Here is a 43,589-nt window from a genome sequence, read left to right as displayed (position 1 = left end):
CTCGCTCTCGCCGGTGACGAGAGTGGCCGTCTTGTTCTTGCTCCCGGCCGGGAAGTCGAGATCGAGGACCTTGAAGGAGAGAGTGCTCATGCGTGGCTCCTGTCCGAGTGGGATGGGCACGGGGAGGTTCAGGGACGGTGAAGGAAGGCGGGCGGCTGGTCGATCTCTTCGGCCATGGCATGGTCAAGGGCCGCGGGGGTGACGGACTCCGCGTCGGAGACCAGCGGGGCGGGAGAACTGTTCAGCTCGGCGATGCCCGCGTTGGCGAGGTGGACGTGGCCGAACTCGCCGAGAGGGACACTGCGTCACCCGGTGACCAGGCCATCGGGACGACCTCGACCGGCAGGCCTGGGCGGCGGGCGGCCACTTCGGGCAGGGGCGCGGTGAAACCGTGCGACCAGCCGCAACAGGCGTCGAAGACGTGGGTGAGCTTCATCGAAGACCTCGCCAGGGTGGCGCGCCCGCCTGATGCGAGCCATTCACCTGACAAGACAGTAACTGCCTTCTCAGGCATTTCTTGGCTCTTGTGACCTGAGTCACACCCGGGTGGGCACGCCTTCACATCAGCGTTGCCGCCGAAGCACAGGTCAGGGCAGCTGAGGCAGCGTGTGCCGGGCCGCGTGGCCGAGGATGCGGAGGTCTTCCGCGAAGCGTGCGCGGTGCGCTTCGGGGAGGGCATGCTCGAAGTAGCGCCGGAGGTTCTCCAGATGGACCCGCGACGCTCGTACGGCCGTCTTCGTCACCCAGCGGGGTCAGGCGCACCAGCCGCCCGCGCCGGTCGTCGGGATCCTCCGCACGCTCGACCAGTCCCGCGGACTCCATCCGGTCCACCAGCCGGGTGGCGCCTCCCGTGGTCAGAACCTGTTCCTGGGCAACAGCCCGCATCGACAGGGTGGCGTCGCCGGAGCGGCTCATTGCTGGGCCTTGATGTCCCACAAGGTCCGCTCTACGGGACCGGAGGAGAGATTGACGAGACCGTACCGGCTCACCAGCTCCCGTTGCTCCTCACCGGACAAGGGCCTGCTGCCATTGTCGTCCTTGCGCGTGATGCTCGACTGCACGGCTGCACCATGCCCGCCGAAGGACCAGAAGACGGTGACGAAGTGCGGTTGCCTGATGGTCTCGTCGATCTCGTTGTTCTCGTGCACCCGGGCACGGTAAAGAAGGGAGTCGGTGCCTTTCTTCTGCTGTTCCTTCACCCAATGGGGCACGTCACCGCCCCAGGAGGTGGTCACGAACCGGAGTGGTGGATCCAGCACGATCTGGTCCTTGCGCGCAAGGCTCGCGGTGGCGTAGAAGGCCAACTGGTCGTACCGCGTGTCCATGGGGAGTTCCACCACCAGGCGCGTGGTGAAGGAGTCGCTCGGCTCGATCCAGTCTCCGGGCTGCATCCAGGGTTTTGCCTCCACCAACTCACCGGGTTGGTGAATCTCCCTGCGGGAGAGCGGGTTCGCCTCCCCCGAGGATGTGGCGAACTGCTCGGCGTCGCTTCGCCACTGCTGACGGAGTCGGTCCCTGGGGCTCAGCCGCACCTGCTCCCCCATGGCGTGGACTTCCGTGCCGAGCACGTAGAAACCCACGTCGGCGTGGTTCTGGAGGGTGATGTCCACCGGTACGGTGAACGCATTGCGGTCCTTGCGCACCACAGACTTCCCCACCGACAGGGTGATGAGAGGCCTGGCCTCACGCCGGTACGGCAGATAGAGGTTCTGGTAGCCGAAATTGGTGACGGCGAGGGCCGAGGAAACCACCAGGGCAGCGGCCACCCGCTTCGGGGCGGGGACGGTGACCGACGTCCGCCACACGGCGTACAGAGCCCAAGCCGCCCCCGCCGTGAGCAAGGCGAAGAGCACCTTGAAGAGCAGCAGATCGCCGTTCTTCACCGTCCTGAGCAACAGCAGGCTGTCGGCCAGCAACGCCGCGAACACGCCGATCAGTACGACCAGCCCGGAATGCTGGAAGCTGTGACTGACCCAGTAGTCCAGGACTGCGCCGACGGCCAGGAGCGTGGTGAAGGCGACCGTGATGAGGACGGCACCGGTGAGGCGACCGGGGAAGGTCAGGGCATGGACGAGGTTTCCGATGCCGAACCAGCCCATCAGCACCATCGTCGCGAGGAGGACCAGCAGGATCCCTGCCATGTCGAGCTGAGCCCGCCGGGTGTTCAGCGAGGGCCGGAGCGCCTTCGGGCGCAACCCGTTGTGCGGCTTGGCGGAGGTCCGCACCCGATCACCTCCTGAGGTCGCGGGTCGTGCCCCGCGTGTACGCGGTGCGGGCACCTCCACGCGCCGGACGGTAAGGCGTGACGTGCCCGGACGTGCGTCGGCGGCCCGACCGCCGGAGATCCGCGGTCGAGCGGAGGGCCCGGACATCATCATCCGCGGTGATCCACAGAGGCGCCATTGATGAGCGCCCGGAGGTGTCGTCAGTGACATCCGCCTGCCAGGCTGCGACAGCACACGGACGGGCGCCGAGGAGCTCGCTTCCGTGGCGGGCGCGCTGGGGCATAAGCCCCGACTTATGCGTACGACCAACAACGCCAGGGCCTCTGGTAAGTGCGGCCCCGAGGGAGGGCCGCAGCGAACGACGAGAGGACCGAGTCATGAACCTCCTGCACCGCGTCGTGTCACGCCCGCGCCGGGCGGTCAGCGCCGCCGCCGTCGCGCTCGCCACCGTTGCGGCCGTCGCCGCCGGCACGGGCAACGCACAGGCCGACTCCAGCTTCACCATCCATGTCACGCCGAACTCCAGCTTCGGGTTGCTGCTGGACGTCGCGGGCGGATCGACGTCGCCCGGCGGCGGCGTGATCCAGTGGTACGCCAACGGCGGCGCCAACCAGAACTGGACGTTCTACTCCTACGGCAACAGCACGTACGAGATCATCAACGGCAACAGCAACATGTGCCTGAGCACGGACGGCGTGGCCGGCGACTCCGTCTACCAGATGCCGTGCGTCGGCGCGCAGTACCAGATGTGGCGCACCCCCCTCACCCCGTCCCTGATCGGCGCCGCGACGATCTACAACCCGTGGAGCGGTCTGTACCTCGACGTCAACGGCGCCAGCCCGTGGGCCGGCGCGAGCATCGACACCTGGTACTGGAACGGCGGCTCCAACCAGTACTTCGCCGCGATCTGACAGCCCGGCGCGCCCCACAGCTCCGACGGGGGCAGTGGGGCCACGCCGCCCGGCAGCGACTGGTATCACTCAAGTGCTCATCTCTGAAGGGGCGTTGGGCGATACCGCTGTCGTGTTCCCGTTCCCGGACGTACTCTCACAGGGTGCTAGCAGGTATGGACACCACCCGTCTGCGAACCTTCCGCGAGGTCGCCCGGCAGGGTTCGTTCACCGCCGCGGCGGACGCACTGCATGTCAGCCAGCCCGCCGTCTCCCAGCATGTCGCCAAGCTGGAGGAGGAGCTGGGGTGCCGGCTGCTCGAGCGCTCCTCGCGGCGGGTGCGTCCCACGCCCGCGGGTGAGGTCTTCCTGCGGCACGTCGAGTCGCTGCTCGCCGGTCTCGACGACGCCCGCCGCGAACTGGCGGCGCTGGCCCGCTCGGACTGCGGTCAGCTGCGGCTGACCGTGTTCCCGAGCGCGGCGGCCACCTTCGTCCCCTCCGCGATCGGCGTGTTCCGCGCGGCGTACCCCAACGTGCGCATCACCCTGACCGAGGCGGATCCGCCGGTCGCCGTCGCCCGGTTGCTGGCCGGCGACACCGATGTCGCAGTGGTGTACGACTATCCGATCGTCGGCGCTCCGATCGATCCCCGCGTCGACCAGACACTCGTCGCGACGGACGCCATGGCCGTGGCGGTGCGCGCGGACTCCGCGTTCGCGGTGCAGGGCTCCGTGCCGTTGGCAGCGCTGTCCGGGCAGCAGTGGATCGCGCCGGGGCCCTCACTGTGCCGCGACGCCCTGAACGAGGCCTGCCGCCGCGCCGGCTTCGGCCCGGACGTGGTGTCCGAGACCAACGACTACCAGGCCATGCTCGGGCTCGTCGGGGCGGGCGTCGGCGTGGCGGTGGTGCCACAGCTGGTGAGCGCCATGGCCCAGTCGCGTTCCGTCGCGCTGGTCCCCCTGGCGGCGACCAGGTTGAGACGCGTCGTGTCGGTCGCCTGTCACTCCCGCTTCGCGCTGACTCCGGCCATGGAGTTCATGCGGTCGGTGCTGTGCGGCGCGCCGGCCGGGCAGCACGACGACACCCGCGGCGCCGGCGCCCCGGCCCTGTCGGCCTGACGCCACCCGCACCGTCCCGGTCAGGGACAGTCGTACGTGAAGTGAGGGGCGGTCCCCCGGTGTCCGCGCGCACCGCGGCCGCCGCAGTGACCACAGGTCGTCCGCGGCCGTCCGCAGGTCCACCGAGCGGGTGGGCGTGCCCCGTGCAGGGTGCCCGGCTGACGCCTTCCCTGACGCGGCGGAGCGGCGGCCCGGAGTCATGGACGGAGGTCTCGGCCGTCTCCTGGTGCACTCCGCGCTCCGCGCAGTCCGGTCGGCAGAGCTCGGCGACTCCGTCGACGCCATGGACGACCTCGACACCGATGTCATCAGCCGCCAGGCGGCCTGCTCGGCCCTTCACGGGTTCCCCTCATTGGTGGGATGGATCTGCTGACAACATCCCATGTCGAGGGCGCACAGTCGAGCCTTGCGGCGAGTTTTCCCGGGTTGACTCCCGACCTCTAGACAACCCGGTCGACCCGACCCTATAAACATCCCATCTCTCTGTCAGCGACACCCAACCGTCGCATCGGTGTAACAACCCCGCTCCGGGACAAGCGCGAGGAAGTACCCATGAGAATCAGAACCGCAGTCAGCTCCACCGCCTCCGTCGTCTGCGCGCTGACGCTGCTCAGCGCGTGCAGCGGCGGCTCCGGCACCTCCGCCTCGTCGAGCGACAAGCCGCTCGTGGGCGTCGACTACCCGCGGTCCGACACCGACTTCTGGAACTCCTACATCAAGTACACGCCCGACTTCGCCAAGCAGCTCGGCCTGTCCCTGAAGACCACGAACTCCCAGAACGACGTCGCCAAGCTCACCGCCAACGCGCAGACGTTCATCAGCCAGGGCGTCAAGGGCATAGCGATGGCGCCGCAGGACACCGCCGCCATCGCGCCGACCCTGGCGCAGCTGGAGGCGAAGAAGATCCCCGTCGTCACCGTCGACACCCGTCCCGACACCGGCAAGGTGTTCATGGTGGTGCGGGCCGACAACCGCGCCTACGGCGAGAAGGCCTGCCAGTTCCTCGGCACGAAGCTCGGCGGCAAGGGCAAGGTGGTCATGCTCGAGGGCGGCCTCGACTCGATCAACGGCCGTGACCGCACCGAGGCGTTCAACGACTGCATGAAGAAGAGCTACCCCGGCATCAAGGTGTTCGGCGAGGCCACGAACTGGGACGGCGCGGTCGCCGCGCAGAAGCTGCAGACGGACCTCACCGCCAACCCGGACATCAAGGGCGTCTACATGGAGTCCAGCTTCGGCCTGTCCGGCACGCTGCAGGTGCTCAAGCAGAAGGGCCTGCTGGTGGATCCGAAGGACCCGAAGCACGTCTTCGTCGTGTCCAACGACGGCATCCCCGAGGAGCTCAAGGACATCGCCGCAGGCAAGATCGACGCCACCGTCTCCCAGCCCGCCGACCTGTACGCCAAGTACGCCCTGTACTACCTCAAGGCCGCGATCGACGGGAAGACGTTCAAGCCGGGCAAGACCGACCACGACAGCACGATCATCCAGGTCCGCGACGGTCTGCTGGAGGACCAGCTCTCCGCTCCCCTGGTCACCGCCGACGGCGGCACCTACGGCGGCGTTCCCAGCGTCAAGAGCGACGACACGTCGCTGTGGGGCAACCACCTCGGCTGACCGGACCGGTCAGAGACCCCAACGGCTATCCAGGACAAGGCGGTTGAGATGAGCGACGGGGAGCGTACTGTCACCCCCGCGCCCGCCCCGGCGGACGACGGGCGGGCCTTTGCGGCCCCGCCCGTCGTCGAGGCGACGGGCATAGTCAAACGATTCGGTCCGACGGTGGCCCTGAACGGCGCCCGGATCACCATCCGGCCCGGCGAGACCCACGCACTCGTCGGCCGCAACGGGGCCGGCAAGTCCACCCTCGTGTCCGTCCTGACGGGCCTGCACGCCCCCGACGAGGGGACGGTCACCTTCGGCGGCGACCCCGCGCCGCGGCTCAGCGACCGCGACGCCTGGCGCCGGCGCGTCGCCTGCGTCTACCAGAAGTCGACGATCATCCCCACGCTGACCGTCGCCGAGAACCTGTTCCTGAACCGGCACCACCACGGCCCCCACCGGCTCATCAGCTGGACCGGCGTACGCCGTCGGGCCCAGGAGCTGCTGTCGGCCTGGTCGGTGGAGGTCGACCCGCAGACCCCGGCCGGCGACCTCAGCGTCGAGCAGCGGCAGTTCGTCGAGATCGCCCGTGCGCTGTCCTTCGGGGCCCGGTTCATCATCCTCGACGAGCCCACCGCACAGCTCGACGCGGCGGCGATCAACCGGCTCTTCGACCGCATCCGCGACCTGCAACGCCAGGGCGTGACCTTCCTGTTCATCAGTCACCACCTGCAGGAGGTCTACGAGATCTGCGACATGGTGACGGTGTTCCGCGACGCCCGCCACATCGTGACCGCGCCGGTCGCCGAACTTCCCCGCACCGAGTTGGTCGCCGCCATGACCGGTGAGGCCGCGGCGGACCGGCGCCAGGAGCGCACCGGCAGCCTGGACGAGAGCGGCGTGCCCGCGCTGACCGTGCACGGCCTGAGCAGCGACGGCACCTACAACGACGTCTCCTTCCAGGTGGGCGCCGGGGAGATCGTCGGCCTCGCGGGCGCCGCCGCCAGCGGACGTACGGAGGTCGCCGAGACCGTCGTAGGCCTGCGTGCCGCGGCGACCGGGGAGCTGGAGATCGCCGGGCGCCGGCCCCGGCCGGGCAGCGTGCCCGACGCGCTCGCGGCCGGCGCCGGGTTCGTTCCGCAGGACCGGCACCACCAGGGCTTCGTGCCGGACATGTCGATCGCCGACAACGCGACCCTGTCCGTGCCCAGGCGGCTCGGCAGGAACGGCTTCCTCAGCCGCGGACGGCGCGACCGGCTGGCCGAGGCCATGATCGAGAACCTGGCCATCAAGACCCCCGGACCGGAGCTGCCCGTCTCCGCCCTGTCCGGCGGCAACCAGCAGAAGGTCGTCATGGCGCGCGCCCTGGCCGACGACCCCCGGCTGCTGGTCCTGATCAACCCGACCGCCGGCGTGGACGTGCGCTCCAAGGAGTTCCTCCTCGGCAAGGTCGAGGAGACCGCCGAGTCCGGCACCGGAGTGCTCATCGCCTCCGACGAACTCGACGACCTGCGCATGTGCGACCGGATCCTGGTGATGTTCCAGGGCCGGGTCACGACCGAGATACCACGCGGCTGGCACGACCACGACCTCGTGGCCGCGATGGAAGGAGTGGACCTGCATGCCTGAGGCAATGCCTGAAACCGTCCTCGCGGACACATCCGCCCAGACCGAGGAGACCGGGCAGAAGCGCACCGCGCTGCTCGGCGGCCGGATCCCCCTGGCCCGGCTGCGCGACCTGGCGCTCGTCCCGGCGATCGTCGTCATCGCGATCGTCGGCCAGATCGTCAACCCGGTCTTCCTCCAGGCCGACAACCTCATCAACGTCCTGCAGACCATGTCCGAGATGGCCCTGCTGGTCCTCGCCCAGACGATGATCCTGATCGTCAAGAAGATGGACCTGTCCCTGGAGTCCACGATGGGTCTGGCGCCGGGCGTCGCGGCCTGGCTGGTCGTCCCGGCCGGCGCCGGGCACGGACTCGGTCTGCTTCCCGGTGCCTGGTCGGTCCCCATCACCCTCGCCGTGGGCGCGCTCGTCGGCGTGATCAACTCGCTGCTGATCATCCGCTTCGGTCTCAACGGCTTCATCGTCACGCTCGGCATGCTGATCGTGCTGCGCGGCATCCTCACCGGTATCTCCGGCGGTCAGACCTTCTTCCAGCTGCCGCAGTCGATGCTCTACACCGGCACCGCCGAATGGTTCGGCATGCCCGCCTCGATCTGGATCTGCCTGGCCCTGTTCGCCGTCGCGATCGTGGTGCTCGGCTGGACCAGCTTCGGCCGCTCCCTGTACGCCATCGGCGGCAACGTCGACGCGGCGAAGGCGGCCGGTATCCGCACCGACCGGGTGCTGTGGATCGTCATCGTCACCGGCAGCGTGCTCGCCGCCCTCGCCGGGCTGATGCTCTCCGGACGCCTGGCCTCGGTCGCCTCCGCGCAGGGCAACGGGTACATCTTCACCGTCTTCGCCGCCGCCGTCATCGGGGGCATCAGCCTCAACGGCGGCAGGGGCACCATGTTCGGCGCGTTCTGCGGGATCCTGCTGCTCTTCATGATCCAGAACGTGCTGACGCTGGCCGGTGTCCCCGCCCAGTGGATCGGCGCGCTCAACGGCCTGATCATCCTGGTCGCCCTCGCCATCTCCCGCATCACCGGCGGCAAGGTCCAGGAGTGACCCGGGCGGCCCGCCGGCCGCCCTGCCTCCGCCGCGTTCACGTCTCGTCGCAGGGGAATCCGTCTCCCTTGCTCGTCACAGGAGTTGCCGCCATGTCCTCCCCCGTTCCCGCCTCCGCCCGCATCACCGCCCTGGACGTCCTGGACGTGCGGTTCCCCACCTCCGAACACCTCGACGGCTCGGACGCCATGAACCCCGAGCCCGACTACTCGGCCGCGTACGTGATCCTGCGCACCGACGCGGGTGACGGGCTGGAGGGCCACGCCCTGGCCTTCACCACCGGACGCGGCAACGACGCCCAGGCCGCCGCCATCGCCACCCTCGCCCCGCACGTCGTCGGCCTGTCCGTGGAGGAGGTCTGCTCCGACCTCGGCGCCTTCGCCCGCTCCCTCGTCCACGACCCCCAACTGCGCTGGCTGGGGCCGGAGAAGGGCGCCATCCACATGGCCACCGGAGCGGTCGTCAACGCCGCGTGGGACCTTGCCGCCAAGCGGGCGGGCAAGCCCGTGTGGCGCTTCCTGGGCGAGATGTCACCGGAGGAGCTGGTCGCCCAGGTCGACTTCCGCTGGCTGTCCGACGCCCTCACGCCCGAGGATGCGCTGGAGATCCTGCGCCGGGCCGAGCCCGGCCGTGAGCGGCGCATCGGCCACCTCCTCGACCAGGGCTACCCGGCCTACACCACCACACCCGGCTGGCTGGGCTACTCCGACGAGAAGCTGGCCCGCCTGTCCCGTGAGGCCGTCGCGGACGGTTTCACCCAGATCAAGCTGAAGGTCGGCGCCGATCTCCAGGACGACATCCGGCGCCTGCGCACCGCTCGCGAGACCGTCGGCCCGGACATCCGCATCGCGGTGGACGCCAACCAGAGATGGGACGTCCAGCCCGCCATCGACTGGATGCGCGCCCTGGCCCCCTACGACCCGTACTGGATCGAGGAGCCCACCTCCCCCGACGACATCCTCGGCCACGCCGCCGTCCGCAGGGCACTCGCCCCCATCAAGGTCGCCACCGGCGAACACATCGCCAACCGGGTCGTGTTCAAGCAGCTGCTTCAGGCCGGCGCGGTCGACATCGTGCAGATCGACTCCGCCCGCGTCGGCGGCGTCAACGAGAACATCGCCATCCTGCTGCTGGCCGCGAAGTTCGGCGTGCCGGTCTGCCCGCACGCCGGCGGCGTCGGCCTGTGCGAGATGGTGCAGCACCTGTCGATGTTCGACTACGTCGCCGTCTCCGGCACCACCGAGGACCGGGTCATCGAGTATGTCGACCACCTGCACGAGCACTTCGTCGACCCGGTCCGCATCGTCGACGGCCACTACCTCGCCCCGACGCTGCCCGGACTGAGCGCCCAGATGCACCCCGCCTCCCTCAAGGAGTACAGCTACCCCGACGGCCCGGTCTGGTCGGCCCGTGTCTGAACCGCTGCCCCTGGTCGACGCCCACCACCACGTGTGGGACCTCGACCGCCGGCCCCAGCCCTGGCTCGACGAACCGGGGCACGAAGCGATCCGCCGCAGCCACGGCATCGAGGACCTGCGGCGGGCCGCCGACCGGCCCCTGGCGGGACGACGGCTGACGAGCACGGTGGTCGTGCAGTGCGTCACCTCCGTGGAGGAGACGGCGGACCTGCTCGACCTCGCCGACCAGGACCCCCTGGCCGGCGCGGTCGTCGGCTGGGCGGACCTGACCTCCCCCGCGGTCGGCGACGTACTCGACGAACTGCGCTGCGGGCCCGGCGGCGGGTATCTGCGGGCCCTGCGCCACCTGGTGCAGGGCGAGTCCGACCCGGAGTGGCTGCAGCAGCCGTCCGTCGAGCGGGGCCTGCGCGCCGTACGGGACCGGGGTCTCGGCTACGACGTGCTCATCCGCAGCCACCAGTTCGACCAGGCGATCCGCCTCGCCCAACGCTTTCCGGACCTCCCGCTCGTGCTGGACCACGCGGGCAAACCGCCCATCGCCCGGCAGGACCTCCACGGCTGGGAGCGGGGCGTACGGCGGCTGGCCGCACATCCCCAGGTGCGGTGCAAGGTCTCCGGACTGATCACCGAGGCCGACCACGCCAGGTGGACCCTCGACGACATCCGCCCGGTGTGGGACACCCTGCTGGCCGCTTTCGGCCCGGAGCGGCTGATGTTCGGCTCCGACTGGCCCGTCTGCGTCCTCGCCGGGGGCTGGTCCCGCTGGGCGGCCGCCGTCGAACACCTGCTGGACGACTGCTCACCGCCGGAGAGGCAGGCAGTGCTCTGCGACACCGCGACCGCCTTCTACCGGCTGGCCGACCACGAGAACGACACCTAAGGAGAGCACTGCGTGCTGCTGACCGAACTGCTGCACCCCGGCATCCTGGAAGCACTGGCCGGAGCCGGGCACGGCGCCCGCGTCCTGCTCGCCGACGGCCACTACCCCGCCAGCACCGCCGTCGGCGAACGAGCCAAAACCGTCCACCTCAACCTGGCACCCGGCACCCTCGACGTCAGCACCGTCCTGGACGTGCTGCTGCGCGCCCTGCCCGTGGAGGCGGCGCAGGTGATGGTGCCGCCCGAGGGCGAGCCGGAGCCGGCGGCCATCGCCGAGTACCGGTCCCGACTGGCGCCGGTGCCCGTCGACCCGCTCGACCGCTTCGCGTTCTACGACGCCGCCCGCTCCCCCGACCTGGCCCTCGCCGTCGTCACCGCCGACACCCGTACCTACGCCAACCTGCTGCTGACCATCGGCGTCCGCGCGGAAGGGACCCTGACCCCACGATGACTCTCGCCGTCCGCTACACATCCGCCCGCACCCTGGACACCGCGCCCTCCGCCGCCTCAGAGCCCGGCCCCGGCGAAGTGGAACTCGCCCCCGCCTACGTCGGCATCTGCGGCACCGACCTGCACATCTTCCACGGCGACATGGACGCCCGGGTCCACACGCCCGCCGTCCTGGGCCACGAGATGTCCGGCCGCGTCGTACGCGTCGGCCCGGACGTCGAGGGCTGGCAGCCCGGAGACGCGGTCACCGTGATGCCCTTGCGCTGGGACGGCACCTGTCACGCCTGCCGCGCCGGTCACCAGCACATCTGCCAGCACCTGGACTTCATCGGCATCGACTCCCCCGGCGCCATGCAGCAGCGCTGGACCGTGCCCGCCGCCACCCTCGTCCGACTGCCCGGCACCCTCCCGCTGGACCAGGCCGCGCTCGTCGAACCGACGGCCGTCGCCGTGCACGACGTGGGCCGGGCCGCGGTGAAGGAGGGCGAGAAGGTCGTCGTGGTCGGCGGCGGACCCGTCGGCATCCTCATCGCCCTGGTCGCCCGCGCCGCCGGCGCCGAGGTGCGCGTGGTCGAACTCAACGCCCACCGCAGGCTGCTCGCCGAGGAGCTGGGCCTGGCGACCTGGGACCCGGCCGCAGCCGACATCACCGAACTCGTCCACCAGTGGACGGGCGAGGCCGGAGCGGACGTCGCCTTCGAGGTCTCCGGCGCGGCGGGCGGCGTGGAGACGGCCGTCGACGTGCTCGGCGTGCGCGGCCGGTTGTGCCTGGTCGCCATCCACCCGAGGCCCCGCGAGGTCAACCTGCACCGCTTCTTCTGGCGTGAACTCACCCTCGTCGGGGCCCGGTTGTACGACCGCTCCGACTTCGAGCGGGCCGTCGCCCTGGTCGCCGACGGCACGATCCCCGCCCAGCGCCTGCTCACCAAGATCGTGCCGCTGACCGAGGCTCCGGCCGCCTTCGAGGCCCTGGAGAGCGGCGGCGACGTGATGAAGATCCTCGTGGACTGCACCGACGACACCCAGGGAGCCACCGCATGAGCGCCTTCGACCTCACCGGGAAGCTCGCCGTCGTCACCGGCGCCCGCCGCGGCATCGGCCAGGCGATGGCCCGCGCGCTCGCCCAGGCCGGTGCGGACATCATCGGGGTCAGCGCCCACCTGGAGGAGTCCGGGAGCCAGGTGGAGAAGGACGTCCTGGCCGCCGGGCGTTCGTTCGAGGGGATCCGCACCGACTTCGCCGACCCCGCCGCCGTACGCGCGCTGGGCGACGACCTCGCCGGGCGCGAACGCCCGGTGGACATCCTCATCAACAACGCGGGCACGATCCGCCGCACCCCGGCCGCTCAGCACAGCGACGCGGACTGGGAGTTGGTGCTGCAGGTCAACCTGACCGCGCAGTTCGCGCTCACCCGGGCCGTGGGCGCCACCATGGTGGCCCGCGGGCACGGCAAGGTCGTCTTCACCGCCTCCCTGCTCAGCTACCAGGGCGGCATCACGGTCCCCGGCTACACCGCCGCCAAGCACGGCATCGCCGGACTGACCAAGGCCCTGGCCAACGAGTGGGCGCCGCACGGCGTCAACGTCAACGCCGTCGCCCCCGGCTACATCGCCACCGACAACACCCAAGCCCTCCAGGACGACCCGGCCCGCAGCAAGGCCATCCTGGAGCGCATACCCGCTGGACGCTGGGGCACCGCCGACGACCTCGCCGGCGCCACCGTCTTCCTCGCCTCCCCCGCCTCCGACTACGTCCACGGCATCACCCTGCCCGTCGACGGCGGATGGCTCGGACGATGACCACCGGCCGGGCACGCCGACGTCGGCGTGGGTGCGGTCGAACTCGCGGCACCCGCACCCGGGTGCCGTGCGGCTGACCGACGACGGGACGGCTTCGCCGCGGGAGTCGTCCACGGCCTGCTCATCGGTGCGGGACTGGAGCGCGCCCAGGCCCGCGGCACCGCGCACGGCGCCCCCGCCATGACCAAGCGCGGTGACGCTCGATGGCCGCCCTCGCCGAGGCCGTGGCGCCCCTCGCGGGCGCCACGGCACACGTCCGACGCTGATCGCCCCTCAAGGAGCACCCCTTGCGCCGCCGTACGATCCCCACCACCGCCGTCCAGGTCACCGAGCTCGGTTTCGGCGCCTCTGTCATCGGCAACCTCTACCGCACCACCAGCGCCGAGGACGCGGCCGCGGCCCTCGACACCGCCTGGGACGCGGGCATCCGCTACTTCGACACCGCCCCGCACTACGGCCTGGGCCTGTCCGAGCGCCGTCTGGGCGCCGCCCTGCGCACCCGCGCCCGTGACCAGTACGTCATCTCCTCCAAGGTCGGCCGCCTCCTGGTCCCCAATGAGAACCCCCGCGGGGTCGACACCGAAGGCTTCGTCGTCCGCGACGACCTGCGCCGCCAGTGGGACTTCAGCCGTGACGGCGTCCTGCGGTCCATCGACGAGACGCTGGAGCGCACCGGCCTGGACCGCCTCGACGTCGTCTACCTCCACGACCCCGACGACCACTGGCGACAGGCGGCGGACGACGCCATGCCCGCCCTCGCCGAGCTGCGCGACCAGGGCGTCATCGGAGCGATCGGCGCCGGCATGAACCAGTCCGCCATGCTCGCCCGCTTCCTGCGCGAGACCGCCGCCGACGTCGTGATGCTGGCCGGCCGCTACACCCTGCTCGACCAGTCGGCCCTGGACGACGTCCTTCCCGCCGCTCAGGAACACGGCAAGGCCGTCGTCGCCGTCGGCGTCTTCAACTCCGGTCTGCTCTCGCGAGATCGTCCGGCCGAGGGCATGACGTACGACTACCAGGCCGCCCCGCCCGAACTCGTCGACCGCGCCCGTGCCATCGCCGACGTCTGCGAGGCCCACGGCACCACGCTGCCCGCCGCCGCCATCGCCTTCCCCCTCACCCATCCCGGCGTCATCAACGTCACCCTGGGCATGCGCGACCCCGGACAGGTCCGGCGCAACGCGCGACTGCACCGGCAGCAGGTTCCCCATGAGCTCTGGCACGACCTGCGCGAGCGGGGACTCCTCCGCCCCGACACACCCTTCGACGACGGCGCGGCCGCCCCGGTGCCCGGCACTCCGGCGGGCGCTCCGGGTCGCGGCAAAAGGAGTTGACCGTGTCCCTGACCGACAGGGCGATCAGTCAGATCCGCGAGCTCATCGCGTCCGGGGCTCTGCCGCCGGGCACGAAGCTGCCCCCCGAGCCCGAGCTGGCCGCCCAGCTCGGGCTTTCCCGCAACCTCGCGCGCGAGGCGGTGAAGGCGCTGGCCGTGGCGCACGTGCTGGAGATCCGGCGGGGCGACGGCACGTATGTCACCAGCCTGCAGCCGAGCCTGCTCCTGCAGGGCCTCGGTGGCGCGGTGGAGCTGCTCCAGGGCGACCCCGCTGCCGTACTGGACCTCATGGAGGTGCGGCGGCTGCTCGAGCCCGCCGCCACCGCCCTGGCCGTCGCCCGCCTGTCGGACGACGCACTGGGGGAGGTGAAGCGGCACCTGGACGCCATGCGCGCGGCGCGCGACGACGTGGAGCGGCTCAACGCGCACGATGTGGCGTTCCACCGCGCCATCGTGGACGTCACCGGCAACGAATCGCTGATCACCCTGCTGGAGGGCATCTCGGGCCGCACTCTGCGCGCGCGGATCTGGCGTGGTCTGGTGGACAGCCGTGCGGCGGCCCGCACGCTCGCGGAGCACGAGGCGATCTACGCGGCCCTGGCCTCGCGTGACGCCGTTCTGAGTCACGCCGCGGCACTGGTGCACGTCAACAACACCGAGCAGTGGCTGCGGGAGCACCTGGAGGCCGCGGAGGGCCTGGGCGGGACGGGATCCCCTGGATGAGGCCGCGACGTCCGCGCCGACGCAACGGTGGGGAAGGGACTGCCCGGACGGTTCTCCGTCCGGGCAGTCCCTCAGTGCGCCGCCTTCACGCCCGTGTCACTGGGCGGTGAAGGTCCACAGCAGGTTGGTGCTGCTGCCGTAGCTCCACTGCTTGGTGACGGACCCGGAGGACACGTTCCCGCCACCGTCCAGGACGAGGCCGGTGGCCCGGTTGGCGATGCTGCACATGCCCTCGCCGCGGTGGGTGACCGTCCACTGCTGGTTGTTGTTGCCGTTCCACGCCGCCTGCTGGGCCGGGGAGCCGTCGGACGTGGCGCCCCAGCCGTCGGCGACCATGCCGTTGGTGCGGTTGACCAGCTTGTAGTAGCCGCCGCCGACCTCCACGAGCTGCCACTGGAGGTTGGGGCTGCCGTCCCAGGTGTACTGCTTGAGGTTGGATCCCGACGCGACGTTTCCTCCGCTGTCCAGCGCCAGACCGTCGGTGACGTTGGTGATGCGGAAGTAGGTGGCCGGATTGAACTGCACCTTCAGGGAGGTGATCTGGTCGTTCTGGCCGGTGACCCTGAGGTCGGGGTTGTCGGCGGTGAAGGTCCAGGAGGTGCCGGTGAAGTTGTCACCGCTGTAGGCGATGATCTGGTTCCCGGCCGCCAGCTTCAGGGAGGAGATGCTCTGGGGGGCCACCCCGGCCAGCTGCAGTTGCTCGGCCGTGTAGGTGCCGGGGTCGAGCACCGCGTAGTTCCCGGAGTAGGTGACGTCCTGGTAGACCACGGCACCGACCGCCGGCCGCAGCGGGGGGATCGGGCCGGAGAAGCTGAGCTTGAGCACGTAGGCGCCCGCGGTGAACGGCGCCGAGGAGGGCAGCGTCACGGTCAGCCCAGAGGAGTCCTGCGTCGGCGCGGCGAGGTTGATGTAGGTGCCGGCGGTCGAGTCGAGCAGCTTCACCGAGGTGAGCGAGGAGACGCTGATGCGGTCCGAGCTCAAGGTCTTGATCTTCAGTGAACTGCCCGGCCAGCCCAGCACGGTGGCGTACAGCACCGTGTTGTCCTTGCTGCGGGTGAAGCGGATGTCCTGTGCGGTGCCGACGAGCGGGGCGGTGAACGCGCCCCCGCCCATCCGGGTCGGACCCTCGCCGTACTGCGTCCAGGCACGCGTCGCGTACAACGACTCCCCGAATCGCTTCAGGTAGTCGCCGATGCCGAGCAGCACGTCCTTCTGGCCCTGGGGGATCGTGCCGTCGGCCATCGGCGCGATGTTCAGCAGCATGTTGCCGTTCTTGCTGACCCGGTCGATCAGGGAGTGCAGCATCTGCTGGGTGCTGTAGTAGCCGATGCCCACCGTGTAGCACCAGCTGGAGCTGGAGATGCTGTCGTCGGTGAGCCAGTAGGGCGCTGTCCGGTCGGCCGGGCCGCCGCGCTCGTAGTCGAAGACCTCGCCGTGGCTGTTGTAGCCGTCCTTGTAGGTGGCGACGACCTCTTTGCCCCAGGCATTGGCCTGGTTGTAGTAGTACGACAGGAAGTTCAGGCGCTGCGTCTCGTCGACCTTGGTCAGGTCGAAGTCCTCCCAGAGGATGTCCGGTTGGGCGCGGTCGATGACCTCCTTGAGCTTGTCGTACCAGAGCTGGTTCTCGGCGGTGGAGCCCAGTTGCCCGTAGAGTTTCTGCAGGCTGGGGTCGGTCTGGGCGGGCACGTGGTCGTAGTAGCCGTTGAAGTTGTAGGCGTGGTGCATCGCCACCAGCAGCTTCAGGTTCTTGGCGCGGATCGCCGTGGTGAACAGCTTCAGCAGGTCGAGCTTGGGGCCCTTGGCGACCGAGTTCCACTCGTTGACCTGCGAGTCCCACATGGAGAACCCGTCGTGGTGCTCGGCGACCGGCCCCGCGAACTTCGCTCCGGCGTCGACGAAGAGCTGGGCCCATTCGTCAGGGTCGAAGTTCCCTCCGGCGGATTTGAGTCTGGGTGCGAACTGGGTGAAGTGGCCCGACTTGTCGTTCGCTCCGTTGATGAAGTTGTGGTACGGCCATACCGAGGGGTCGCCGTAGGTCGCGACGTGGTGCGTGTTGGCGTTGCTCCCGCTGATGTACATGTTGCGCGGGTACCACTCGCTGTCGTACGCGGGGACGCTGAAGACGCCCCAGTGGAAGTAGATGCCGAACTTGGCGTCCTGGAACCATTCCGGGGAGGCCGGGTGCTGGTTCACCGAACTCCATGCGGGTGTGTAGGTGCTGGGAGCGGCCTGCGCGGTGCCGGCGCCGAACACTCCCCCCGCGACGGCTGCGGCGGCCACGCAGGTGGCACCGGCCAGGAACTGACGTCTGTTGATCGAACTGGGCATGGGCCATCCCTGTGACGGACGAAGGCAGACGGGAGAGGTGGAACCGGCGCGACGGCCACCACCCGTTGCGCCGGCCGTTACGGAAGAAGGTCCGCCATGTGTCATCACCATGTCAACGGGCGTGCAGGGATGAAAACAGCTTCCCACCGCGAGTTTTTTACCCTTATGTCGCTTTTGCTGGCATTTATTTACCGGCAAACATACAATGTTTCGGAGAGAGAGCTGCTCCACCGACGGCCCGCCACGGCCCCCGGTATCATCGGCGGCACACACTTGACGCGCCGCCCCGGTCACTCGCGCACCGGACCGCACGGCACGCTCACGGGAGGAGCTCACGTTGTCCCTCACCGACAGGGCCATCGGGCAGATCCGTGAGCTCATCCGCTCCGGCGCACTGCCGCCGGGCGCGAAGCTGCCCCCGGAGCCCGAGCTCGCCGCACAGCTGGGCCTCTCCCGCAACCTCGCCCGCGAGGCGGTCAAAGCCCTGGCCGTGGCCCGGGTGCTGGAGGTTCGGCGAGGCGACGGCACGTACGTGACCAGCCTCCAGCCCAGCCTGCTGCTGGAGGGGCTCGGCGGCGCCGTGGAACTGCTCCAGAGCGACACCGGCGCCCTGCTGGATCTCATTGAGGTCCGGCGGCTGCTCGAACCGCTCGCCACCGGACTGGCCGCCGTCAGGATCACAGACGACCAACTGGCCGAGGTGAAAGGCCACTTGGACGCGATGCGGGAGGCGAGCGACGACGTGGAGCGGCTCAACGTCCATGACGCGGCCTTCCACCGCTCTGTCGTGGCGGCCACCGGCAACGAGAGCCTGCTCACCCTGCTCGAAGGCATCTCGGGCCGTACCCTGCGCGCCCGGATCTGGCGGGGCCAGCTGGACGACCAGTCCGCCGGACGGACCCTCGCCGAGCACGAGGCGATCTACAACGCGCTCCGCACCCGCGACGCCGCGGTGAGCCAGGCCGCGGCCCTGCTGCACGTCAGCAACACCGAGCACTGGCTCCGCGAGCACCTGAAATCGAACACCGCGCAGTCGTAGCGAACGATGGCGTGTTTCCGGCCAGGCCCGGCGCCGTGTCCGGGCGCGCCCGTCAGTTCTGCAGGCGCCAGTGCTGGTTGGCGCCGCCCGTGCAGGTCCACAGCTGGACCTTCGTCCCGTTGCCGGTTGCCTGGCCGTTGGCGTCTAGGCACAGTCCCGACTGTGCTGCTGTGATCGTGCCGTCGGCATTGACGTTCCACTGCTGGTCCGCCTGCCCGCTGCAGTCCCAGATCGCCGCCGGGGTGCCGCTGCCCGCGGACTGGCCCACGCCCAGGCACTTGTTGCCGTAGACCATCAGTTGCTTGGCGGCGGTATAGGCCCACCGCTGGTTGGAGCCGCCGTTGCAGTCCCACAGCTGTGCCTGGGTGCCGTTGGCGGTCGTGGAGTTGTTGATGTCGAGGCAGCGTCCCGACTGCTGACCGATGATCTCCTGATCGCCGGTGGGCGGAGGGGGCGGGGACTGGTTCGAGCCGAACTGGGTGAAGAACTGCCAGACCGCGGCAGAGGTCCAGGTGCGCCAACCGTCGCCGGTGGAGCCGTCTATCGGGCCGGGGTCGTGGCCGGCTCCGTCGAACGCGGCCCAGACGACGGGGTAGCCCGACCTGCATCCGGAGTAGGTGGTGATGATGTGTGTCAGGCTTCCGTAGGCCGGCTCAGGCGGGTTCTGCGGAGTGCAGCCGTTCGTCCGGACGAAGGTGTCGCGCAGGTCCCGTCCCGACTGGATGGGCAGCACGTTGTCCCGGAGGCCGTGCAGTCCCATGTAGGCGATGGGCTGGTTGCCGCCGTTGCAGCCACTGAGGTTCGCACCGGAGTAGACCGCGACGGCGCGGAAGACGGTCGCCCGGGAGCAGGCGAGGGCGTACGACATGGCACCGCCGTAGCTGAAGCCCGCGGAGAACAACTGGGTGGTGTCGACGCACAGGCCCGCTTCGATCTGGCCGACCATGGCGTCGACGAAGGCCACGTCCTGACCGCCTGAGTTGGCCCAGCCGTTCCCGATGCCCTGCGGGGCGACGAAGATCGTGCCGTTGTTCGCGCTGTCCGCCAGGCGGCGCAGGCCGTAGTAGGACCAGTTGTATCCGTCCGTTCCGCCCGAGTCGACGTCGGCCGCCGTTCCGCCGCGCCAGTGGAAGCCGAAGATCAGCCGGTAGGGGTGGTTGCTGTCGTAGCCGGCCGGGACCCTCAGGATGTAACTGCGTGTCTGGCCGCCGCTCTGAATGGTGTGGGTACCGCTCGTCAGCGCAGGGGCCTTGCCGCAGCCGGCGGTGGCCGCGGCGGCTGCGGCCGGCCTGAAAGCTCCGAGGCCGTTGCCGATCGAGGTGCCGGCGGCGGACAGGACGAGGAGTATCGCAGCCGCGATGGACAGTAAGAGCGGTGTGCGTTTCATGCGCGCTCCTTCTTCCGTGGTCGGGGGAGGGGCTTCGGTCGCGCGGACGGTTCACACGCCGGTGATCGTCCATTGGTTGTTGGTGCTGGAGTTCGGCGTCCACAGCACCGTGGTCGACCCCACCGTGGTGCTGCCGCTGCCGTCCAGGGCGGTGCCGGTGCCGCGGTTGATGATCTGGTAGCGGTTGTCGCCGAGGCTGTTCAGCGACCACTGCTGGTTGTTTCCGCCGTTCCACGCCTCCTGGCGGGCGGGAGCGCCGTTGGCGGCGTTGCCCCAGCTGTCGGCGGCCATGCCGTTGGTGCGGTTCATGATCCGGTAGTAGCCGTTCCCGAGGTCGATCAGCTGCCACTGCAGATTGGCGCTGCCGTCGTAGTTCCACTGCTTGAGGTTGGAGCCGGAAGCCACGCTGCCCCCGCTGTCGAGCACCAGTCCGCTGGTCACGTTGGCGATCTTCACCCAGGTCGTGGAGCCGCCCGGGGCGCCCAGGACGGGGATCTCACCGGAGAAGGTGAGTTTGACCGTGTAGGCGAGGGCGTTGAACGGCGGGTTCGTCGACGGCATGGTCAGGTGCAGGCCGGCGGCGTCCTGGGTGGGTGCGGGCAGGTTGACGTAGGTGCCGGCGGTGTTGTTCAGCAGTTGGGCGCCGGTCAGGGTGCTGAGGTTGATCTGGTTCGAGTTCAGCGTGGTGATGGTCGTGGTCGCGCCCTGCCAGCCCAGCGTGGTGGCGTAGAGGACCTTGTTGTCCTGGCTGCGGGTGAAGCGGACGTCCTGCGGTTTGCCGGCCACCGGTCCGCTGAAGGAGCCGCCGCCCATCTTGGTGGGGCCCTCTCCGTAACTGGACCAGGAGCGGGTGCCGTAGACCGCCTCTCCGAAGCGGCCGAGCCAGTCCCCCATGGCCAGCAGGATCGACTGCTGTGCGGAGGGGATGGTGCCGTCGGCCATGGGGGCGATGTTCAGCAGCATGGTGCCGCCCTTGCTGACCCGGTCGATCAGGGAGTGCAGCAGCGCCTGCGTCGTGTAGTAGCCGATGCCCACCGTGTAGCACCAGCTGGAGGAGGAGATGCTGTCGTCGGTCAGCCAGTAGGGCGTGAGCAGACCTGCCGGGCCGCCGCGCTCGAAGTCGAAGACCTCGCCCTTGTTGTCGAGGCCGTCCTTGTAGGTCGCGACCACGTCCTTGTTCCAGGCGACCGCCTGGTTGTAGTAGTGCGCGAGGAACTGCAGTCGGTAGGACTCCTGCACCAGGTTCAGGTCGAAGTCCTGCCAGAGCAGGTCGGGCTGGTAACCGTCGATGACCTCGACCAGCTTGTCGTACCAGAGCTTGTTCTCGGCCGCCGTGCCCTGTTGTCCGTAGAGGATGCGCAGGGACGGGTCGGACTGGGACGGCACGTGGTCGTAGTAGCCGTTGAAGTGGTAGGCGTGGTGGAGCGAGGCCATGAACTTCAGGCCCTGGGCGCGGATGGCCTGGGCGTGCAGGGCGACCAGGTCGAGCCGGGGGCCGTGCTGGACGGAGTTCCACGGGTTGGCGCGGCTGTTCCACATCGAGAAGCCGTCGTGGTGCTCGGCGACCGGGCCGGCGAACCTGGCGCCCGCGGACCTGAACAGCCGGGCCCAGGCGTCCGGGTCCCAATTGCCGCCCTGGGAGGCGAGTCTGGGGGCGAACTGCACGTAGTTGCCCGCCTTGTCGCGGGCGCCGTCGATGAAGTTGTGGTACGGCCACACCGAGGGGTCGCCGTAGGTGGCGATGTGGTGCTGGTTCTCGTTCGAGCCGCCGATGTACATGTTGCGCGGATACCACTCGTTGCCGTACGCGGGGACGCTGAAGGCGCCCCAGTGGTAGTAGATGCCGAACTTGGCGTCCTTGAACCAGGCGGGGGCCGGGGGGTGCTGGTCGACGGAGGACCAGGTGGCGGTGTAGCTCGCGGGCCCGTCGGTGGCGGCGGCCTGGGGGGCGAACCGCAGCAGGCCGGCGGCTGTGGCCGCGCCGGTCGCCGCGAGCAGGCGGCGTCGGCTGATCGGGCGGGGGGAGGCGGTCATGTGGGGGGTCCTTCAGGGTCAGGTGACGGGGTGGCGGTCCCGGCCGGTGCCGGTCACTCGCGTGTCCACTTCTGGTTGCCGGCGCCGGTGCAGGTCCACAGCTCCAGCAGGGTGCCGTTGGCCGTGCCCGCGCCGGTGGCGTCCAGGCACAGGCCGGACTGGGAACCGGTGAGCGTGCCGTCGGCGTTGAGCGTCCACTTCTGGTTGCTGCCGCCGGTGCATCCCGAGATGTCGACCTTGGTGCCGGGGCTGGTGCCGCTGCCCGCCGCGTCCAGGCAGGCGTTGCCGTAGACCCGCAGTTCACCGGCCGGTGTGCTGGTCCACTGCTGGTTGCTGCCGCCGTTGCAGTCCCACAGCTCCACCTGGGTTCCGGAGGTCTGCGACTGGTTGGGCACGTCCACGCACCGGCCGGAGGCACTCCCGACGATGGGGCCGGTCGTGCCGCCTCCTCCGCCGCCGCTTCCGGGGGTGAGGGAGAGGTTGTCGAACTGTGCCGTCTCGCCCTGGCTGGTCGCGTAGCCGATCTGCCCGCCGGCCCAGGTGCGGTCGGTGGCGGAGCCGACCGTGGAGCCGTCGATGACGGCGCTGATGGTGGTCCCGGAGAAGGTGAGCGCGAGCGTGTGCCACCGGTTGGTGCCCAGTGCCGTGGTCGTGCCGTGGGCGAGAGTGGCGACGGTGCCGTTGGTGCCCGAATTCAGGATCGACCAGGCACCGGTGTCGCTCACCCGCAGGTGGTAGGCGTTCAGACCGCCGGTGCTGCTGTAGTCCTGACCGTTCGCACGGCCGATCAGCTCGGCGTATCCCGGCTGCTCGAGCAGCACGTCGGAGGAGACGGTGTAGTTGCTCCAGCCCACGTCACCGAGCAGGGCGTGCGGATCGGACAGCGCGTCCCAGGTGATCGGTTTCTGGGGACTCATCTGGCGCACGCACTTGCCGCCGCGGCCGCCGCCGCAGGCCGTCACCTCGAAGGCACCCTGCCAGTCCATGAGGTACTTCGCCTCGGCGCCGGTGGAGTAGCCGTCGAAGGTGTCGCTGTACGGCAGGCTCATGGCGCCCTGGGCGGGACCGGTGGCGGTGCCCTTGCCCTGCCCGGTGGTGGTGGTCAGGGTGTAGACGCGATGGGGCTGCACGGTCAGGCTGAAGCCTCCGCCGGAGGGGGTGACGTCGGCGGTGTGCACGAAGTAGTCGGCCGGGTTGGAGGAGTTGACGTCGGTCGACCAGACGTGGACGGTTCCGCCGGACAGGCCACCGGTGACGTTGAAGTTGAGGGTCTGTGCACTGCCGGCGTCCATCGTCTCGATGACGCTGGAGTAGTCGGAGTTGTCGGGGGACTTCAGCGAGACGTAGCTGCCGTTGTTCCGGTTGCCGCCGATGTAGCCGCTGGAGGAGTCGAGGTACTTCCAGCCCGGGGCGGTGAACTGGCTGGTGTGCGCCATGACCCAGGTGTTCTTGCCGATCGCGTAGTGGCCGGACCAGGGCTGCGAGGCCAGGGCGAGGCCCATGGTGGGGTACGGCAGGTTCGGCGTGATCGCGGCGATCACCGGCCAGTTGAGATATGCGGTCATCCGGCCGTCGATGTATCCGCGGTTGATGCCGCGGGCCATGGCGGGTGCTCCCCCGTTGTAGTCGTCCGAGCCGTTCTCGCTGGCCCACAGGGGCTTGCCGGAGGACGTGGCGGCCGACGGCACCGAGCAGTTGGCCTGGGAGGAGCGGTAACCGCAGGGGTAGTGCGTGCCGATGACGCCCACCGCGGCGGCGAACGCCGAGTTGGAGTTGACGTCGTTGGCCACGGTCCAGTCCGAGTCGGCTGCGACGATCTTGACGCTGCCGTAGCCGTTGGAGTTGAGCGCGCTGCGCAGTTGCTCGTACCAGGAGACGTTGTAGCCTCGCTCGTTCCAGCCGCCGAGGTAGTCGATGGCGAGGCCGTGCTGTTTGGCGCACCCCAGCCAGGAGACCAGGTAGTTGACCATGTCGGTGGACCAGAAGTTCCCGCCGCCGATCCAGCCCGGCGCGCCCCAGGCCAGCCCGTAGAGCTTGATGTCCGGGTTGCGGGCCTTGGCCTGCTCCATGAGCCACCATTCGTAGCCCCGGTCGCAGTTCAGGTCGGAGCGGGTGTGCTGGTGGCTCGGTTCGGCGCCGGAGGTGGAGTTGGTGTCCCCGCCGATCTCGGCCTTGAGGATCTGCAGGGAGGCCCCGTAGCCGGGCTTGAAGAGGTAGTCGAGGATCTGGCCGCGCTGGGGCTCGGGGTAGTCGATCAGGAGTCTGCTGTTGCCGCCGCCCCCGCTGATCGCGCCGACTCCGTCGAAGGTCCGTCCGCCGGACGTCCCGTCGATGGTGATCGAGGTGGCGGCGTGCGCCGGGGCGGCGACGGTGCCGACAAGGCCGCCGACGGCCAGGAGGAGGCCCGTGAGCACGGCGGTCGAGGCGCGCAGGCGCCGCAGCAGCCGTCTGATTGCTGACACGGTGGGGTTCCTTTCGCAGGTCGGTGGGTCCGCGTCGGGTGCGGTATCAGCGGACGACGAAGTCCTGGTTGGTGCCCGGCGCGTTCTTGCACTGCCACTGGTCCAGTTGCTGTCCCGGGGTGCTGCCGGCGCCGTAGACGTCCAGGCACAGGCCGCTGTTGCGGTTCTGCAAGGCGTAGGAGCCGTCGGACTGGCGCACGGGCAGCCAGAGGGCGTTGGTGGCGGGGCCGGGAGCCTGCTGCACGATGTCCGGGGTGCCGGCCGTCGTGGAACTGCCCGCGACCGCCACGTCCTGGCCCGAGTGCTGGGCGCGCAGTTCGCCGTAGCCGCCGGAGGCCGGCACGAACAGGAACCGCTGGTTGTCCTGCCCGTTGCAGGTCCACTGGTCGACCACGGCGCCCGCGGTGGTGGAGTTGCCGTAGACGTCCAGGCACAGGTTGTCGTCGGCGACGACGAGTTGGTGGTAGCCGTCCGGGAAGCCCGTGCCGCCGGAGGAGGCCGGGGTCAGGTAGACGGCGAACGCGTCGTGCGTTGCCTGGAAGGTGAGCGGCACGGTGAGCGAGCCACCGGATGCGCTCACGTTCTGGTCGTACACGGTCTGCGGCGCACCGAGTGGCGCCTGGTCCGGGATGCGGTGCACGGTGACGTGGACGCTGCCCGCGTTCGTCAGCCAGGGCACGGAGGACAGCCCGTCGAAGGTCACGGACGCGGCGCCGGTGTACCCGTTGGAGTCACCGATGAGCGCCACGGCGCGTTGTGCGGCGGAGTCCTCGGATGCGGCGATGGCCGTGGAGCCGACCTGCCCGGAGGTGCCGACGAGGGTTCCCGTCATGTCGGCGTAGTCCCGAAGCGCCCACCAGTTGCCGGTCGGCTGCCAGGTGCCCCCGCTCTGGGTGAGCACTCCCGTCAGGTTCGGGGTGGTGCAGCACACCCAGTTGCCGCGCATGGCGTTGGTGTACCCGGACTGCGCGAACCGGGCCAGGTACCAGGCCGTCACTCCGGCGGTCTGCCGGTCGGCGGGCTGGTACTCGTTCGAGGACAGCGGCAGCGGGCCGATGCCCGCCGAGCCGAGGGAGGTGCGCAGGCTCTGGGCGACGGTGACGGGGTCGTCGACGTCGCCCTCGTTGTGGTTGCTGATCATGTCGGGGACGGTCCCGGCCGCCTTCACGTGTGCGAGCCAGGTCTGCCACTCCCCCGGGTTGCGCTGCGGGGTGAAGGCGAGGGACGGCCCCACGATCTGCGCCCCGGGGGCGAGGCGCCGGATCTCCCGGTAGGCGGTGTCCCACATCTGGAAGTACTGCGCGCTGTTGACGCCCCGGGTCCAGAACACGGAGATGTCCGGCTCGTTCCAGATGTCGTAGGAGAACGTGAGCCCTGTCGCCTGCAGGGCTCCCACGGTGGCGTCGATGAAGCTGATCCAGTTCGAGCAGTCGCCGTTGTCGCACGGATACCTGGTGTTCGAGGGCTGGCCGCCGTTGGCGCCGTAGATGTCGCTGACCAGCACCTGGTACTGCGCGTGGTAGGGCGGCCGGGTCAGCCGCCGGGCCTGCGCGGTGATCGAGTCGAGGTCGGCCCGGGTCGCCGACCCGTACTGGTAGCCGTCCCTGATCCAGCCGCCGGAGAACCATCCGCCGCCACGGAAGGCGTTGATTCCCAGCGGCTGGAGGAACTGGTCGGCCGGCTGGGTGCCGTCCTGGCTGATGCCGTAGAGGAACCCCTCCCCCACGCCGGTCGACGGTCCCCGGGGCGAGGCCAGGTCGACGCTCAGCGACGTGCCCGAGGCGGCCCGGCTCGGGGCCGTCGTCAGCAGCGCCAGCACGAGTGTCAGGACGATGCCGGTCACCAGGGCCGGAAGGCCTGGTCGCGCTGTCATCCTCATCCGATCCTCCTGAGTCGGGGCGGCGGCGGGATGCCCCCGCCCCGGAGCCGGGGGCGAGGGCTCACCGGTCAGCTCAGCGTCCATTTCTGGTTGGACTGGCCGTTGCAGGTCCACAGCTGTACGGGGGTTCCGTTGGCGGTGGCGGCGCCCGACACGTCCAGGCAGAGCCCGGACTGGGCGCTGGTGACGGTGCCGTTGGTGTTGAGCGTCCATTGCTGGTTGCTCTGGCCGTTGCAGGTCCAGGTGATGACCTTCGTGCCGGGGCTGGTGCCCTGCCCGGAGGCGTCCAGGCACAGGCGGCTGCCTCCGAGGGACACGCTCAGCTCACCGGAGGTGCTCTCGGACCAGGTCTGGTTGGCCCCGCCGGAGCAGTCCCGGATCTGCGTCTGGGTGCCCGGTGTCGTCGAACTGCCGGGTACCTCCAGGCACTTGCTCGCACCTACCGCGTGCAGCGCACCGGTGGTGCCGCCCCCGCCGCCCGACGACCCGTACCCGGCGGCTGTGATGGCGGCCTGGACGGCGTTCTCGGTGGCGTCGGAGGGGTAACCCGCCGTCATCGCACCCTCGAAGAACTCGCCCTGTCCCGAGACGCTGTTGTCGCCGCCGGTGCCGAGGAGGACGGAGCTGTCGACCTTCATCGGTGAGTAGCCGTTGGGAAGGGGGCCGGAGAAGGTGGTGGTCAGTCCACCGCTTGCGCCGTCGCCGTACTTGAGGGTGAAGTTGCTGGTGCCGTTGTTCTTCAGCCACGCGCTGACGAACGGGTGGTGCACGCCCTGGTTGTTAGGGTCCTTGTTGGAGCCGGTGTTGGTGTGGAACATGCCGTTCTCCAGGTCGGCCTCCACCCACGGGCCGCTGCCGGTGCAGCCGCCGAACCAGCAGGCGTTGCCCCAGTAGATGGCGTTCATGGTGGCGTTGCCGGTGTCGGTGTGGGAGTTCTCGCCGCTGCCGTAGTCGAAGCAGCACCACTGGTTGGTGAAGTTCGACGACGTCACCATGTAGATGCCTTCGGGCTGGGAGCCGGTGGCGACGCCGCTCGCGTGGTCGATGCGGTAACCGACACCGGGGGTGACCTTGACTCCGAAGACCTGGTGGCCGCCCGCGGTCACCGGCAGGGCCATGGCGTCGGCTCCCACGTCGGATCCGCTCGGACCGGGCCCCTTCCAGTAGCCGCCCCAGGAGATCGGCAGGTCGTTGTGGCGGGTGGTCTGGTCGTAGATCTTCGTGATCGTGCACGAGGTGCCCGCGCAGAACGACACCTGGGAGGCGGCGTCGGCGTACCCTCCTGGGGCGAGCAGCCCGATGTCACGGTAGGCGTGGTCGGAGGACCGCTGGATCTGGTACAGCGGCCCGTCGTACGCCGCGAAGAGCGCCCTGGTCGTGGAGTGGGCCGTCACGCACGGGGTGCCGCCCGCGGCATAGATGTCGCAGGGCAGCGACGCGGCGGCCGCGGGGCCGGGGGCCGAGCCGTGGACGGCGGTGGTGGCGCCGGTCGGCGGGGACGTGGCGAAGGCCGGGGTGCCCCACGCGGCCAGGGCCGTCGCCAGGGCGATCAGGAACACGGCGATCGGGAACGGGGCGGTCAGGAACGGGGCCGGGAAGCGCCTTCGCAGGTGGTCGGTCTTTGATCCGGGCAAGGAGTCCTCCTCCGTGGCGGTGCCGCCGCACGGCGGCACCGCGGCTGCCGGTGCCTAGGGGCAGGGGGGAGTCAGCCCAGCGTCCATTGCTGGCCGCTGCTCCCGTTGCAGGTCCACAGCTCGGCGAGGGTTCCGTCCGCCGTGGCCCCGCCGGTGACGTCCAGGCACAGGCCGGACTGGACGCCGGTGATCGTGCCGTTGGAGTTCAGCGTCCACTGCTGGTTGGTCTGGCCGTTGCACGGCCAGATCTCCACCTTCGTGCCCGGCGTGGTCTGGTTGTCGTAGGCGTCCAGGCATGTCTGGGCCGTGCCGGAGTAGACGGTGAGCTGGTTGGACGTGGTGTGTGTCCAGGTCTGGTTGGCGCCGCCGTTGCAGCTCCAGATCTCCACCTGGGTGCCGGCGGTCGTGGTGGAGTTGGGTACGTCGAGGCACTTGCCCGCGCCGACCGCGTGCAGTTCCCCGGTCACACTGGTGCCTCCGCCGCTGCTGGTGCCGCCCGCGACCCGGTACATGACCGTGCCGTGGGCCGGTACCGAGGCGCTGATCGTGCCGGAGGTGGTCGAGGACCCGCCCGACCACAGGTCGGTGAGGGTGTAGGCGGACGCCCCGGTCTTCCCGATCGCGGCCGCGGTGGTGCTGATGGTCGCCGTCGAGCCCGTCTCGTTGAACAGCGCGACCGACACGTCCCCGTTCGCGAGCGGCTTGGCCAGCACGTCCAGGCCGCCGGCGGACGACACCATGGTGCCCTGCCTGCCGAGGGAGTCCTGGTCGACCGCGATCACCTGGGAGTTGGTCAGCGTCGACAGCGTGGAGGCGCTCGCCTGGGGGATGTTGGTGCCGGCGATGAGCGGCGCGGCCATCTCCGCCCAGAGGCTGAACTCGCTGCGGTTCTCGGTCGCCGTCATGGAGCCGTTGCCGACCTCCAGCATGTCCGGGTCGTTCCAGTGACCGGGTCCGGCGTAGGAGGCCAGCCCCACGTTGCTGTGGAAGATCGACAGCATGCTGGCGAAGGTCGGGCTGATGTCTCCCGTCGTGCGCCAGCTGTTGCCCACGCCGGCGCCCCAGGTCCACACGTTCTCCTGGCCCCAGTTGCACAGGCTGTACAGGATCGGCCGGCCGGTGGCCGCGAGGGCGTCCCGCATCGCGGTGTACCGGGTCTGGGCCGGGACGCCGGTGTTGTTGCAGTTGTCGTACTTCAGGTAGTCCACGCCCCACGACGCGAACGACTGCGCGTCCGTGCTCTCGTGGCCGAGGCTGCCGGGGTATCCCGCGCAGGTGGCGGTGCCCGCGTCCTCGTAGATCCCCAGCTTCAGGCCCAACGAGTGGACGTAGTCGGCGGTGCCCTTGATGCCGTCGGGGAACTTCGCCGGGTCCGGCACCAGGTGGCCGCCGGAGTCACGGCTCTTGGTCATCCAGCAGTCGTCGATGTTGACGTACGTGTAGCCCGCCGCCTGCATGCCGTTGGTGTGCATGGTCTGGGCGGTGGACTTGATGAGCGACTCGGAGACGTTGCAGCCGTAGGCGTTCCAGTCGTTGAAGCCCATCTGCGGGGTCGGCGCGAGTCCGTTGCCGAGTGCGGCGGCGGGGTGCGCCGTGCCGAGGGCGAGCAGGGGTGCCGCCACGGCGAGCAGCACAGCCGAGAAGGTGAGCGCCAGGATTCTGCGCAGAGACAGCGGTGGGGGCGGCGGGGTGGTCGTGGGCATGGGGCATCTACTCCTGGACCGGAGGGGGAGAACTGACAGGCGTTCAGCGATAACCGGCGGCCGTGATGTTGGCCTGCACCGCGTTGTCGGTCGTGTCGGAGGGATAGCCCGCGACGACGGCTCCCTCGTAGAAGGTGCCGGCGCTCAGGTTGGCACCACCGCCGGGTTTGCAGCAGTCGCCGCCGCTGCCGAGGACGATGGCCCCCTGTTTCTTCATGGGGCTGTATCCGCCGGGCAGGGCGCCGTCCCACAGAGTGGTCAGGCCTCCCGACTGGGCGTTGCCGCCCTTGAGGGCGAACCTGGACGTGCCGTTGTTCTTCAGCATCGCGGTCACGAATTTGTCGTTGAACGCCCGCTGGCCGGGGTTCCAGGACTGGCTGCCGCCGGGGTACAGCCCCCATTCGAGGTCGGCCTGCACCCAGGGGCCACTTCCCTGGCAGCCGCCGAACCAGCACTCGGTGCCGAAGTTGATGGCGTCCATCGCTCCCGCGGCGTCGGCCTTCCTGGTCGTCTCGCTGTTGCCGTAGTCGAAGCAGCAGCCGCCGTTGACATGGGTGCCGCTGGTCACCATGTACGCCCCTTCGGGTGCCGCACCGGTCGGCACGCCCGTCAGGTGACCGTCGCGCCAGTAGCTGTTCCCGGGGTTGATGTACAGCGAGTACGCCTTGGTGCCCCCGGCGGTCAGCGACTCGGCTGTCGCCTTCGCCGGGCTGCTCTGGCTCGATCCCGGGACCTGGGCGGAGCCCTGGTACCACAGGTCGTTGCCGTGCCCGGACTGGTCGCGGACGACCGTGATCACGCAACTGGTGCCGGCGCAGAAGGCGTCCTGGGCCGCGGCGTCGGCGAAGCCGCCCGGCGCCAGCACGCCGATGTCCCGGGTCGCACTGTCCGAGCTGCGCCTGACCTGGTACAGCGGGCCGTTGTACGAGCCGTAGAGGGCGCGCACCGTGCTGTGGGCGGCGACGCACGGGGTACCACCCGCGGCGTAGAGGTCGCACGGACCCGACCCGCCGGGCGGAGGCGGAGGCGGGGCGGCCGGTGCGGTCCACTTCTGGTTGCCCTGGCCGTTGCAGGTCCACAGGATGACCGCGGTGCCGTTGGCCGTACCCGCTCCACTGGCGTCCAGGCAGAATCCGGACGCGGCACCGGTGATGGACCCGTCGGCGTTCTGTCGCCACACCTGGGTCGACCGCCCGTCGCACGAGCGGATGACCGCGGCAGCTCCGGGCGTCGTCCGCCCGTCCAGGGCGTCCACGCACCGGGTGCCGTTCATCGTCCTCAACTCGCCGGCCGAGGTCGGCTGGAATGCCTGGTTGGCCTGGCCGTTGCAGTCCCAGAGGTCCAGGGTCGTACCCGGTGTGTCGACGTCGCCCTTGACGTCCAGGCACCGGCCCGACGCCGAACCGACCAGGGGTGCCGGCGACGTCGACGCGGACCATGTCGGCCCGTTCGCGAGCAGCACGAGCAGCAGTCCCATCACGCACACGGCGGCGGCCGCCGGTAAGCGCGACGCGCGAGCGGTGGAGTGACGAGGCGGAGCGGATGAAGGCTGCATTCTGTGTCCTCGCGTGTGCGGGGGAAGGGACGGAGAGTGCCGTGCCTGTCCGAGAGCGTTCGGAAGGGATGTCGGCCGCTCCCGTCTGCGCGCCCCAGGCACGCACAGGGAACACTCATACATCCCATGTCGCATAGTGATCTCACAGGCCCAACACCCTGTCAATAGACCGCACTTGGCGATTCTCTGCTCGATACATCCCATGTCTTGCACATGTTCGCCGTGTCTGAGGGCAGGCCGGAACCCGCGTCCGGCTACGACTGCCGTACCGGGCGCGGGTGTCCGCTCGGAGGGCCCCTACCGGGTGCCGGTCACCTCACCCGAGCCTCCAGTGCTGGTTGGCGCCGCCGTTGGAGTCCCAGATCTGGACGGGGCTCCCGTTGGCGCTCTGCCCCGCGGGGACCTCCAGGGCGCGGCCGGAGGCCACGTTGATCAGGGTGTAGGAACCGTCACTGTTCTGGCTCGCCCGCCAGTGCTGGTTGGCGCCGCCGTTGTTGTCCCAGATGGTCAACCGCGTGCCGTTGCCGGTCTGGCCACCGGGCTCGTCCAACACCCGCCCGCTGGCGGTGTTGGTCAGCGTGTACGAGCCGTCGCTGTTCTGGTTCGCCCGCCACTGCTGGTTCGCGGCGCTCCCGTTGGCGTCCCAGACCTGCACCGGCGTGCCGTTCCCGGTCTGCCCGCTCGGCACGTCCAGCACCCGCCCCGCGGAGGCCACGCTCACCTGGTACACCTGGCCCGAGACGATGCCGCCGCCCGGGGTCCCGGTGCCACCACCGCCCAGCGCCGTCAGGGCCGCGTCGTAGGCGGGCTTCTTGTTGCCGTTGCTGTCGAACAGCAGCGGGTTCTCGCCGCTGCGCCAGGAGTCGCTGTCGCGGATGCCCCACACCGTGATGCCGGTGCAACGCGCGACGTTCATGCACGCCTTGACGGTGTTCGTGTAGGCGCTTGCCGGCGCCTGCGCGATGTCCAGCTCGGTGATCTGGACGTCCACGCCGAGCGCGGCGAAGTTCGACAGCGTCGTCTGGAAGCTCGCGGGCGGGCCGCCGGTGCCGAAGTGGGACTGGAAGCCGACGCAGTCGATGGGCACTCCGCGGGACTTGAAGTCCTTGACCATGTTGTAGACGCCCTGCGTCTTGGCGTCGGACCAGTTCTCGATGTTGTAGTCGTTGTAGCAGAGCTTGGCCGCCGGATCGGCCGTCCGCGCGGTGCGGAACGCCTCCTCTATGAAGCCGTTGCCCAGCACGTTCTGGAAGACCGAGCTGCGGTGCTGGCCGCTGCCGCCGTCGGCGAAGGCCTCGTTGACCACGTCCCAGGCGTAGATCTTGCCCTTGAAGTGGGTCATCTCCTGGGTGATGTGGTTGTCCATCACACTGCGCAGGGTGTTGGCGTCGGTGATGGAGCTCACCCAGGACGGGAGTTGGGAGTGCCAGACCAGGGTGTGGCCGCGCATTCGCTGACCGTGGGCTGTGGCGTGGCTGACGATCTGGTCGGCGGGTCCGAAGTTGAAGTTGCCGCGCGAGGGCTCGGTGGTGTCCCACTTCATCTCGTTCTCCGGGGTGATCATGTTGAACTCCCGGTCGAGAATCGTGGAGTACGTCGAGTCACCGAGCTTCCCGGCGGCCACCGCCGTACCGAAATAGCGGCCGCTGTCGGCGGCCGCCGCGCCCAGCGTGCCGGAGGCGGCATGGGCCGCGGGGGTCGCCGGACCGGCGAGAGCCAGCGCCGTGCCCGCTGTCAGTCCGGCGGCCAGGGCCAGTACCGTGCGCAGACGGGGCTCTTCGTTGAGCCAGGACATGAGGGATCAGTCTCCTTGTATGTGTGGGGGGTTGGGGCACCGTCCAGACGTCGGCACCCCGGTCGGGTCACTGGGCGGAGGTGACCGGCAGTGCGGTCCACTGCTGGTTGGATCCGCCGTTGCAGTCCCACAGGACCAGTTGCGTACCGTCGGTGGCAGACGCACCGGGGTCGTCGAGACAGCGGCCGGAAACGGGGTTGCGGTAACCGCCGTTGTAGGCCTGCCACTGTTGGTTGGCGCCTCCGTTGCAGTCCCAGATCTCGATCTTGGTGCCGTTGGCGGTACCACCGCCCGTGGCGTCCAGGCACTTCCCGAGCGCCCGCAAGGTGCCGTCCGAGCGGGCGGACCACAGCTGGGCGTCGCCGCCGTTGCAGGACCAGATCTGTGCGGCGGTTCCGTTGGCGCTGTTGCCGCCGTTGACGTCCAGGCACTTGCCCGCGACTCCGGAGTGGACCGGAGCGCCCACGGAGACCGGCGGCTTGATCCAGCCTGCCGCGTCCGCGGCCTGGACCCCGGCGTTGAAGGCGTCGGCCATCTTGCCGAAGCCGTTGTCGTTGGGATGCAAGGAGTCGGACAGGTCCGCGGTGGTCAGAGCGCTCATGTCCACCAGGCGTACATGCTTGCCGGCAGCCTGCTCGGCCTGGACGATGCCGGGCAGTTCGGCGTTGAACGCGGGACGGGTGGCCTCCTCGGTGCTGCTGGTGGAGACGATCACGGTGCCGACGAGGACGGTCGCGTCAGGGGCGTCGGCCGTGATCTGGTCGATGAGCGCATGGAGCCGTTGGGCGGCGGGTTCGGCCTGAGAGCCGCCGTTCAGATCATTGGTGCCGATCTCCAGGGTGATCACGTTGGGCCGGTACCGGGCCAGCACGGAGTCCGCGATGCCGGCTATCTCGCTGATGTGCCAGCCGGAGTGACCTTCGTTGTCGGGGTCAGACATCGTGCCGTTGCGGCCCGATCCCACGAAGTCCAGGGCATGCCCCTCGTTCGCCAACCGGTTCCACAGGAAGCTCCGGTAGCCGTTCCCCGACGGGCTGCCGACACCCCAGGTGATGGAGTCGCCCAGCGGCATCAGCCGCAGGGCGGTGGGCGCGGCGGCGGCCCGTGCGGTGGAGGCCGGTGATCCGGTGCCGGTGGCGGCCGCCGCGGGCAACGCGGTGCCGATGCCGGCCGCTGCCGTCAGTGCGACGGCCAGAAGTGCCGTGGCCTTCTTCTTCATCTGTGTTCCTCACTGGGTGCGGGACAGTGGGTGGCGATGAACGAGCGGGTGGGGGTCGGTCAGCGCAGGGTGAAGTCCTGGTTGCTGCCCGCCGTGTTCTTGCAGGGCCACTGGTCGAGCTGTTGGCCGAGGTTGCTGCCGCCGCCGTAGACGTCCAGGCACAGGCCGCTGTTCTGGTTCTGGAAGGAGTACGACCCGTCGGACTGCCGTACCGGCAGCCACTGTGCGCCGGTCGCCCCGCTGGGCGCCTGCTGCACGACGTCCGGCGTCCCGGCGGCCGTGAGGCTGCCCGAAACCCCCACCATGAGGCCCGAGTTCCGCGCCTGCAACTGCCCGTAACCGCCGGCGCCCGGCACGAACTGGAACTGCTGGTTGGCCTGACCGTTGCAGGTCCACTGGTCGATCGCGGCGCCCGCGCTGCCGGCGTTGCCGTACACATCCAGGCACAGGCCGCTGCTGCCGATCCCCAACTGGTGGTAGCCGGTGGGGAATCCGTCACCACCGCCCGATGACTGGACGCCCGCCTGCTGGATCACCTGCTGTGCGTCCGACGGCCAATTGGTGCCGCTGACCTGGACGTTGCCGGTGAGGACGTTGTTGTGCGGAGGCCCGGTGGCCACGTATGTGTTGCCACCGTTGTACCAGTTGCCGGAGAAGGTGCTGTCGTCGGTGTGGTTGTTCGCGTTGGCGTTGGTGAGCGCCCAGTTGCCCGCGTCCTGAACCACGTTGTGCGACACCGTCAGATACCGGGAGCCCTCGTCGAGGTACAGCGCAGTGGTGCGGTTGTTGTCGTACATGTAGTTCTCGGAGATCACCGAGCCGGGGTTCGCGGACAGGTTGTAGATGCTGCCGCCGTCGAACATCGCGTTCTTGGTGTCGTAGATCAGGTTGTGGGTGACGGTGTTGTTCTTCAGCGTCGTGGGGGTGCTGTACACGGGCTGGTAGTTGTACGTGCCCCGGTTGACGTAGTCCTGGCTGCCGCCCGGGTCGTTGGCGCCCCAGCCCCAGCCGATGTCGATGCCGTCGTAGGGCAGGTGGTCGCACTGGTTGTGGGTGATCGTCGCGTTGGTGACGTAGGTGGACAGGATGGCGGCGGTCTCCTTGTAGTCGGTCCCCACCCCGCTGACCCTGTTGTTGCTGATGGTGATGTTCTGGTTGGTCATCTGCGGGTTGCTCGGGTGGTGCGCGTCCGGCTGGATCCCGCCGACCTGGATGCCACCGCCGGCGATGTCGGTGAAGGTGCTCCCGGTGACGGTGATGCCGCTCGCGCCCAGACCGGTACCGGAGGCCGTGGCGACACCGTCGTTGCCCACGCCCAGTCCGGCCTGCCCGAGTTCGGAGAACGTGTCGCCGGAGAACGTGATGCCGGTGGCGGCGGAGACCTGGACGGCCGCGGGCATCTGGGCCCAGTGGTTGCGGGTGGCCTCGAACTGGGTGCAGCCCGACTTGCAGGTGTTCAGCCAGTTGGCGGGCATCGCGTAGGTGCCGGTGATGTGCGCGCCGCTCTGCTGGTCCGCGTAGCCGTCGGGTCCGCCGGGGCCGAGCCAGGAGGTGCCCGTGAACCGGATGCCGGTGAAGCTCAGACCCGTCACCGGTGAGCCGTAACTGCCGCTGATGCCGAGGAGGTTCTGCAGCCTGGGCAGCTCTACGTCGAGAGCGTCGGGGTTCTGCCCCGGCTGGGCGCGGTAGTACAGGTCACCGGTGGACGCGTCGAGATACCACTGGCCGGCCTGCCGCAGGAACGCGTAGTTGTTCTCCAGGTACATCGTCCCGCCGGCGAACGGCGCGTTGATGGTGTCGTAGCCCCAGGAGTTGTTGTTCCACGCGGGCTGCTGCATGGTGACGGTCCTGCCGCTGATCGACTGGACCGGCGCGTAGCGGTCGGTGAAGGAGTTGATGCTCTCGACTTCCATGTGGTTCTGGTCCGTGAGGCCGGCCAGGTAGTCGAGCGAGGAGTCGGTGACGGTCAGACCGGTCGGGGTGAAGGTGAAGGCCGACCGGGGTACCTGGATCGCGGCCCGCGGTGCCTCCTTGCCGTTGACATAGAGCTGGCGGGTGGTGACACCGCTGCCGACATGCGCCGACCAGATGTTCTGGGACTGATCATGCACCTGCCAACCGGTGATCTGCTGGGCACCGGTCACGACCGGCTGCTGACCGGGTGCACCCTGATAGGTGATGGTGTGGTTGTTCTGGCCTCCGTCGCCGGAGCCGAAGCTCAGCGGCTCGGACAACCGGTAGGCGCCGCTGGCCAGATGGACCACGACGTCCGCGTCGGCCGACATCCGGTGCGCGGGCTGGCGTGCCTGGGCAAGGGTGGCGAACGGATGCTCGGCGGTGCCGTCCCCGCCGGGCGATGCGTTCGGCACCACGTACAGATCCGCGACTCCCGCCTGATGCTGAGCCGGTTCCGCGTACGCGACCGAGGCGGTGGCCGGGCTGCCGGCCAGCAGGGCGAGCAGAGCCGTGGGAGCGGCCCACCGGCCGCACAGCGCTCTGACTCTGGACATGGTCCTCCTCCGGTGGTGGCGCGTGTCGTCCTGAGCCTGCCGACGGGGTCCGCGGCCGACGGCGGGCCGGCCGCGGACCCGGGCCGTTCAGGTCAGTTCAGACTCCACTGCTGGTTGGATCCGCCGTTGCACGGCCAGAGTTCTGCCAGGGCGCCGTTGGCCGTGGAAGCACCGGTGACGTCGAGGCACAACCCGGACTGGGTGCCGGTGACGGTGCCGTCCGAGTTCACCTGCCACTGCTGGTTGGCACCGCCGTTGCACGGCCAGGTCACCACCTTGGTACCGGCGGACGTCTGGTTGTCGTACGCGTCCAGGCACATCTGGCTGCTGCCGCCGTAGACGGTCAGCTGGCCCGAGGAGGTGCGGGTCCACGTCTGGTTGGCGCCGCCGCTGCAGTCCCAGATCTGCAGCTGAGTGCCCGCCGTGGTGGAGGAGTTCGGCACGTCCAGGCACTTGCCCGCGCCCACCGCGTGCAGCGCGCCCGTACTCGTTCCGCCGCCCGAGGAGGTGCCGTACCCGGCCGCGGTGATGTTGGCCTGGACGGCGTTCTCCGTGGCGTCGGAGGGGTAGCCGGAGGTCATCACGCCCTCGTAGAAGGTGCCTTGGGCGCCCTTGCTGTTGTCGCCGCCGGTGCCCAGGATGATGGCGCCCTGCTTGCGCATCGGGTTGTACCCCGAGACGTTGGGGCGCACTCCGTCGTAGAAGGTGGACAGGCCGCCGGACTGCGCGTTGCCGCCACGGATCGCCCAGTGGTTCGGGCCTCCCTTGATGATGGCGGTCGTGTAGCGGTAGTTGATGGTGGGGTCGTTGGCGTTGTAGTGCTGGTTCACCCCGGAGAAGAGACCGTTCTCCAGGTCGGCCATGATCCAGGGACCGTTGCCCGAACCGTAGCCCCACACCTTGATGTTGCCGAAGTAGATGGCCTCCATCGTGCCGTTGCCGTCGTCGTTGCTGTTCGTCTCGGCGTTGCCGTAGTCGAAGCAGCAGCCGCCGTTGTAGTGCGTGCCGTCGAAGATCGCGTACATGCCCTCGGCGTTGTCCCCGGTGGCGATGCCGTTGGTGTGGTTGTTCCGGTAGCCCGTGCCGGGCGCCACGAAGACGCCGTAGGCCTTGTGTCCGCCCACCGTGGTGGGCGCGGCGGTCGCGTTCGCGAGGTTGTCGGGGCCGCCCGCGGCTCCGCCGCCGGGTGCCTGGGTGAGGTTGTTGTTGCGGCCGGACTGGTCGTAGATGACCGTGATCAGGCACGTCGTCCCCGAGCAGAACGAGTCCTGGGCGGCGGCGTCGGCGACTCCGCCCGCGCTCAGGACCCCGATGTCCCGGGTGGAGTTGTCCGATGCGCGCCGGACCTGGTACAGCGGCCCGTTGTACGAGGCGTACAGCGCTCGGGTGGTGCTGTGCGCCGCCACACAGGGTGTGCCGCCTGCCGCGTAGAGGTCACAGGGGCCGGAGGTGGCGGCCCGAGCCGTGCCGGCGGTGGCCGTGGCGCCGGCCAGGGCACCGGCCACGAGCGCGGCCGCGGCCCCCGCCCGGGCCAACGTCTTCCACCGGGAACGGGCCGGGCCCGCCGACGAGGGGAGATGTGTCCGAGGCGACGTGTTCCGTGACGACTCACGCTGGCGTAACGCCCCGAGCAATCGCTCGACTCTGTCGCGCCTGGGCAGCAAGCGGCGGCGTCTTGTATGTGTGGTTCCCATCTGGACTCCCTACCGTGCGGGTGCGACCTGGTCGGGTCGCGGTGGGTGGCGGTGACGCATGCCGAAGCACCTGAACGTGCCGTAGTGCAGGGGGATTGCCGAGAGATGTCTGGGAGGACACGGTGTTGCCGGTCTCGCAGAGCGGCCAAGGGTGGGGAGACCCTTCCTGCGGACCCTGGTGCGGAATCGATTCGACTGCTGATTGCCGCGGTTCGCAAGCTCTTGGAAGGCACGAAAAGTTGCGATGCAACGGCCCCGGACCGCTGCCCGGCCCACTGCCGCGATGGTGTCAGGGACCACGTGCGTGTGACCGACCACCGGTCACGGAACCTCCGGCCGGCCCTCCTTCATGCCACTGACCAGTAACATCGCGGACGTGCACCCTGATGACGGAGCACCGGAGCGGACACCGCTCGCCGAAGCAGACGCCCCTGAACCGGGATGGGCGCAGTTTGCGCTTCGCGCACCGCGACGGGCCCGCGCAACGCCGCCCGTGACATCCCGTCGAAGCGCTTACGTCGAATCGGTTCGCTCGCCCTGACCTCGGAACCCGTCCGAAACCGTACGGCTTCCCGGTCATCGCCTGACGGGCCGCCAGGCACCTCGACGGTCGCCGCCGTCCCGCCCACGACCGGCCACGTCGGACGCCGCCTTGTCAGGGAGACCGCGGAGCCCGTCGCCCGGTCGGCAACGGACGACCGTCGGGCCGGTTCACGGCGGTCAGGACGACTCCCGGACGACCAGCTCCGTGCGGAGGATGACATGGCGCCAGGCCGCGGACTGCTCCTCCATCTCCTCCAACAACACCCTGATCATGGCCCGGCCCATCTCCTCAAGCGGCTGACGCACCGTGGTCAGCCGCGGCTCGGTGCGCTGGGCCAGCGGAAAGTCGTCGAAACCGATCACCGCGACGTCCTGGGGCACCCGCCGTCCCGCCGCGCGCAGTGCGTGCAGCGCGCCGGTCGCGGTGGTGTCCGACGCGGCGAGGACGGCGTCGATCTCGGGATGCCGTTCCAGGAGTTCCGCCATGGCACGACGACCGCTCTCCTCGGAGAAATCACTCTCCGCCACCCAGGACCGTGACGTCTTCAGGCCTGCCAGTGCCAGCGCGTCCTGGTAACCGCGCAGTCGGCACTGCGCGACGTACATGTCCAGTGGCCCCGTGATGGTGGCGATCGCCGTGCGGCCCTGTCGCAGTAGATGGGACACCGCGTCCCGGGCGCCGCCCACATTGTCCGCGTCGACGTAGCTCACGTACTCGTCGCCCGAGCGGCGCCCCAGCAGCACGGTCGGCAACCGGGCCTCGGCGAGCATGTCGGGCAGCCTGTCGTCCGCGTGCACGGACATCAGCAGGACTCCGTCGACCCGGCCGCCCCGCGCGTACTCCAGAAACCGCTGCCGCTCGACCTTCGAGCGGACCAGAGTGAGCAGCAACTGGATTCCGGTGTCCGCCAGCGCGTCACCGAGGGAGCGGACGATCTCCGAGAAGAACGGCTCCGCGAACTGTCTCCAGTCCGGCTCGGTCAGGACGAGGGCCACGGCGTCCGCACGCTGCCCGGCCAGCGTGCGGGCCGCGAGATTGGGCACGTACCCGAGCTCTTCGATGGCTCGCTGCACGGCCAGGCGTGTCGACTCCTTCACACCGGCCGCGTTGTTGATGACCCGGGAGACCGTGCCCCGTCCGACCCCGGCGTGGGCGGCCACCTCTTCCAGCGTCGGCGCTCCAGGTCGTCGCCTGCCCATGAGCACCTCCCCCACCCGCGAGATCACCGATCTTACGGGACGGAGGACCCGGGCACATGCCTTACGCACATGATCCACGGGGCTCGGCGCGCAGCAGGACGACAGCGGTGGTGCGCTCCGGCGGAGCCCGGTGAAGCCCAGGAAGCAGCCGCGGACCCGCCCAGCCGGTCGGACAGGTCGGCCGGGCGGACCTGGGGCCGGGTGCACGCGGTGGGACGCGGACGGCCCTGGGCCGGCCGAGTGCGGACTGCCTGTTCCGATGCCCTCAGGCGACGGAGCAGGACGTGCCGTTCAGACCGAACGCGGCCGGTTTGGCGAAGGTGCCGTCATAGGTGCCCTGGAACCCGAAGGAGACCTGGCCGCCCGGTGCGATGGACGCGTTGTACGCCATACCGCCGGCCGTCACGGCTCCCGACGAGGGCGAGATCTCGGCGCTCCACGCACTCGTGACCCGCTGCCCGGCCGGCAACGTGAACGCGAGCTTCCAGGGGTCGACGGGCGACGAGCCCGTGTTGGTCACGGTGACGTCCGCCGTGAACCCGCCCTGCCACACGTTCGTGCCATAGGCCACCTTGCAGGCCGCCGAGCCGCCCGTACCGCCACCGGTGCCGCCGCCGAGGTTGACGGCCGAGGAGAACGAGGTGACCGCCAGTCCCGCGCCGTTCTGCCAGGGTTCGAAGCCCGCCTGGACACTCGTCAGATACCAGTTGTCCTGCGCCAGCCCTCGGGCGACCGCTTGGCGGACGAAGTCCATCACGTCGAAGTTCCAGCTGTCGATCGCCGACGGTGCGACGAAGGACAGCACGTCGTTGGAGCCGTTGTTGCCGGACCACACCTGCCAGGAGCGCCCGGCCACGGTGGAGCTGCCGGTCGGCGAGCCGACCGGCTGCACGGGCCCCACATGGTTGAGCCAGACCATGATTTCGGTGCGGTTCACGCCGTCCGTGCGGGGCGTCGGGTCCAGCCAGACGTCGTAGGCGGCGTCGTACTGCGCACCGCTCACGTAGCTGTAGGAGATGCTCGTGGGCGCGCTCGCCACGGAACTCAGCCGGGCCGGCAGATTGGTGCCGGGCGAGCAGTTGGTGTAGTGGCAGCCGTTGTACACGGACGGGTACGACTTCGGCGCGCCGTTCGTCGGGACGGAGCCGTCGGCCTGGGCGATCCTGAAGCCGGAGTCCGTGACCGTGATGCACTGAGTGGCGCTGGTGCCCCAGCGGTTGTTCTGGACGACGTAGCGGCCCTGGATCGTGGTCGTGCCGAACGGCTCGCAGATGGTCGTGTCGGCGTGGGACGCCGGAGCGGCGGTGACCAGCGCCGCCAGTGCGACGAGTGACGCGAGCAGCACGGCGAACAGCGTGTGCACCGTGCCCTGGTTCTTCAACTGTTGCATGCGGATCCTCCGCTGGGGACGGGTGGGGAGCGGGAGCGGCCCGCATCGTTTGGGAGCGCTCCCAATTCGGTTTCGCACCAGTCGGCTGACGATCATTCCCCTCACGATTGCCGGGCGGTCCCCGGGGTCGGGGACCGCCCGGCCGGTGCCCCCGTCTCCCTGCGACGGGGGCGCGTACGCGGACTTCGGCGGGGGCTGTTCGAGGAGTTCCGCGCACGAGTTCACGGCCAGGGCGATGTCCGCCTGGGCCCAGAACCGGTAGCCGGTGGGGGTGAAGACGGGTGCCGCCGACGCCCGGGCCAGGTCTCGACCGTCGACCAGGCCGGGGCGATCTCGCAGAAGGACCGCGACGCGGCGAACATCGACGACGACAGGTCCATGCCGCGGTCGGCGAGGGTGAGGTCGGCGGCGCAGCCCACACCCCACTCGCTGGACGCGCAGTCGACGTTGAGCTGAACGTCCCCCGTCTGGCGGGGAGTTGTGCTGGTGACGCGTATCGACAAGGGCAGGGCACACGCCGCCTCGACGGCGGTCCGCAACCGCTTCGGGGCTCTGCGCCGGCGTCCGGGATCCACGTTTCTGGTCCTCCTTGCGGAGTGCGGCTCGGTGGGGGAACGAGGCTGAACCAGTGGGAGCGCTCCCATAGTGAGGATGAAGGCCGACCACGTCAAGACGTTGAGAACTTGAATCGCATTGAGCGGAACCTGGCGAAGAAAGTCAGGCACCAACCCTGGGAAAGCGGTCCGGTCGGCGCTAGCTTCGTCAGCACCAGTGGGAGCGATTCCATCAGTCGGCGCGGCTGTCACAGCCGCCCACCTGTGAGGACTCGCTCATGCGACACCCCGCGTGCTCAGTACGTCCGGCCGCCACGGGTACGGCAGCCGCCGGTGCGCCGCGCTCGGTCGGGCGCTGTCCGGTCCGAGATGCGACGGCGTCCCGGAACCGGCCCCCGTGGCCGACCGTGCCACCACTGCCTGACGGCTACGCGCCTGTCCCGCACGTCTCCGGCGTCCGGCTCACGGGCACCGAGGGCAGGACCCGCCGATCGGTCGGCGGCGTCGACACCCCTGCTCGATCGAGAGCCCTGGGACCGCCCTTCAGGGCATCCCTGAACTTGCGTGCCCTCACCTCGTGATCACCTCCGAAGGAGAAGGAACCCGCACTCATGAGTCGTACCAGAATGTCGCTCGTGGCCGCTCTGGCGCTGGTCGCCGGAACCACGGGCACGGCGCTCCTCGCATCACCGGCCGGTGCCGCCGTCTCGTCGGTCCCCTGCACCGTGGACTACACGGTGCAGAACCAGTGGGACACCGGCTTCACGACTGCGGTCACCATCACCAACAACGGACCGGCGAAATCGAGTTGGTCGCTGACGTGGTCGTTCGCGGGCAGCCAGCGGGTCACCAGTGGCTGGAACGCGAAGCTCTCCCAGAGCGGTGCCGCCGTGACGGCCGGCAACGAGAGTTACAACGGTTCCCTGGCGACCGGCGGTTCGGTCAGCTTCGGGTTCAACGGCTCCTACAGCGGCGCCAACGCCGTGCCGTCCGGCTTCACCCTTGACGGTGTCACCTGCAACGTCGACGACGGCGGCACCGGTGGTGGCACAGGGGGCGGCACGGGCGGTGGAGGGGGCGGCGGTGGCACGGACGGCCGGGTCGACAACCCCTATGCCGCGGCCAAGGTGTATGTGAACCCTGAGTGGTCGGCCAAGGCGGCGGCGGAACCGGGTGGCAGCCGCATCGCCGACCAGCCCACCGCCGTCTGGCTCGACCGGATCGCCGCGATCAACGGCGTCAACGGCGGCATGGGGCTGCGGGCCCACCTCGACGAGGCACTGAAGCAGAAGGGTTCCGGTGACCTGGTCGTCCAGCTGGTCATCTACGACCTGCCGGGCCGTGACTGCGCCGCCCTCGCCTCCAACGGCGAACTCGGCCCGAACGACATCGACAAGTACAAGTCCCAGTACATCGACCCGATCGCCTCGATCCTTGCCGACCCGAAGTACGCGGGGCTGCGGATCGCCACGGTCATCGAACCCGACTCGCTGCCCAACCTGGTCACCAACGCCGGCGGCACACCCACCACCACCGACGCCTGCGTGACCAT

Annotated in this window: 30 protein-coding genes and 3 pseudogenes; 15 read left to right on the top strand and 18 right to left on the bottom strand. The window is 69.7% G+C overall.

Features of this window, described 5'->3' with window-relative positions:
* From AB0M11_RS29060 to AB0M11_RS29050, 3 genes and pseudogenes are all read right to left on the bottom strand, one after another.
* Positions 1-90: pseudogene (locus AB0M11_RS29060) on the bottom strand (MBL fold metallo-hydrolase); the annotation flags it as partial.
* 497 nt (positions 91-587) lie between these two features.
* Positions 588-915 (bottom strand): annotated as a pseudogene (locus tag AB0M11_RS29055) (MarR family transcriptional regulator); the annotation flags it as partial.
* Complete coding sequence (locus AB0M11_RS29050) at positions 912-2,225, bottom strand: hypothetical protein (RefSeq protein WP_365710606.1); 1,314 nt, start codon at positions 2,223-2,225, stop codon at positions 912-914. The pseudogene AB0M11_RS29055 and the gene AB0M11_RS29050, both read right to left, overlap by 4 nt.
* Positions 2,226-2,602: 377 nt before the next feature.
* Here AB0M11_RS29050 and AB0M11_RS29045 point away from each other — a divergent pair, with 377 nt between their 5' ends.
* The 13 genes from AB0M11_RS29045 (at position 2,603) to AB0M11_RS28985 (ending at position 15,111) form a co-directional block, all read left to right on the top strand.
* On the top strand, positions 2,603-3,136 hold the full coding sequence (locus AB0M11_RS29045) for an RICIN domain-containing protein (RefSeq protein ID WP_365710604.1): 534 nt from the start codon (positions 2,603-2,605) through the stop codon (positions 3,134-3,136).
* Positions 3,137-3,291: 155 nt separating this feature from the next.
* Positions 3,292-4,233, top strand: a complete 942-nt coding sequence (locus tag AB0M11_RS29040; protein WP_365710602.1) for a LysR family transcriptional regulator — start codon at positions 3,292-3,294, stop codon at positions 4,231-4,233.
* Between the two features lie 199 nt (positions 4,234-4,432).
* A complete protein-coding gene (locus AB0M11_RS29035) occupies positions 4,433-4,606 on the top strand; it encodes a hypothetical protein (RefSeq protein WP_365710600.1) in 174 nt (57 codons plus the stop codon).
* Positions 4,607-4,785: 179 nt separating this feature from the next.
* A complete protein-coding gene (locus AB0M11_RS29030; protein ID WP_365710598.1) occupies positions 4,786-5,850 on the top strand; it encodes a sugar ABC transporter substrate-binding protein in 1,065 nt (354 codons plus the stop codon).
* A gap of 48 nt (positions 5,851-5,898) precedes the next feature.
* Positions 5,899-7,464 carry a sugar ABC transporter ATP-binding protein gene (locus AB0M11_RS29025; protein WP_365710596.1) on the top strand — a complete coding sequence of 522 codons (1,566 nt, stop codon included), beginning with the start codon at positions 5,899-5,901 and terminating at the stop codon, positions 7,462-7,464.
* A gap of 4 nt (positions 7,465-7,468) precedes the next feature.
* Complete coding sequence (locus AB0M11_RS29020) at positions 7,469-8,509, top strand: ABC transporter permease (RefSeq protein ID WP_365710608.1); 1,041 nt, start codon at positions 7,469-7,471, stop codon at positions 8,507-8,509.
* Between the two features lie 92 nt (positions 8,510-8,601).
* The gene (locus AB0M11_RS29015; protein ID WP_365710594.1) at positions 8,602-9,927 is read left to right on the top strand and encodes an L-fuconate dehydratase; all 1,326 of its coding nucleotides are present in this window, start codon (positions 8,602-8,604) and stop codon (positions 9,925-9,927) included.
* Complete coding sequence (locus AB0M11_RS29010) at positions 9,920-10,807, top strand: amidohydrolase family protein (protein ID WP_365710592.1); 888 nt, start codon at positions 9,920-9,922, stop codon at positions 10,805-10,807. The genes AB0M11_RS29015 and AB0M11_RS29010 overlap by 8 nt, the downstream gene beginning before the upstream one ends.
* Before the next feature lie 12 nt (positions 10,808-10,819).
* Positions 10,820-11,257, top strand: a complete 438-nt coding sequence (locus tag AB0M11_RS29005) for an RbsD/FucU family protein (RefSeq protein WP_365710590.1) — start codon at positions 10,820-10,822, stop codon at positions 11,255-11,257.
* Positions 11,254-12,297 (top strand): alcohol dehydrogenase catalytic domain-containing protein, encoded by a 1,044-nt coding sequence (locus AB0M11_RS29000; RefSeq protein WP_365710588.1) that lies wholly within the window; start codon positions 11,254-11,256, stop codon positions 12,295-12,297. Before AB0M11_RS29005 ends, AB0M11_RS29000 begins: the two co-directional genes overlap by 4 nt.
* Positions 12,294-13,055, top strand: coding sequence for an SDR family oxidoreductase (locus tag AB0M11_RS28995; protein WP_365710586.1), 762 nt, complete (start codon positions 12,294-12,296; stop codon positions 13,053-13,055). The genes AB0M11_RS29000 and AB0M11_RS28995 overlap by 4 nt, the downstream gene beginning before the upstream one ends.
* 287 nt (positions 13,056-13,342) lie before the next feature.
* On the top strand, positions 13,343-14,389 hold the full coding sequence (locus AB0M11_RS28990; protein WP_365710584.1) for an aldo/keto reductase: 1,047 nt from the start codon (positions 13,343-13,345) through the stop codon (positions 14,387-14,389).
* Positions 14,390-14,391: 2 nt separating this feature from the next.
* Positions 14,392-15,111, top strand: coding sequence for a FadR/GntR family transcriptional regulator (locus tag AB0M11_RS28985; RefSeq protein WP_365710582.1), 720 nt, complete (start codon positions 14,392-14,394; stop codon positions 15,109-15,111).
* A gap of 96 nt (positions 15,112-15,207) precedes the next feature.
* On the opposite strand, the gene AB0M11_RS28980 is transcribed toward AB0M11_RS28985, so the two are convergent.
* On the bottom strand, positions 15,208-17,439 hold the full coding sequence (locus tag AB0M11_RS28980) for an alpha-L-fucosidase (RefSeq protein WP_365710580.1): 2,232 nt from the start codon (positions 17,437-17,439) through the stop codon (positions 15,208-15,210).
* A 337-nt stretch (positions 17,440-17,776) separates the two neighbouring features.
* Here AB0M11_RS28980 and AB0M11_RS28975 point away from each other — a divergent pair, with 337 nt between their 5' ends.
* Entirely contained in the window at positions 17,777-18,478 is a 702-nt protein-coding gene (locus tag AB0M11_RS28975; RefSeq protein WP_365710578.1) for a FadR/GntR family transcriptional regulator, read from the top strand.
* A 52-nt stretch (positions 18,479-18,530) separates the two neighbouring features.
* On the opposite strand, the gene AB0M11_RS28970 is transcribed toward AB0M11_RS28975, so the two are convergent.
* The 14 genes and pseudogenes from AB0M11_RS28970 to AB0M11_RS28905 all read right to left on the bottom strand — a co-directional run bounded on the left by AB0M11_RS28970 (position 18,531) and on the right by AB0M11_RS28905 (position 42,058).
* Positions 18,531-19,865, bottom strand: a complete 1,335-nt coding sequence (locus AB0M11_RS28970) for a ricin-type beta-trefoil lectin domain protein (RefSeq protein WP_365710576.1) — start codon at positions 19,863-19,865, stop codon at positions 18,531-18,533.
* A gap of 51 nt (positions 19,866-19,916) precedes the next feature.
* On the bottom strand, positions 19,917-21,899 hold the full coding sequence (locus tag AB0M11_RS28965) for an alpha-L-fucosidase (protein WP_365710574.1): 1,983 nt from the start codon (positions 21,897-21,899) through the stop codon (positions 19,917-19,919).
* A gap of 53 nt (positions 21,900-21,952) precedes the next feature.
* Positions 21,953-24,361: a ricin-type beta-trefoil lectin domain protein gene (locus tag AB0M11_RS28960; RefSeq protein WP_365710572.1), complete on the bottom strand. Its 2,409-nt coding sequence runs from the start codon at positions 24,359-24,361 to the stop codon at positions 21,953-21,955.
* A 46-nt stretch (positions 24,362-24,407) separates the two neighbouring features.
* Positions 24,408-26,240 carry an RICIN domain-containing protein gene (locus AB0M11_RS28955; RefSeq protein ID WP_365710570.1) on the bottom strand — a complete coding sequence of 611 codons (1,833 nt, stop codon included), beginning with the start codon at positions 26,238-26,240 and terminating at the stop codon, positions 24,408-24,410.
* Positions 26,241-26,308: 68 nt separating this feature from the next.
* A complete protein-coding gene (locus tag AB0M11_RS28950; RefSeq protein ID WP_365710568.1) occupies positions 26,309-27,874 on the bottom strand; it encodes an arabinofuranosidase catalytic domain-containing protein in 1,566 nt (521 codons plus the stop codon).
* Positions 27,875-27,945: 71 nt separating this feature from the next.
* The gene (locus tag AB0M11_RS28945; protein WP_365710566.1) at positions 27,946-29,577 is read right to left on the bottom strand and encodes a ricin-type beta-trefoil lectin domain protein; all 1,632 of its coding nucleotides are present in this window, start codon (positions 29,575-29,577) and stop codon (positions 27,946-27,948) included.
* 43 nt (positions 29,578-29,620) lie between these two features.
* On the bottom strand, positions 29,621-31,054 hold the full coding sequence (locus AB0M11_RS28940) for an arabinofuranosidase catalytic domain-containing protein (protein WP_365710564.1): 1,434 nt from the start codon (positions 31,052-31,054) through the stop codon (positions 29,621-29,623).
* 412 nt (positions 31,055-31,466) lie between these two features.
* A pseudogene (locus AB0M11_RS28935) lies at positions 31,467-32,927 on the bottom strand (endo-1,4-beta-xylanase); the annotation flags it as partial.
* Between the two features lie 67 nt (positions 32,928-32,994).
* The gene (locus AB0M11_RS28930; protein WP_365710562.1) at positions 32,995-34,146 is read right to left on the bottom strand and encodes a ricin-type beta-trefoil lectin domain protein; all 1,152 of its coding nucleotides are present in this window, start codon (positions 34,144-34,146) and stop codon (positions 32,995-32,997) included.
* A 59-nt stretch (positions 34,147-34,205) separates the two neighbouring features.
* Entirely contained in the window at positions 34,206-36,656 is a 2,451-nt protein-coding gene (locus tag AB0M11_RS28925) for an RICIN domain-containing protein (RefSeq protein ID WP_365710560.1), read from the bottom strand.
* Positions 36,657-36,748: 92 nt separating this feature from the next.
* A complete protein-coding gene (locus tag AB0M11_RS28920) occupies positions 36,749-38,191 on the bottom strand; it encodes an arabinofuranosidase catalytic domain-containing protein (protein ID WP_365710558.1) in 1,443 nt (480 codons plus the stop codon).
* 879 nt (positions 38,192-39,070) lie between these two features.
* A complete protein-coding gene (locus tag AB0M11_RS28915) occupies positions 39,071-40,093 on the bottom strand; it encodes a LacI family DNA-binding transcriptional regulator (protein WP_365710556.1) in 1,023 nt (340 codons plus the stop codon).
* Positions 40,094-40,358: 265 nt separating this feature from the next.
* Positions 40,359-41,483, bottom strand: a complete 1,125-nt coding sequence (locus AB0M11_RS28910; protein ID WP_365710554.1) for a cellulose binding domain-containing protein — start codon at positions 41,481-41,483, stop codon at positions 40,359-40,361.
* Between the two features lie 221 nt (positions 41,484-41,704).
* Positions 41,705-42,058, bottom strand: coding sequence for a hypothetical protein (locus AB0M11_RS28905; protein ID WP_365710552.1), 354 nt, complete (start codon positions 42,056-42,058; stop codon positions 41,705-41,707).
* Between the two features lie 590 nt (positions 42,059-42,648).
* Between AB0M11_RS28905 and AB0M11_RS28900 the strand changes: the two genes are divergently transcribed.
* A partial coding sequence (locus AB0M11_RS28900; protein WP_365710550.1) for a glycoside hydrolase family 6 protein occupies positions 42,649-43,589 on the top strand: 941 nt, incomplete at its 3' end.

The organism is Streptomyces sp. NPDC051987, from assembly GCF_040680735.1.
Taxonomy (GTDB): domain Bacteria; phylum Actinomycetota; class Actinomycetes; order Streptomycetales; family Streptomycetaceae; genus Streptomyces.
This window is presented reverse-complemented; position numbering and strand designations above follow the sequence as displayed.

Coding starts and splice junctions, on each gene's coding strand:
- AB0M11_RS29035 (WP_365710600.1), top strand. CDS start 4,433: ATGGACGGAGGTCTCGGCCGTCTCCTGGTGCACTCCGCGCTCCGCGCA.
- AB0M11_RS28945 (WP_365710566.1), bottom strand. CDS start 29,577: ATGCCCACGACCACCCCGCCGCCCCCACCGCTGTCTCTGCGCAGAATC.
- AB0M11_RS28915 (WP_365710556.1), bottom strand. CDS start 40,093: ATGGGCAGGCGACGACCTGGAGCGCCGACGCTGGAAGAGGTGGCCGCC.
- AB0M11_RS28970 (WP_365710576.1), bottom strand. CDS start 19,865: ATGAAACGCACACCGCTCTTACTGTCCATCGCGGCTGCGATACTCCTC.
- AB0M11_RS28925 (WP_365710560.1), bottom strand. CDS start 36,656: ATGTCCAGAGTCAGAGCGCTGTGCGGCCGGTGGGCCGCTCCCACGGCT.
- AB0M11_RS29030 (WP_365710598.1), top strand. CDS start 4,786: ATGAGAATCAGAACCGCAGTCAGCTCCACCGCCTCCGTCGTCTGCGCG.
- AB0M11_RS29025 (WP_365710596.1), top strand. CDS start 5,899: ATGAGCGACGGGGAGCGTACTGTCACCCCCGCGCCCGCCCCGGCGGAC.
- AB0M11_RS28995 (WP_365710586.1), top strand. CDS start 12,294: ATGAGCGCCTTCGACCTCACCGGGAAGCTCGCCGTCGTCACCGGCGCC.
- AB0M11_RS29040 (WP_365710602.1), top strand. CDS start 3,292: ATGGACACCACCCGTCTGCGAACCTTCCGCGAGGTCGCCCGGCAGGGT.
- AB0M11_RS29045 (WP_365710604.1), top strand. CDS start 2,603: ATGAACCTCCTGCACCGCGTCGTGTCACGCCCGCGCCGGGCGGTCAGC.
- AB0M11_RS28980 (WP_365710580.1), bottom strand. CDS start 17,439: ATGCCCAGTTCGATCAACAGACGTCAGTTCCTGGCCGGTGCCACCTGC.
- AB0M11_RS29015 (WP_365710594.1), top strand. CDS start 8,602: ATGTCCTCCCCCGTTCCCGCCTCCGCCCGCATCACCGCCCTGGACGTC.
- AB0M11_RS29020 (WP_365710608.1), top strand. CDS start 7,469: ATGCCTGAAACCGTCCTCGCGGACACATCCGCCCAGACCGAGGAGACC.
- AB0M11_RS29000 (WP_365710588.1), top strand. CDS start 11,254: ATGACTCTCGCCGTCCGCTACACATCCGCCCGCACCCTGGACACCGCG.
- AB0M11_RS28965 (WP_365710574.1), bottom strand. CDS start 21,899: ATGACCGCCTCCCCCCGCCCGATCAGCCGACGCCGCCTGCTCGCGGCG.
- AB0M11_RS28955 (WP_365710570.1), bottom strand. CDS start 26,240: ATGAGGATGACAGCGCGACCAGGCCTTCCGGCCCTGGTGACCGGCATC.
- AB0M11_RS28930 (WP_365710562.1), bottom strand. CDS start 34,146: ATGAAGAAGAAGGCCACGGCACTTCTGGCCGTCGCACTGACGGCAGCG.
- AB0M11_RS28910 (WP_365710554.1), bottom strand. CDS start 41,483: ATGCAACAGTTGAAGAACCAGGGCACGGTGCACACGCTGTTCGCCGTG.
- AB0M11_RS28940 (WP_365710564.1), bottom strand. CDS start 31,054: ATGGGACTGCTGCTCGTGCTGCTCGCGAACGGGCCGACATGGTCCGCG.